The organism is Amycolatopsis pretoriensis, assembly GCF_900107925.1.
Classification (GTDB): Bacteria; Actinomycetota; Actinomycetes; order Mycobacteriales; family Pseudonocardiaceae; genus Amycolatopsis; species Amycolatopsis pretoriensis.
This window is the reverse complement of the sequence record NZ_FNUJ01000011.1, coordinates 1-56,223: the sequence shown is the minus strand read 5'-3', so window position 1 is coordinate 56,223 and position 56,223 is coordinate 1. Positions and strand designations below refer to the sequence as shown.

At 71.3% G+C, this 56,223-nt stretch carries 54 protein-coding genes and 2 riboswitches (1 of these 56 only partly in view); of the genes, 28 read left to right on the top strand and 26 right to left on the bottom strand.

Annotation, left to right across the window (positions count from 1 at the left end):
* From BLV96_RS39525 to BLV96_RS39510, 3 genes are all read right to left on the bottom strand, one after another.
* Nucleotides 1-727, bottom strand: partial view of an NsdA family TPR-like regulatory protein gene (locus tag BLV96_RS39525; protein WP_482746380.1) — the 5' portion only. The gene continues 527 nt to the left of window position 1, outside the view; only the first 727 of its 1,254 coding nucleotides appear in the window; its start codon is at nt 725-727; its stop codon lies off the left edge, out of view.
* 473 nt (nt 728-1,200) lie between these two features.
* On the bottom strand, nt 1,201-1,878 hold the full coding sequence (locus BLV96_RS39515; protein WP_091390234.1) for a copper homeostasis protein CutC: 678 nt from the start codon (nt 1,876-1,878) through the stop codon (nt 1,201-1,203).
* 13 nt (nt 1,879-1,891) lie between these two features.
* Nucleotides 1,892-4,660 carry a sensor histidine kinase gene (locus BLV96_RS39510; protein WP_208608448.1) on the bottom strand — a complete coding sequence of 923 codons (2,769 nt, stop codon included), beginning with the start codon at nt 4,658-4,660 and terminating at the stop codon, nt 1,892-1,894.
* Between the two features lie 187 nt (nt 4,661-4,847).
* Between BLV96_RS39510 and BLV96_RS39505 the strand changes: the two genes are divergently transcribed.
* Together BLV96_RS39505 and BLV96_RS39500 are read left to right on the top strand one after the other, a co-directional pair.
* Nucleotides 4,848-5,813, top strand: a complete 966-nt coding sequence (locus tag BLV96_RS39505) for an ABC transporter substrate-binding protein (protein WP_086683142.1) — start codon at nt 4,848-4,850, stop codon at nt 5,811-5,813.
* A gap of 58 nt (nt 5,814-5,871) precedes the next feature.
* Complete coding sequence (locus tag BLV96_RS39500) at nt 5,872-7,257, top strand: FAD-dependent monooxygenase (protein ID WP_086683138.1); 1,386 nt, start codon at nt 5,872-5,874, stop codon at nt 7,255-7,257.
* On the opposite strand, the gene BLV96_RS39495 is transcribed toward BLV96_RS39500, so the two are convergent.
* Complete coding sequence (locus BLV96_RS39495) at nt 7,235-7,789, bottom strand: TetR/AcrR family transcriptional regulator (RefSeq protein WP_086683145.1); 555 nt, start codon at nt 7,787-7,789, stop codon at nt 7,235-7,237. The two genes, BLV96_RS39500 and BLV96_RS39495, sit on opposite strands and share 23 nt — an antisense overlap.
* Before the next feature lie 97 nt (nt 7,790-7,886).
* Here BLV96_RS39495 and BLV96_RS39490 point away from each other — a divergent pair, with 97 nt between their 5' ends.
* A complete protein-coding gene (locus tag BLV96_RS39490) occupies nt 7,887-8,822 on the top strand; it encodes an NADP-dependent oxidoreductase (RefSeq protein WP_091390228.1) in 936 nt (311 codons plus the stop codon).
* Here the strand turns inward: BLV96_RS39490 and BLV96_RS39485 are convergent.
* Entirely contained in the window at nt 8,819-9,427 is a 609-nt protein-coding gene (locus tag BLV96_RS39485; RefSeq protein ID WP_086683423.1) for an LppU/SCO3897 family protein, read from the bottom strand. The genes BLV96_RS39490 and BLV96_RS39485 overlap by 4 nt on opposite strands.
* 74 nt (nt 9,428-9,501) lie before the next feature.
* Here BLV96_RS39485 and BLV96_RS39480 point away from each other — a divergent pair, with 74 nt between their 5' ends.
* Nucleotides 9,502-11,148 carry a DNA repair helicase XPB gene (locus BLV96_RS39480; protein WP_086683420.1) on the top strand — a complete coding sequence of 549 codons (1,647 nt, stop codon included), beginning with the start codon at nt 9,502-9,504 and terminating at the stop codon, nt 11,146-11,148.
* Here the strand turns inward: BLV96_RS39480 and BLV96_RS39475 are convergent.
* A complete protein-coding gene (locus BLV96_RS39475) occupies nt 11,145-12,284 on the bottom strand; it encodes an oxygenase MpaB family protein (protein WP_244180836.1) in 1,140 nt (379 codons plus the stop codon). The two genes, BLV96_RS39480 and BLV96_RS39475, sit on opposite strands and share 4 nt — an antisense overlap.
* 206 nt (nt 12,285-12,490) lie before the next feature.
* Between BLV96_RS39475 and BLV96_RS39470 the strand changes: the two genes are divergently transcribed.
* The 3 genes from BLV96_RS39470 (at nt 12,491) to BLV96_RS39455 (ending at nt 17,281) form a co-directional block, all read left to right on the top strand.
* The gene (locus BLV96_RS39470) at nt 12,491-14,785 is read left to right on the top strand and encodes an Orn/Lys/Arg family decarboxylase (RefSeq protein ID WP_086683414.1); all 2,295 of its coding nucleotides are present in this window, start codon (nt 12,491-12,493) and stop codon (nt 14,783-14,785) included.
* 167 nt (nt 14,786-14,952) lie between these two features.
* Nucleotides 14,953-15,714 carry a DUF4253 domain-containing protein gene (locus BLV96_RS39465; RefSeq protein ID WP_086683411.1) on the top strand — a complete coding sequence of 254 codons (762 nt, stop codon included), beginning with the start codon at nt 14,953-14,955 and terminating at the stop codon, nt 15,712-15,714.
* A 721-nt stretch (nt 15,715-16,435) separates the two neighbouring features.
* A complete protein-coding gene (locus BLV96_RS39455) occupies nt 16,436-17,281 on the top strand; it encodes a DUF72 domain-containing protein (RefSeq protein ID WP_086678983.1) in 846 nt (281 codons plus the stop codon).
* Between the two features lie 96 nt (nt 17,282-17,377).
* Here the strand turns inward: BLV96_RS39455 and BLV96_RS39450 are convergent, their stop codons facing one another.
* Nucleotides 17,378-20,167 carry an AfsR/SARP family transcriptional regulator gene (locus BLV96_RS39450; protein ID WP_086678984.1) on the bottom strand — a complete coding sequence of 930 codons (2,790 nt, stop codon included), beginning with the start codon at nt 20,165-20,167 and terminating at the stop codon, nt 17,378-17,380.
* 71 nt (nt 20,168-20,238) lie between these two features.
* Here BLV96_RS39450 and BLV96_RS39445 point away from each other — a divergent pair, with 71 nt between their 5' ends.
* From BLV96_RS39445 to BLV96_RS39435, 3 genes are all read left to right on the top strand, one after another.
* Complete coding sequence (locus BLV96_RS39445) at nt 20,239-21,168, top strand: o-succinylbenzoate synthase (protein WP_086678985.1); 930 nt, start codon at nt 20,239-20,241, stop codon at nt 21,166-21,168.
* Nucleotides 21,169-21,260: 92 nt separating this feature from the next.
* The gene (locus BLV96_RS39440; RefSeq protein WP_086678986.1) at nt 21,261-21,479 is read left to right on the top strand and encodes a PspC domain-containing protein; all 219 of its coding nucleotides are present in this window, start codon (nt 21,261-21,263) and stop codon (nt 21,477-21,479) included.
* A gap of 165 nt (nt 21,480-21,644) precedes the next feature.
* Nucleotides 21,645-21,968 (top strand): hypothetical protein, encoded by a 324-nt coding sequence (locus BLV96_RS39435; RefSeq protein WP_086678987.1) that lies wholly within the window; start codon nt 21,645-21,647, stop codon nt 21,966-21,968.
* A gap of 51 nt (nt 21,969-22,019) precedes the next feature.
* Here BLV96_RS39435 and groL read toward each other — a convergent pair whose 3' ends face one another.
* The 5 genes from groL to BLV96_RS39410 form a co-directional block, all read right to left on the bottom strand.
* Entirely contained in the window at nt 22,020-23,648 is a 1,629-nt protein-coding gene (groL, locus tag BLV96_RS39430) for a chaperonin GroEL (RefSeq protein ID WP_003085442.1), read from the bottom strand.
* A gap of 230 nt (nt 23,649-23,878) precedes the next feature.
* A complete protein-coding gene (locus BLV96_RS39425) occupies nt 23,879-25,345 on the bottom strand; it encodes a serine/threonine-protein kinase (RefSeq protein WP_208608447.1) in 1,467 nt (488 codons plus the stop codon).
* A 66-nt stretch (nt 25,346-25,411) separates the two neighbouring features.
* Nucleotides 25,412-25,618, bottom strand: a complete 207-nt coding sequence (locus BLV96_RS39420; RefSeq protein ID WP_086678989.1) for a cold-shock protein — start codon at nt 25,616-25,618, stop codon at nt 25,412-25,414.
* Between the two features lie 112 nt (nt 25,619-25,730).
* Nucleotides 25,731-26,354, bottom strand: a complete 624-nt coding sequence (locus BLV96_RS39415; protein WP_086678990.1) for an AIM24 family protein — start codon at nt 26,352-26,354, stop codon at nt 25,731-25,733.
* On the bottom strand, nt 26,354-27,031 hold the full coding sequence (locus BLV96_RS39410; RefSeq protein WP_086678991.1) for a TIGR00266 family protein: 678 nt from the start codon (nt 27,029-27,031) through the stop codon (nt 26,354-26,356). The genes BLV96_RS39415 and BLV96_RS39410 overlap by 1 nt, the downstream gene beginning before the upstream one ends.
* Before the next feature lie 73 nt (nt 27,032-27,104).
* Between BLV96_RS39410 and moeA the strand changes: the two genes are divergently transcribed.
* A complete protein-coding gene (gene moeA / locus BLV96_RS39405) occupies nt 27,105-28,298 on the top strand; it encodes a molybdopterin molybdotransferase MoeA (RefSeq protein WP_091390225.1) in 1,194 nt (397 codons plus the stop codon).
* Here moeA and BLV96_RS39400 read toward each other — a convergent pair.
* Nucleotides 28,252-29,505 (bottom strand): MFS transporter, encoded by a 1,254-nt coding sequence (locus BLV96_RS39400; protein ID WP_086684948.1) that lies wholly within the window; start codon nt 29,503-29,505, stop codon nt 28,252-28,254. The two genes, moeA and BLV96_RS39400, sit on opposite strands and share 47 nt — an antisense overlap.
* Nucleotides 29,502-30,062: an ArsR/SmtB family transcription factor gene (locus BLV96_RS39395; protein WP_086684945.1), complete on the bottom strand. Its 561-nt coding sequence runs from the start codon at nt 30,060-30,062 to the stop codon at nt 29,502-29,504. Before BLV96_RS39395 ends, BLV96_RS39400 begins: the two co-directional genes overlap by 4 nt.
* A 72-nt stretch (nt 30,063-30,134) precedes the next feature.
* Between BLV96_RS39395 and BLV96_RS39390 the strand changes: the two genes are divergently transcribed.
* Complete coding sequence (locus tag BLV96_RS39390; RefSeq protein WP_086684942.1) at nt 30,135-30,419, top strand: GlsB/YeaQ/YmgE family stress response membrane protein; 285 nt, start codon at nt 30,135-30,137, stop codon at nt 30,417-30,419.
* Nucleotides 30,420-30,459: 40 nt separating this feature from the next.
* Here the strand turns inward: BLV96_RS39390 and BLV96_RS39385 are convergent, their stop codons facing one another.
* Complete coding sequence (locus tag BLV96_RS39385; RefSeq protein ID WP_091390223.1) at nt 30,460-30,678, bottom strand: hypothetical protein; 219 nt, start codon at nt 30,676-30,678, stop codon at nt 30,460-30,462.
* Nucleotides 30,679-30,925: 247 nt separating this feature from the next.
* Here BLV96_RS39385 and BLV96_RS39380 point away from each other — a divergent pair, with 247 nt between their 5' ends.
* From BLV96_RS39380 to BLV96_RS39370, 3 genes are read left to right on the top strand one after another with little or no spacing between them, the layout of a single operon-like run.
* Nucleotides 30,926-31,651, top strand: coding sequence for a phosphatidylserine decarboxylase (locus tag BLV96_RS39380; RefSeq protein WP_086684939.1), 726 nt, complete (start codon nt 30,926-30,928; stop codon nt 31,649-31,651).
* Between the two features lie 3 nt (nt 31,652-31,654).
* Entirely contained in the window at nt 31,655-32,608 is a 954-nt protein-coding gene (gene pssA / locus BLV96_RS39375; RefSeq protein ID WP_086684935.1) for a CDP-diacylglycerol--serine O-phosphatidyltransferase, read from the top strand.
* 24 nt (nt 32,609-32,632) lie between these two features.
* Nucleotides 32,633-34,900 (top strand): AAA family ATPase, encoded by a 2,268-nt coding sequence (locus BLV96_RS39370; RefSeq protein ID WP_086684933.1) that lies wholly within the window; start codon nt 32,633-32,635, stop codon nt 34,898-34,900.
* 30 nt (nt 34,901-34,930) lie between these two features.
* Here the strand turns inward: BLV96_RS39370 and BLV96_RS39365 are convergent, their stop codons facing one another.
* Nucleotides 34,931-35,560 carry a LytR C-terminal domain-containing protein gene (locus BLV96_RS39365; protein WP_244180834.1) on the bottom strand — a complete coding sequence of 210 codons (630 nt, stop codon included), beginning with the start codon at nt 35,558-35,560 and terminating at the stop codon, nt 34,931-34,933.
* Complete coding sequence (locus BLV96_RS39360) at nt 35,557-35,865, bottom strand: DUF3263 domain-containing protein (protein WP_003101701.1); 309 nt, start codon at nt 35,863-35,865, stop codon at nt 35,557-35,559. The genes BLV96_RS39365 and BLV96_RS39360 overlap by 4 nt, the downstream gene beginning before the upstream one ends.
* Before the next feature lie 155 nt (nt 35,866-36,020).
* Between BLV96_RS39360 and BLV96_RS39355 the strand changes: the two genes are divergently transcribed.
* Complete coding sequence (locus tag BLV96_RS39355) at nt 36,021-36,599, top strand: peptide deformylase (protein WP_086674610.1); 579 nt, start codon at nt 36,021-36,023, stop codon at nt 36,597-36,599.
* Nucleotides 36,600-36,662: 63 nt separating this feature from the next.
* On the opposite strand, the gene BLV96_RS39350 is transcribed toward BLV96_RS39355, so the two are convergent.
* A complete protein-coding gene (locus BLV96_RS39350) occupies nt 36,663-38,828 on the bottom strand; it encodes a glycoside hydrolase family 15 protein (protein ID WP_086674609.1) in 2,166 nt (721 codons plus the stop codon).
* 134 nt (nt 38,829-38,962) lie between these two features.
* On the opposite strand from BLV96_RS39350, the gene BLV96_RS39345 reads away from it, so the two are divergent.
* The 4 genes from BLV96_RS39345 (at nt 38,963) to thiD (BLV96_RS39330) (ending at nt 43,160) form a co-directional block, all read left to right on the top strand.
* A complete protein-coding gene (locus tag BLV96_RS39345; protein WP_244180870.1) occupies nt 38,963-39,583 on the top strand; it encodes a LysE family translocator in 621 nt (206 codons plus the stop codon).
* Between the two features lie 80 nt (nt 39,584-39,663).
* Complete coding sequence (locus BLV96_RS39340) at nt 39,664-40,575, top strand: S1C family serine protease (RefSeq protein ID WP_086674608.1); 912 nt, start codon at nt 39,664-39,666, stop codon at nt 40,573-40,575.
* A gap of 38 nt (nt 40,576-40,613) precedes the next feature.
* Nucleotides 40,614-40,735, top strand: a riboswitch (TPP riboswitch).
* The gene (thiC, locus tag BLV96_RS39335; protein ID WP_143051090.1) at nt 40,729-42,363 is read left to right on the top strand and encodes a phosphomethylpyrimidine synthase ThiC; all 1,635 of its coding nucleotides are present in this window, start codon (nt 40,729-40,731) and stop codon (nt 42,361-42,363) included. It overlaps the preceding riboswitch by 7 nt.
* On the top strand, nt 42,360-43,160 hold the full coding sequence (thiD, locus tag BLV96_RS39330; protein WP_086674606.1) for a bifunctional hydroxymethylpyrimidine kinase/phosphomethylpyrimidine kinase: 801 nt from the start codon (nt 42,360-42,362) through the stop codon (nt 43,158-43,160). Before thiC ends, thiD (BLV96_RS39330) begins: the two co-directional genes overlap by 4 nt.
* Here thiD (BLV96_RS39330) and BLV96_RS39325 read toward each other — a convergent pair.
* A complete protein-coding gene (locus BLV96_RS39325) occupies nt 43,143-43,538 on the bottom strand; it encodes a winged helix-turn-helix transcriptional regulator (protein WP_086674605.1) in 396 nt (131 codons plus the stop codon). The genes thiD (BLV96_RS39330) and BLV96_RS39325 overlap by 18 nt on opposite strands.
* A gap of 91 nt (nt 43,539-43,629) precedes the next feature.
* Between BLV96_RS39325 and BLV96_RS39320 the strand changes: the two genes are divergently transcribed.
* Complete coding sequence (locus BLV96_RS39320; RefSeq protein ID WP_086674604.1) at nt 43,630-44,553, top strand: NADP-dependent oxidoreductase; 924 nt, start codon at nt 43,630-43,632, stop codon at nt 44,551-44,553.
* Here the strand turns inward: BLV96_RS39320 and BLV96_RS39315 are convergent.
* Entirely contained in the window at nt 44,550-45,560 is a 1,011-nt protein-coding gene (locus tag BLV96_RS39315) for a phosphatidylinositol-specific phospholipase C domain-containing protein (RefSeq protein ID WP_086674603.1), read from the bottom strand. The two genes, BLV96_RS39320 and BLV96_RS39315, sit on opposite strands and share 4 nt — an antisense overlap.
* 103 nt (nt 45,561-45,663) lie before the next feature.
* On the opposite strand from BLV96_RS39315, the gene thiD (BLV96_RS39310) reads away from it, so the two are divergent.
* Nucleotides 45,664-46,491: a bifunctional hydroxymethylpyrimidine kinase/phosphomethylpyrimidine kinase gene (gene thiD / locus BLV96_RS39310; protein ID WP_086674602.1), complete on the top strand. Its 828-nt coding sequence runs from the start codon at nt 45,664-45,666 to the stop codon at nt 46,489-46,491.
* A 59-nt stretch (nt 46,492-46,550) separates the two neighbouring features.
* A complete protein-coding gene (locus tag BLV96_RS39305) occupies nt 46,551-47,354 on the top strand; it encodes an ion transporter (protein ID WP_086674601.1) in 804 nt (267 codons plus the stop codon).
* Here BLV96_RS39305 and BLV96_RS39300 read toward each other — a convergent pair.
* The gene (locus tag BLV96_RS39300; protein WP_244180833.1) at nt 47,351-47,557 is read right to left on the bottom strand and encodes a hypothetical protein; all 207 of its coding nucleotides are present in this window, start codon (nt 47,555-47,557) and stop codon (nt 47,351-47,353) included. The two genes, BLV96_RS39305 and BLV96_RS39300, sit on opposite strands and share 4 nt — an antisense overlap.
* Here BLV96_RS39300 and BLV96_RS39295 point away from each other — a divergent pair.
* The gene (locus tag BLV96_RS39295) at nt 47,546-47,743 is read left to right on the top strand and encodes a winged helix-turn-helix transcriptional regulator (protein ID WP_244180830.1); all 198 of its coding nucleotides are present in this window, start codon (nt 47,546-47,548) and stop codon (nt 47,741-47,743) included. The two genes, BLV96_RS39300 and BLV96_RS39295, sit on opposite strands and share 12 nt — an antisense overlap.
* Before the next feature lies 1 nt (nt 47,744).
* On the opposite strand, the gene BLV96_RS39290 is transcribed toward BLV96_RS39295, so the two are convergent.
* From BLV96_RS39290 to thiO, 4 genes are all read right to left on the bottom strand, one after another.
* Entirely contained in the window at nt 47,745-48,170 is a 426-nt protein-coding gene (locus BLV96_RS39290; RefSeq protein ID WP_086674600.1) for a MarR family winged helix-turn-helix transcriptional regulator, read from the bottom strand.
* A gap of 97 nt (nt 48,171-48,267) precedes the next feature.
* On the bottom strand, nt 48,268-49,026 hold the full coding sequence (gene thiG, locus BLV96_RS39285; RefSeq protein ID WP_086674599.1) for a thiazole synthase: 759 nt from the start codon (nt 49,024-49,026) through the stop codon (nt 48,268-48,270).
* Nucleotide 49,027: 1 nt separating this feature from the next.
* Nucleotides 49,028-49,228: a sulfur carrier protein ThiS gene (gene thiS / locus BLV96_RS39280; RefSeq protein ID WP_086674598.1), complete on the bottom strand. Its 201-nt coding sequence runs from the start codon at nt 49,226-49,228 to the stop codon at nt 49,028-49,030.
* Nucleotides 49,228-50,301 (bottom strand): glycine oxidase ThiO, encoded by a 1,074-nt coding sequence (gene thiO, locus BLV96_RS39275; RefSeq protein ID WP_086674597.1) that lies wholly within the window; start codon nt 50,299-50,301, stop codon nt 49,228-49,230. The genes thiS and thiO overlap by 1 nt, the downstream gene beginning before the upstream one ends.
* Nucleotides 50,297-50,402: riboswitch (TPP riboswitch) on the bottom strand. It overlaps the preceding gene by 5 nt.
* Nucleotides 50,403-50,433: 31 nt before the next feature.
* Here thiO and thiE point away from each other — a divergent pair.
* The 3 genes from thiE (at nt 50,434) to BLV96_RS39260 (ending at nt 54,122) form a co-directional block, all read left to right on the top strand.
* Nucleotides 50,434-51,093 carry a thiamine phosphate synthase gene (gene thiE / locus BLV96_RS39270; protein WP_086674596.1) on the top strand — a complete coding sequence of 220 codons (660 nt, stop codon included), beginning with the start codon at nt 50,434-50,436 and terminating at the stop codon, nt 51,091-51,093.
* A gap of 179 nt (nt 51,094-51,272) precedes the next feature.
* Nucleotides 51,273-52,472 carry an OmpA family protein gene (locus tag BLV96_RS39265; protein WP_158104106.1) on the top strand — a complete coding sequence of 400 codons (1,200 nt, stop codon included), beginning with the start codon at nt 51,273-51,275 and terminating at the stop codon, nt 52,470-52,472.
* Nucleotides 52,473-52,487: 15 nt separating this feature from the next.
* Entirely contained in the window at nt 52,488-54,122 is a 1,635-nt protein-coding gene (locus tag BLV96_RS39260; RefSeq protein ID WP_086674594.1) for a hypothetical protein, read from the top strand.
* Nucleotides 54,123-54,182: 60 nt separating this feature from the next.
* Here the strand turns inward: BLV96_RS39260 and BLV96_RS39255 are convergent, their stop codons facing one another.
* Nucleotides 54,183-54,911: a hypothetical protein gene (locus tag BLV96_RS39255; RefSeq protein WP_086674593.1), complete on the bottom strand. Its 729-nt coding sequence runs from the start codon at nt 54,909-54,911 to the stop codon at nt 54,183-54,185.
* 147 nt (nt 54,912-55,058) lie between these two features.
* Between BLV96_RS39255 and BLV96_RS39250 the strand changes: the two genes are divergently transcribed.
* The gene (locus BLV96_RS39250) at nt 55,059-56,009 is read left to right on the top strand and encodes a threonine ammonia-lyase (protein WP_086674592.1); all 951 of its coding nucleotides are present in this window, start codon (nt 55,059-55,061) and stop codon (nt 56,007-56,009) included.
* The last annotated feature ends 214 nt before the right edge of the window (nt 56,010-56,223 follow it).

Here is a 56,223-nt window from a genome sequence, read left to right as displayed (position 1 = left end):
GCAGCGCCGCTTCCCGGCCGCGCGCGAACTCGCCGAGCGCCGCGTCGACGGCGCCGTAGTGCAGGTGCAGCCGCCCGATGCGGTAGCGGATGTTGGCCTGCAGGTCGTCGTTCCCGGCTTCGACGGCCAGCTCCAGCGCCCGCGCGAACGCCTCCAGCGCGGCGGCCGGGCGGTCCTGGTCGAAGTTCGTCCAGCCGGCCAGGTTGCAGAGGTCGGCGACGGCGGTGCAGAGCCGCGCCAGCACGACGGTCTTGGCCACGCCGTCCAGCAGTGCCGCGGCGGCGGGCAGCCGCGCCTCGACGGCCGCCCGGCAGGCACCACCGCCGTAGCGGTAGTCCAGGGCCCTGAGCTCCGCGACGACGTCTTCGAGCCGGCGCACGTCGGCGAGACCCACGCGCGTGCCGCGCACGTCGCCCCGCCCTTCACTGCCCGTCATGGCAGCCCTCCGTCCGTAGAGAGCTGCCGGTGCCGGGCAGCTCCCGTTCATTCCCCGCCGGGCCAGGCCGGAGCCCGTTCCTTCGAGGGACTGGCACCGGGCAGGACCCCGGTGGCGGTGAGCACCACTCCCGTGGCGGTTTCCGCGATCTTGACGGCGGCCAGCAGGCCGGTGAGGGCGAGCGAGCCGCCGAGCCCCAGCTTCGCGAACTCGTCTTCGGAGGTTTCGGTTCCGCGCTGCCGCGGTATCGCGCCGGTCACGATTCAACCTTTCGGGTGGTTCCGGACGCACTCGGGCGATCGCCGCGGGGAATCAACCGATCCCGCGCGGCGAAAATCCACCGGATGGTCGACATCCTGGTTTCTTGATGGCTCCTCATCGAATTGATCGCGATCCGAATACGCGCGCCCACAGCGACGCCTCCCGCGCTAGCCGAACAATTCTTGACACCATCCGGGTGAACGGCGACACGCCCGTCGCAGATCACCTCGCCCCGCCGCACCAGCCGGCGTTTCGCGACTTCAGCCCACGATAGCCAGCACCTGCCGGGCCATCAGCCCCCAAGCAGCCCAACCGCGGTATCGCACGTGCACCTGCACGACCGCCGGGCGAGCGGCGTCCGCACGAACCGAATGCAATTTCAAAGTAACGATTCAAAAGCCGAAGAATACTGGTACAACCGGCCGGCGGATCACGCAATTGTCCGCCGGCCAGCTGCGGATCGGATACGGAGGTCCGCTATTGCTTGCGGGTTCCGCAGTCGATCAGTTTTTGACGTGTTCCACCCAGATCCGGACGGTTTCGGCGTCGACGGGCGACTGCCACCCGCCGGGCCGGACCGCGCTCCCGACATGGAACCCGCGCACCCCGCCCGCGCGCAAGAGGTGCACCTGCTGCGCGCGCAGGCCGCCGCCGACGAGCAGCTCCGGACCGCCGTCGCGCTGCGCGAGCCGCTGCAGCACGGAAAGCCCACTGGCTACCCCGTTGGGGTGGCCGGCCGCGAGCACGGTGTCACAGCCGAGCTCGGCCAGCTGCTCGTAGGCGCGCAAGGGATCCCGGGTGCGGTCGATGGCGCGGTGGAACGTCCACGGCAGACCGTCGACCTCCTTGATCAGCGCTTCGCAGGCGTCCAGGTCGATCTCGCTGTCGATGTTCAGGAAGCCGAAGACGAACTCGCGCGCGCCCGCGTCGATCAGCCGGGCGGTGTCCGCGCGCAGCCCTTCGAGATCACCGACGGCGAAGGAACCGTTGTCCCGCAACATGACCCGCACCGGGAGGTCGGTCGCCGAAAGCACGTCGCGCAGGGTTTCCACCGACGGGGTCAGGCCGTCCTGCGCCATGTCCGTCACCAGTTCGAGGCGGTCCGCCCCGCCCGCCTGCGCGCCTTCGGCGTCCGCCGCGTCCAGCGCGATCACTTCCAGCAGGGGCGTCTTCGAGCTCATGCCTCAATCCGTTTCACTGGTTCCGGGTGTCGTCCCCCCTGGCATGACGCCCTCGCCGGAAGCCGCCTTGAAGGCTCGTCATCCGCTCGCGCACCGCTTCCGGGGAAAGAGAGAGTATCGGCCGCTGCTCCGGCACCGCTCCCGGCCCGGCGGCGACGTCGTCGGTCTGCAGGAACGGCCAGGTGTCCTCGGCGCCGTCCTCCTGCTCCAGCTCGGCCGGGGTCGGCCACTCGTAGGCGGGCTCGATCGCGGCCGGCGGGGCGACGGGCGGGAACTGCGGGTCGGTGTCCTCGTCGTCCGGGTTCGACGCGGAGCTTTCACGTGAAAGCTCCGCCCCTAGGTCGCCGCTTTCACGTGAAAGCGGCGGCGGGGGCGGCGGCGGCGGCGGGGGCGGCGGGGGTGCGGCGGGCAGCGCGTGGCGCGGCTGCGGTTCGGCGGGCCGGGGCTCCTGCGCCACCGGGAGCGGCTCGGCGGCCGGCCGCTCGGGTGCCGCCGCGGGCGCGGCCGCCGCGTCGAACCAGCGCGACAGGACGTCCCGGTAGGCGGGCATCCGCTCGGTCGGGGCGTCGAAGTCCAGGTGCGAGTCGTCGTCCGCGGTCGGCCACTCCGGGCTGTGCTCGCGGGCCACCACGGGCGCCCGGCGCGGCGGGCCGGCCTCGATCGACGGCGGGGTCAGCTCCTCCGGCTCCGGCTCCGGTTCGGGCTCCGGTTCCGGCTCGGCCGGCGTGAGCGGGGCCAGCGGCGCCAGCAGCTCCGGCTCGGGCGCGGCGGCGGGCTCGGCGGGCGGGGGCGGGCCGGGCATCGGCGGCAGCTCGACGATCAGGGCGGTGGGCACCAGGACCGTCGCGACGAGCCCGCCGTCCGCGCCCGGGCTCAGGCTGACGTCGATGCGGTGGCGCGTGGCCAGCGTCGCGACGACGAACAGGCCCATCCGGCGGGAGACCTCGACGTCGACGTCCGGCGGGTGCGCGAGCCGCACGTTGGTGCGGTCGATCTCGGCCTGCGGCATGCCGGCGCCGTGGTCGATGATCTCGATCTGCCAGTCGCCGTCGTGGGTCTCGGCGCTCGCGACGGTGACCGTCGTCTTGCCCGAGTAGCGCGTCGCGTTCTCCAGCAGCTCCGAAACGACGTGCACGAGGTCGTTGACGGCTTCCCCGCGCACGGCGACCTGCGGCGCCGGCCCGAGCTCGATCCGCTGGTAGTGCTCGACCTCCGAGAGCGCGGCGCCGATGATCTCGTCGGCCGAGACGGCGCCGGCGTCCTCGCGCGCCGAGTCGTGCCCGGAGAGGACCAGCAGGTTCTCGCTGTTGCGCCGCATCCGCGTCGCGAGGTGGTCGAGTTCGAAGAGCCCGGCGAGGGTGTCCGGGTCCTGCTCGTCGGCCTCCATCCGGTCGAGCACCGAAAGCTGCCGCTCGACGAGGTCCTGGCTGCGCTGCGAGAGGTTGACGAACATCGCGTTGACGTTCTCGCGCAGCATCGCCTGCTCGCCCGCCAGCCGGACGGCTTCGCCGTGCACCGCGTCGAACGCCCGCGCGACCTGGCCGAGCTCCTCGCGCGTGAACACCGGGACCGGCGCGACGGCCAGCCGTTTCCGCAGGTTCTCCGGGGCGGGCTCGGGGTCGGTGAGCAGGTTCTGCACGGCCGCGGGCAGCCGGTGCTCGGCGACCTCCAGCGCCGTCCGGCGCAGGATCCGCAGCGGGCGCAACAGGGACCGCGCGATGACCACCGACAGCACGCCCGCGACGAGCAGGACGCCGAGCACGACACCGCCGTCCCAGATCGCCGCCGTGCGCGCCTGCGCCGCCAGGGAGTCCGTGCGTTCCTGCAACTGGACCAAGAGGGCCTGCTGCACCTGGTGGGCGAGGTTGACCGTGTGCGTCGCCGAGACGTCCCACTGGTTCGCGTCGAGGCCGTTGAGGTTCTGGCCGTTTTCGGTGCGGGTCAGCGCGGACTCGACCATGTCGTTGCCGATGTCGACGACCAGCCCGATCACGGTGTCGTCGAACATCCGCTGCTGCTCGGGCGTCGCGAAGGTGCGGTAGTCGTTGCGCGCGGCGGCGAGCTCGGCTTCGGCGCCGAGCAGCGCGCGCGTGCGGTCGCGGTTGAGGCTGCCCGCGGCGAGCGCCTCGGCCAGCACCGCGCGCTTGACCGACATCTGGTCCTTGATCCGGGCCAGCGCGTTGCCGGCCAGGCGCAGCCGCGCGAGTTCGGGGTCCGAGACGTCGGCGGCGGCCGAGTCGCTGATGTCGAGCAGGCCGGAGATCAGCTCGCTGTAGGAGCGCAGCACGGCGTCGGCGGGGAACGCGGAGTGCTCCGCGGAGAAGCGGAGGCCGCCGAGCACGCGCAGCCGGTCGTCGGTCTGCTGCAGGCTTTCCGCCGCCTTGGCGTCGAGCCGGGGTTTACTGTCGGCGAGGGTCCGTTCGAACGTGCCGATCGCCTGGTCGACGCGTTTGCGCTGGCCGGTCAGGTCGGCGGTGTCGCCCTGGCGGTCCTTGGCGACGAACCGGACGGTGAGGTCGCGCTCGCGTTGCAGCTCGTGGATGGCTTCGGCGACCGTGCTGTCGACGCGGCCGCGGGTGGCGAACTCCGCGAGCTGCCGGGCGTCCCGCAGGTCCGAGCTGATCCGCAGGCCGACGAGCGCGATGACCGCCAGCGCGGGGATGAGGAGGACGGCGAAGAGCTTCGTGCCGAGACGCCAGTTGCGGAGCCGCCAGCGGCCGCCGGCCGGACGTGGATCCGCCGCGTCGCCGCCCTTGCGGGGACGCTTGTCGCGACGGGTCACCTGGTTTCCTTTTCCGCCGCGGGCGGGAACCCGCGGATCTGACAGCACCTCGAACCTACTGAACGGTAGCCCGCCCCATGAAGATCCGAAAGCCGCGCTGGCGCGATACGGCCCTGCCCGCGATCGTATGGGGCGCGGACCATACGATCCAGCACGAGAACCAGATTCTCGCGGTAGGTGAAGGTTCATGATCAGACGCGGAATGCTGATTCCGCTGGTAGCGGCGTTTCTGGCGACCGCGGGCTGTGGCGTGTTCGAATCCGGTTCGGCCGCCCCGCCACCGCCGTTGGAACGGACCACGCTGCGCGTCGGTGTGGGCAACGCCATCGACACGGCCCCGCTGCGGATCGCCGTCGCGGCCGGGAAGTTCGGCGCCGCGGGCCTGAACGTGCAGCTCGTCGAGCTCGGCGGGGAGGACGGGCTGGCCAAGCTGACCGCGGGTGACCTCGACGTCACGTTCGGGTCCGACATCGCGTTGTTCCGCGCCGCGGCCGGCGGGACGGCCCTGCAGCTGCAGGGCGAGGCCTACACGTCCGGGCCGAACACGATGGCCCTGGTCACCCTGCCCGGCTCCGACTACACCGTGCCGACGTCGAAGAAGTCGCCCCGGATCGCGGTGAACATGCTCGACGACGTCGGCGCGCTCGCCGCGCGGTCGGTACTCGGGACGGCGGGCGTCGACGTGACGAAGATCAAGTTCCGGCAGGTCGCGTTCGACCAGATGCCGCAGTCCCTGCAGGCCGGCGACGTCGACGCGGCGCTGATGATCGAGCCGTACATCACCCGCGCCGAGAAGGACCTCGGCGCCCACATCCTCGCCGACGGCGCACGCGGGGCGACGCTCGACTTCCCGCTGTCGGCGTACGCGTCGGCCAAGCCGTTCGCGCAGGCCAACCCGCGCACGCTGGCGGCGTTCCGCACGGCCCTGGGCGCGGCCCAGCAGACCGCGACCGACCCGGCCACCGTCCGCGACGCGCTCCCGAAGTTCTCCGACATCGACACGACCACGGCGGCCCTGATCTCGCTCGGCTCGTACCCGGCGTCGCTCAACGGCATCCGGCTGCAGCGCGTCGCCGACCTCATGCACAACTCGGGACTGCTGGCGAACCGCCTCGACGTCCAGAGCCTGCTCCCCGGCCAGAGCGGTATTTAGCTGTCGCCAAACTTGCACTTGGTCTACTTTTGCACTCAGTCTACTTGAGGAGTGCGTGATGACCGAGGTCCTGATCGCCGGAGCCGGACCGACCGGCCTGATGCTCGCCGCCGAACTCGCCTTGGCCGGGGTCGAGGTGACCGTCCTCGACCGCCGGGACGGCCCCGGACTGCCGCGGCCGGTCGGCCTGCAGCCCCGCACCGCGGAGCTGTTCGACCTGCGCGGACTGGACACCAGCCCGGAGGCGGACGGCCCGAGCGGGCACTTCGCCGGGCTGCCGGTGGCCCTGGACCACAGCGTCTGGCGGACCCGGCACCCGCGGGTGCTCAACCGCACGCAGGACGACGTCGAGGCGATGCTCGCCGAACACGCGCTCGCACACGGCGCGGTCGTCGAACGCGGCCACGAGGTCACCACCGTGGACGTCGACGCGGACGGCGTCACCGTCGACGGCCTCCGCGCCCGCTGGCTGGTGGCCTGCGACGGGGCGCACAGCACCGTCCGACGGCTGCTCGGGCTGGCGTTCCCCGGCCGCACCGAGACCTACGTCGCCACACTCGCGCACGTCCGGCTCGCCGCCGCGTCCGACCTCGTCCCGGCCCGCGCCGCGCACTTCAGCCAGGTGACGCGGCAGGCGAACGGCTACTGGTCGATGCTCACCCCGCTCGGCGACGGCGGCCACCGGTTCGTCTTCGGCTCCACGACGACGCAGCCGGGCCGCGACGCGCCTGTGTCGGACACTGAAGTCACCGAAGCCCTGACGGCCCTTTACGGCGCCGAGACGCGGCTGGGCGAGCTGTACGGCGCTTCGCGGTTCAACGACGCCACGCGGCAGCTGGAGCACTACCGGCACGGCCGGGTCCTCTTCGCCGGCGACGCCGCGCACATCCACCCGCCGCTCGGCGGACAAGGACTCAACCTCGGCGTCCAGGACGCCGTCAACCTCGGCTGGAAGCTGGCCGCGACGGTCCGCGGCACGGCGCCGGCCGGGCTGCTCGACAGCTACCACGACGAACGCCACCCGGCCGCCGCGCGCGTACTTCGGCACACAGCGGCCCAGCGCGTGTTCACGACGCCGGAGCGCACCGAAAACGTCGAGGCGCTGCGCGAGATCGTCGTCGACCTGATGCGGACGTCGGACGGCAACCGCTACTTCAGCGGGCTGCTGTCCGGGCTCGCGCTGAGCTACCCCGGCGCCCAGCGCATCCCGGACCTCGACTTGACGACGGCGGGCGGCCCGACACGGCTCTCGGCGCTGCTGCACGACGGCCGTGGCCTGCTCCTCGACCTGGGCGACCACCCCGAGCCGCCGGGCTTCCGCGGGCAGGTCCGCCTGGTTCGCGCGGCCACCGCGGACGAGGAGTTCCGCGGCCGGCTCCTGCTGCTGCGCCCGGACGGGTACGCGGTCGACCCCGCCGACCTCACCCGCTGGTTCGGCTGGTGAGGCCGTCGAGCAGGAGATCGCACAGGCGGGCGGCCTTGGCATCGCGGGCGGGCCGGGGTGCCACGGTGAAGATGCCGATGAGGGAGGCGGCGATGTCGTCGGCGGTGACGTCGGGGCGGAGGTCGCCCGCCGCGCGGCCGGCGTCGAGGATCGTGGTGATCGCCGCCAGCAGCTCGGTCCGCGTCCGCGCGTGGGCGATCTCGCCCGCCTCGATCATCGCGAGCAACGTGTCCAACATGCCGTTCTTGGTCGCGATCCAGTCGCCGAACAGGTCCATCCAGCGCCGCATCGCCGCGGCCGGGGGCAGCTCTCCGAGCAGCTCGCGGGCGCCGGTCGTCAGCCGCGCAACCTGGTCGCGGTAGACGGCGTCGACCAGCGACTCGCGGGTCGGGAAGTGCCGGTAGAGCGTGGCGATGCCGACCCCGGCCTCGCGGGCGATCGCGCGCATCGACGGCTCGGCGTCCGCCGCGACGAACATGCGCGTCGCCACCGCGAGCAGCTGGTCGCGGTTGCGGGTCGCGTCCGCGCGCATCGGCACCTCGGTCAAAACGGATCACGCTCCGGTTGTTGTGTTAGGCTCGAAAACAGAAACGGAGCATAGTCCGTTTCGGTGCGTCCGGAGGAGACCCATGCAGAAATCCAGGGCGGTCCGGCTCGAGGCGTTCGGCGGCCCCGAGGTGCTCGACGTCCGGGACGTCCCCGTGCCGCGGCCCGGCCCGGGGCAGCTCCGGGTGCGGGTCACCGCGGCCGGGCTGAACCCGATGGACTGGATCATGACCGCCGACGCGGACACCGCCGCCCGGTTCGGCTTGAGCCTTCCGGCGGGGTTCGGGACCGACTACGCGGGCGTGGTCGACCAGGTCGGCGAGGGCGTGACCGGCTTCGCGCCGGGCGACCGCGTGTTCGGGAGCGCGCTGTCCCGCGCAATCGCCGACTTCGTAGTGGTCGACGCGACCGGCGAAGTCGCGGCGAACGAGGCTCACCGCACGCCCGAGGGCGTCGACGACCGCACCGCCGCCACCCTCGCGATCGCCGGCCGCACGGCGTCGGCCGCCCTCGCCGCGGCCGCCCCCGGCCCGGACGACACCGTGCTGGTCGGCGGCGCGGCGGGCGGGGTCGGGGTGTTCGCGGTCCAGCTGGCCCGGCTCGCCGGCGCGCGCGTGCTCGGCACGGGATCGGCGTCTTCGGCCGATTTCCTGCGCGACCTCGGCGCCGAGCCGGTGGCCTACGGCGACGGCCTGGCCGACCGGGTCCGGGCCCTCGCGCCCGGCGGGATCACCGCCGCCGTCGACCTGCACGGGACGGAGACGGTGCACGCCGCGCGCGAACTCGGCGTCCCGGACGGCCGCATCTGCACCATCGCCACGCAGGTCGACGGCGTGCCGGCGGCCAACGGCGCGAACGCCGCCCCCGGCGCCCTGGCCGAAATCGCCCGCCTGGTCGCGGCGGGCCGGCTCCGGGTGCCGATCGCGGCGAGCTTCCCGATCGAGCGGATCCGCCACGCGGCCGAGCTGCAGGCCGGCCGGCACGTGCACGGCAAGATCGTCGTCGACCTCGGGAGCTAGATGTTCTCCCCCGGCGGGGCCAGGCACACCGTGCGCGACGGCGAGCCGGCGTAGGAGAGCACCTTGTCGGCGCGGTCGCACTCGTCTTCGCGTCCGTACCCGGACAGGATCTGGGCGCGCTCCTGCACCGCCGGGTCGGAGCAGCTCACCTTGGCGACCGTCGTCTCGTCGTCCAGGCCGCGCAGGCAGTCGCCGGTCCGGACGTTGAGGGCCAGGCAGAGCAGCTCGCCGCTGCCGAGCCGGAACCGCACGTAGTCGCCGGCGGCGCACGAGCCGGACGCGCGGCGGCTGCTCTCGACCTTGTACGTCGCGCGGTCGGAGCTGCAGCCGGCGTTGTGGTAGGCGATCCGGTCGCCGCTCTCCCGCGTCAGGTACAGGCAGTCGCCGTCCGACGGGGTGCCGTAGCGGCCGGCCTGGCTGATGCCCCACGCGGCCAGCGACCCCAGGGCCAGCGCCAGGACGACGCACACGATGAGCGTGGTCCGCACCTTCGGGGTGAACCAGTGCGGGATGGGCCGGTGCCCCGGTGCCAGGGGCATCGGGGCAGGTGCCGCGGCGTAGCTCGGCGTCCGGAACGGGTTGTCGTCGGACGGTGGTGTGGTCAAAGTGCCCTCCCGTGATCCCCTCGGCACCTCGTCCCACCGGCGGCGCCGCGAGCGAGGCACGTATAACAGTAGTTGTGACTGATGGCCCCCTGATCGTCCAGTCCGACAAGACCGTGCTCCTGGAGGTCGACCACCCCCAGGCCGATGACGCGCGGATCGCGATCGCGCCGTTCGCCGAGCTCGAACGGGCGCCCGAGCACGTCCACACCTACCGGATCACGCCGCTGGCCTTGTGGAACGCGCGCGCCGCCGGCCACGACGCCGAACAGGTCGTCGACGCCCTGACGACGTACTCGCGCTTCCCGGTGCCGCAGCCGCTGCTGATCGACGTCGTCGACGTCATGGGCCGGTTCGGGCGGCTGCAGATCGCCAACCACCCGGCGCACGGCCTCGTGATGTCGACCACCGACCGCGCGGTGCTGACCGAGGTCGTCCGGAACAAGAAGATCAGCCCGATGCTCGGCGCCCGGATCGACGAGGACACGGTCATCGTGCACCCGTCCGAGCGCGGGCGGCTGAAGCAGGCGCTGCTGAAGGTCGGCTGGCCGGCCGAGGACCTCGCCGGGTACGTCGACGGCGAAGCGCACCCGATCGCCCTCGACGAGACGGACTGGCAGCTGCGCGACTACCAGCGTCAGGCCGCGGAGGCGTTCTGGGCGGGCGGCTCCGGCGTCGTCGTGCTGCCGTGCGGCGCGGGCAAGACGATGGTCGGCGCGGCGGCCATGGCGAAGGCCGAGGCGACGACGCTGATCCTGGTGACCAACACGGTCGCCGGGCGCCAGTGGAAGCGCGAGCTGATCGCGCGGACGTCGCTGACCGAGGAGGAGATCGGCGAGTACTCCGGCGAGAAGAAGGAGATCCGGCCGGTCACCATCGCGACCTACCAGGTCGTCACCCGCAAGACCAAGGGCGAGTACCGGCACCTGGAGCTGTTCGACTCGCGCGACTGGGGCCTGGTCGTCTACGACGAGGTCCACCTGCTGCCCGCACCGGTGTTCCGGATGACGGCGGACCTGCAGTCCCGGCGGCGCCTCGGCCTGACCGCGACGCTGGTGCGCGAGGACGGCCGCGAGGGCGACGTCTTCTCGCTGATCGGGCCGAAGCGCTACGACGTCCCGTGGCGCGACATCGAGGCGCAGGGCTGGATCGCGCCGGCCAAGTGCACCGAGGTTCGCGTGACGCTGACCGACGCCGAACGCCTGGAATACGCGACGGCCGAGGCCGACGAGCGGTACAAGCTCGCGGCGACGGCGTTGACGAAGACCCCCGTGATCAAGTCCATTGTGGAGAGTCACGCGGGCGAGCCGACGCTGGTGATCGGCGCGTACCTCGACCAGCTGGAGATGCTGGGCGACGAGCTCGACGCCCCGGTGATCCAGGGCGCGACCCGCAACAAGGAGCGCGAGGAGCTGTTCGACAAGTTCCGCCGCGGCGAGATCCGGACGCTCGTGGTGTCGAAGGTGGCGAACTTCTCGATCGACCTGCCCGAGGCATCGGTGGCGATCCAGATCTCCGGGACGTTCGGCTCCCGCCAGGAGGAAGCCCAGCGGCTGGGCAGGTTGCTGCGTCCGAAGGGCGACGGCCGCCAGGCGCACTTCTATTCGATCGTCTCGCGCGACACGGTCGACACGGAGTACGCGGCGCACCGGCAGCGGTTCCTGGCGGAGCAGGGGTACGCGTACCACATCGTCGACGCGGACGACCTGCTCCGGCCGCTCTAGCGCGCCGCTCGCGCGGGACAGACGCCCGCGGCGAGCCACTTCTCCCGCAGCTCGGCCGGGATGGTCAGGGCGGTCGGCTGACCGTTGGTGAGCGTGCGGACGCTGCCGCCGAGCAGGAGGCTGCCCGCCTTGTCGAGCACCGCCGTGGCGGTCCGGCTGCGGTCCTCGGCCCGTTCCAGCAGCCGCATCAGCCGCACGCCGGTGCCGACCGCGCGGCCCCAGACTCGCGAGCGCGGCACCTCGAGCCAGTCGGCGACCTCCGGGTCGACGACCTGGCGCACGACCGCGGCGGCCACCCCGTCGAACGCCTTGCCGGGGATCATGTCCTCGTAGAGGCGCAGGAGGTTGCGGGTCAGCTCGATGCCTTCGGGTGACGGGCCGTAGGACGCCTCGACGAGTTCGGCGTTCAGCACTTGGGCCTCGGCGAGGGTTTCGGGCATCGCCTCGGCCGGGATGCCGAGCATCGCGCCGGTGACGCGCCAGACGTAGTAGTAGTCCTCCGCTTCCCGCTCGGTCACCGAAATCCCGATCCGGCGCATGCCGTCGATGACCTGGACCGAGAAGATGAGCAGGGCGCCGAGCATGTCCTGCTGGCACAGCGGCACGCCGTCCGCTGCCACGTCCCAGCGGCCGGACCGGGTGATGAAGTGGCGCACGGCGGCGTGGATCAGCCGCGTCTTCTGGATCGTCGGCACGAAGCTGCCGCCGGAGCCGAACGGGCTGGGCGCCATCATGTTCAGCACGAACTGCGACGTCTCCGACAGCCGGCGGTGCGGCTGGTTGAGCCGGTGGGTCAGCGACAGCACGCGCGATGGCCGCGGCTGGGCGTAGCAGTTCACCATGGCCCCGAACGACAGCACCGAAGCGACGTGCACGCCGTCGTCGACGAAGAACTCGTACGCGTTCGCTACCCGTTCGAGGTCCGCCCAGCCCGGCGGGTCATCGGTGACGACGAGGTAGCGGCGCACCGGCTCCGGCAGATTTTCGGGGATCGGCTGGTCGTTGTCCCGGAAGTGCGCGAGTACCTCGTTGACCACCTCGGTCGCCCCGCTCGAGACCAGCTCCGCGACCACGGCGTCGGCGAGCGGGTCACCCTGGAACTTCAGCTCTTCGAGAGCATTGTGGATTTCGGACACCTGGATGATTGTCGATCGCACCTGATTCCGAAGTCAGTAGCGTGCGGACAGAACCACTCGACCGTGCAAAAACCGGCTACCCAGAGGCACTTTTCCACCTTTTCCTCCCTCGAACGAGGAGTTGCTCGTCGAGCGTTCGGTCGATCGACGACCCGGCCGAACGCGGCTATACCTGATGAGCTCAGTTCGGAGAAGGGAAATCCACCGTGGCCGATTCGGCGATTCTGCTGGCGCTCAACGACATCGCGCCGGGTTCGGTGCTCGATGACCAGCTGAAGCGGATCTGCGAGCACCTCGCAGGCGACGGCCACGACGTCGTGCGCGCCGGCACCGACGACGACGCGCTCGCCCTCGTGCAGAGCCGCGCGGACCTCACCGCCGCGCTGGTCAGCTGGAACGACGGCGACGGTGACGCCGCCGAAGCCGTGCTGAAGGCACTGGTCGGCCGGTTCACCAAGCTCCCGGTGTTCCTCGTGACCTCCTCGACGGCCGTGGACGACCTGCCGCTCTGGGTGTCCGAAGTGATCTGCGGGTACGTGTGGCTGCTGGAGGACACGCCGGGATTCATCGCCGGGCGGATCGGCGTGGCGGCGCGGCGCTACCGGGACGAAATCCTGCCGCCGTTCTTCCGGGAACTGCGCCGGTTCGACGACACCCACGAATACTCGTGGCACACCCCCGCCCACGCCGGCGGCGTCGCCTTTCTGAAGTCACCGGTCGGCCGGGCGTTGTTCGACTACTACGGGGAACGGTTGTTCCGCACCGACCTGTCCATTTCCGTGGCGGAACTCGGCTCGTTGTTCGAGCACACCGGCCCGATCGGCGACGCCGAGCGCAACGCCGCCCGAATTTTCGGTGCCGACCTGACGTACTTCGTGCTGCACGGCGATTCCACGGGTGACCGCATCGCCCTGCACGCGAGCATCGCCACCGACGAGCTGGTGCTCGTGGACCGCAACTGCCACAAGGCGATCTACCACGGCCTGACGCTGACCGGCGGCCGTCCGGTCTACCTGGTGCCCACGCGCAACGGCTACGGCCTGATGGGCCCGATCCCGCCCGCCGCACTCACGCCCGAAGCCGTCGCCGGGCTGGCGCCGGCGAGCCCGCTCGCGGCGGACGCCGCCGCGCCGGACCCGGTGTACGCGGTGATCACCAACTCGACCTACGACGGCCTCTGCTACGACGCCGTGCGCGTCGCCGGGCTGCTCGGGGCCACCGTGCCGCGGCTGCACCTGGACGAGGCGTGGTTCGCCTACGCCCGCTTCCACCCGCTCTACGCCCGGCGCTACGGGATGTCCGTCGACGCCGAAGCGGTGCCCGACACGGTCCGGCCCACGGTGTTCAGCACGCAGTCGACGCACAAGCTGCTCGCCGCGATGTCGCAGAGCGCGATGCTGCACGTGAAGAACTCGCCGCGCTCACCTGTCGAACACCGGCAGTTCAACGAGACGTTCATGATGCACGCGACGACGTCTCCGCTGTACCCGATGATCGCCGGGCTCGACGTCGCCGCCGGCATGATGGACGGCCCGGGCGGCCGGTGGCTGGTCGACGAGGCCGTCACCGAGGCCATCCGGTTCCGCCAGGCGGTGGCCCGCATCGGCCGCCGCATCGCCGCCGCGGGCGACCGGCCCGCCTGGTTCTTCGGCACCTGGCAGCCGGACGAGGTCGGCGACCCGGAGACCGGGCAGCGCTACCCGTTCGCGGACGCCCCGCTGGACCTGCTGCGCCGCGAACCGTCGTGTTGGACCCTCGAACCCGGCGCGGACTGGCACGGCTTCCCCGGCCTGGAGGAGGGCTACTGCCTGCTCGACCCGGTCAAGGTGAGCGTGACGTGCCCGGGCACCGACGCCCGCGGCACCGCGGCGGAGCAGGGCATCCCGGCGCGCATCCTCACGGCTTACCTCGAGACGCGGCGCATCGTCGTCGAGAAGACCGACGCGTACACCTGCCTGATCCTCTTCTCGATGGGCATCACGAAGGGCAAGTGGGGCACGCTGATCGACGGGCTCCTCGACTTCAAGACGCTCTACGACACCGGCGCGCGGCTCGCCGAGGTCCTGCCGGCGCTGGTCGAGGCGTACCCCGACCGCTACGCCGGCCTCACGCTGCGGGACCTGTGCGACCAGATGCACGCTCACCTGCGCCGGAGCGACCTGATCCCGCTCCTCGACGCGGCGTTCACGCACCCGCCCCGCCCCGAGCTGACCCCGGCCCACACCTACCAGCGGCTGCTGCGCGGCGGCACCGAGCCGGTCCGCCTCGCCGAGCTCGCCGGCCGCACGGTCGCGACCCAGGTCGTGACGACCCCGCCGGGCATCCCGGTGCTGATGCCGGGCGAGAACGCGGGCGGCCACGACGAGCCGACCCTGCGCTACCTGCGCGCGCTCGAGGACTTCGACCGCCACTTCCCGGGGTTCCCCAGCGAGACCCACGGCGTCACGCGCGACACGGCGGGCGATTACTGGATCACCTGCCTGCGCACTCCTTCGGCCTAGCGAATCGTCACAGGAGCAACTTCCGCAACTTTGCCCCCGCTCAACGCCCTGACCTGCAGTTTTTGTGATTCACTCGAACGGATGAGCGGGCGGTACGCTGGAAATTGTCGGACGTTCGAACTACTGTTCGAGGTGCAGTAGCCGAACACAAGTTCGAGGGGACGTCCATGACGATCGCACCGCTCCGCCCCGGTACGCCAGCACCGCCGGTCCAGACCCTGCCACCGGGCGCGTGGCACGGCCGGCTGTGGGTGTCCGACCTGCCGCTGACCCGGCCCGAGCGGTACCTGGGCTGCGTGGCGGAGTTCGACCGCTCCGGTCTGTGGCCGGTGCTGATCCCCCACGACCAGCGGTTCGCGGCGAACGGAGAGGACTGGATCGACGACCGGGGCCGCCTGGCGCCCGCGGGCCACCGGGTGGCGACGGCGGACCCGGCGGGAGCCCTGGACCGCTGGTGGGACGGGTCATGCTGCGACGGAGCATGCCTCCGCCCCTTCGGAGCGCGCTTCCCGGGACTGGCCAAGAAGAGCGCGCGCAAGTCGGACCCGCTGGCGGAGGCGGGCAACACGGGATCGATCTTGGCGAACCGTGCCCCGCACCGGCTGGGGCTGGTCCAGACGGAGCGCCCGGCGGACATCCCGGCCCTGCTGGGCTGGACGGGGATGATCAAGTGCACGGACCAGGTGGCAGAGCTGTCGGCGGTGTTGAGGAGCTGGGAGGACCGCTTCGGGGCAACGTTGGTGGTACTGGGGTTCGATTCGATAGAGCTATCGGTGGCGGCACCGCCGAGGAACCAGGCACGGGCATTGACGGTGGCGGCGGAGCACCGGGCGTTCAGCTTGCCGACGTTCGCGGGCCAGCCGGGGAATTTGCGGGAGTACGCATCGGGGTTGGTGCAGTCGAGGCTGTGGAGGTTTTCCTGGGCGTAGACGGTGGGACCGGGCTGGCGGCTGAGGCCGGGCCGTGGAGCCGGAGCGAGCCGGGCCGAGGCTGGCGGCGGGGCCGGAGCCGGGGTGCCGGAGGCGCCGGGGTGCCGGAGGCGCCGGGGTGCCGGAGGCGCCGGGCGGGGTGCCGGAGCGAGCCGGGCCGAGGCCGGCGGCCGGGCCGGAGCCGGGGTGCCGGAGGCGCCGGCCCAGGAGCCGGGTGCCGGAGGCGCCGGCCCAGGAGCCGGGTGCCGGAGGCGCCGGCGGGGCGCCGGTGGCACCCGGCCAGGAGCGAGGTGCCGGAGGCACCGGCCCACGCCGATGCCGAAGGCGAGGCGACCCCAAGAGAGCTGGGTGGTCATCCCGTCGCCTGAGGCCGTAAAAGCACTTTGAGCAAGGCCCGCAACCCACAGCCCAAGGCGAGAGAACAACGCAACCTTGCGGGCCTGGCTCAAAGTGCTAGGCCTCGTTCAGGCGACGGGATGACCACCCAGCGACCACAGACCAAGGCGAGACGAAAGCAAAACCCAAGGTCATCCCAGAGCCTGCCCGTCCGGCGAGGACAGTCTTCGAAACGGGACCAACAACCATGACCAAACACCACAAGGGCCCCCTGAGACGCCCGTCCCCAAGATCAGGCCACCCGTCCCAACCCCCAGCCCACAAGTCCCACCCAAACCGAGTTTGGCCCCACCCGACACCGGGAATCACCCACCGCGGAAAGGCGGTGAGAGCAATCGCCGAGATCCGGATCGGCACCTCGGGCTGGCGCTACCCCCCATGGCGCGGAGTGTTCTACCCACCAGGCCTGCCCCAGCGCCGCGAACTGGAACACCTGTCGCGCAGGATGAACGCCGTAGAGATCAACGGCTCGTTCTACTCCCTGCAACGCCCGGAGCGCTACCGAGCCTGGTTCGAAGAGACCCCGGAGAACTTCCTCTTCGCGGTCAAGGGCGGCCGCTTCATCACCCACATGAAGCAACTAAGAGACGTAGAAACCGCATTGGCCAACTTCTACGCCTCCGGAGTCCTCGCCCTGGGCGCAAAACTGGGCCCGTTCCTCTGGCAACTACCCCCGAGACTGACCTTCGACCCCGACCGCCTGACGAACTTCTTCACCCTCCTACCCCGCACGACAACAGAAGCGGCCCAGCTGGCGACGAAGCACGACGACAAGCTCAAAGGCACCCCGCACCTCGAACCCGGCCCGCGAAAACCCCTGAAGCACGCCCTGGAAGTCCGCCACCCCAGCTTCGCCGACCCAGCAGCCAAAGCCCTGCTCCGAGAACACGGGATCGCCCTGGTCACCGCCGACACGGCCGGCAAGTGGCCATTCCTGGAGGACCAGACGGCCGACTTCGCGTACGTCCGCCTCCACGGCGACGAGGAGCTGTACGTAAGCGGTTACTCCGACAAGGCACTGCGCACCTGGGCCGACCGGATCCGGACCTGGCACGACGGCGGGAAGCGTGACGTCCACGTCTACTTCGACAACGACGTCAAAGTCGAGGCTCCCCGCAACGCCGAGGCCCTGGCGGACCTGCTCGGCGTCGCCCCGAAGACGAGACAGTGAGTGGACAGTGAGCGCGATCGGCTTGAGTGGACACGCGGGCCGGACCGGCTCGCGTGCTGTCGCTGGGGGTCGGCACGCGGACGGTCCGCCCAGCCCTCAACCCCCCGCGGCCACCAACGCCGCCAGCTTCGCGCGCACGTCATCGGCGTCGGGATGTCCCAGCTCGGTCAGCAACCGCACCGACCGGACCCAGCACTCCCTGGCCGGCCCCCGGTCGCCGTAGCGCAGGTGGATCGTCCCCAGCTGGGCCAGCACGTCCGCCGCCTCGTACTGCTCGCCCATCTCGAAGAACATCGAGACCGACTCCCGGATGCCCGCGATCCCCTCGGCGACCCGGCCCAACCCGACCAGCGCCAGCCCCCTCGTGTGCAGGGTGAACCGCGTGTCCACCGGCTCGCCGTCCGGCCCCAGCACGGCCAGCGCGGCGTCGGCCAGCCGCAACGCCTGATCGTGGTCGCCCATCGACGTGCAGATGTCGCCGAGCGCCCGCAGCACGCTCGCTTCGAACGCCCCCATCCCCAGCGACCGGACGATCTCCAGCGCCTGCATCCCGTGTTCGTACGCCCAGGCGTAGTCGTCGAGGTTGTGCGCCGCCAGCGCCAGGTTGTACTGCGCCCGCGCCTCGCCCTCCCGCGCGCCGAGCTCGCGCTGGATCGCGAGGACCTGCTCCAGGTAGCGGCGCGCCTCGTCGTACTCGCGCGCGACGCCGTTGACGACGCCGAGCCCGCTCAGGATGCCCGCCTCCCCCGGCCGGTGGCCGCTCGCCCGCGCGGCTTCGAGCGCCACCACGAACACCGAACGCCAGTCGTCGAGCCGCGAGCGCGTCGCGAAGTAACTTTGCAGCAGCCACGCGAGCTTCCAGCAGACGTCGGGCCGCCGGCGCCGCGCCAGGTGCACCGCGGCGATCAGGTTGCCCGCCTCTTCGCCGAACCAGTTCAAGGCGTCGTGGTATCCGGCGAAGGACAGGCCGCCGGCGAGGTCGTCCAGCTCCAGCAGCCGGTAGTAGCGCTCGGGCCGCATCCACCGCGACGCGCACAGCGCCGACGCCAGGTACCAGTCCAGCAGCCGGTCCAACGCCGCGTCACGCTGCGACGCCGTGTCGACCTGCGAAGCGACTTCGCCCGCGTACGCGCGGATGAGGTCGTGGAACTGGTAGCGCCCGGGCCGGGGCTGGGCGAGCAGGTGCGCGGCGGCCAGCGTGTCCAGCATCGGCCGGGTCGCCCCGGGGTCCAGACCGGCGACCGCGGCCGCCGCCGGCGCGGTGAAGTCGACACCGGTCGGCAGCCCGAGCAGCCGCAGCAACCGGGCCGTCGACGGCTCCAGCGCCTGGTAGGAGTACGAAAACACCGACCGGATGTTGGTGCCTTCGCCGTCGGCCAGGTCGAACGAGCCGAGCAGGTCGGCCGCCAACGAGTCGACGAACTCGTCGAGCGCCAGGTCGGGGAACTGCGCCGCCCGCACGGCGAGGATCCGGATCGCCAGCGGCAGCCCGCCGCAGTAGCGCACCAGCCGCTCGGTCGCGGCGGGATCGCGCGCGACGCGGTCGTGGCCGATCGTGGACGCGAGCAGCTCGACGGCGTCCTCTTCGCCCAGCTCTTCCAGGGCGAGCCGCCGCGCGCCGTGCGTCGCGACCAGCCCGCGCAGCTGCCAGCGGCTCGTGATGACGACCAGGCAGCCCGGCCCCGGCAGCAGCGGGCGCACCTGCTCGGTGCGGTTGGCGTTGTCGAGCAGGACGAGCAGCCGGCGCCCCGCGCTGTGCGTCCGCCAGCTCGCCGCGCGGCCGTCGAGGTCGGCGGGGATGGCCTCGCACGGCACGCCGAGCGCGGTCAGCATCGCTTCCAGCGCCGCCGACGGCTCCACCGGCTCGCCGGGCCCGTAGCCGCGCAGGTTGAGGTGGACCTGCCCGCCGGGGAACCGGTCGGCGATGTCGTGCGCGAAGTGCACGGCCAGGGTCGTCTTGCCGATGCCGCCCATGCCTTCGACGGACGCGATGGGCGTCGACGTGTCGGCGTCGGCCCCCTCCGGCAGCAGCGCGTGCAACGCCTTGAGGTCGCCCTCGCGGCCGGAGAACGTCGGCAGGTCGGCGGGCAGCTGGTGCGGCACCTGCGGCTCGGCGCCCAGCCGGTAGCGCCCCGGGGCGGTGTGCCCGTCGTCGGTCCCGGTCAGGATCGCCTGGCGGGTGCGCTGCAGCGCGGGCCCCGGGTCGAGCCCGAGCTCTTCGGCCAGCACGGCGCTGATCCGGCGGTGGACGTCGAGCGCCTCGGCCTGGCGGCCCGAGCGGTACAGCGCGACCATCAGCTGCTCGTGCAGCCGCTCCCGCAGCGGGTTTTCCCTGGTCAGCCGGGTCAGTTCGGGCACGACCGTGCCGTACTCGCCGACGTCGAGCAGGGCGTCGGCCCACTGTTCGCGCACGCGCAGGCGTTCTTCGGCGAGCTGGCCGACCTCGTCGCGGTGCAGCGCGTCCGACTCGACGTTCAGCAGCGCCGGGCCGCGCCACTGCGCGAGCGCGTCGGCGAAGTGCGCGGCCGCCTGACGGCTTTCGCCGCGGTCCATCGCGGCCTTGCCCCGGGTGGCGAGGGCACGGAACCGGGAGAGGTCGAGGAGGTCGTCGTCGAGCTCGATCAGGTAGCCGCCGCTCTCGGTGCGGATCGCGACCTGGTCGCCCAGCGCCCGGCGCAGGCGCAGCACGTACGTCTGGAGCGCGCCTTTCGAGCGGCGGCGGTCGTCGTTCCAGAGCCAGCGGCCGAGCTCCTCGACCGGCACGACCCGGTTCGCGCGCAGCAAAAGCCCGGCCAGCACGATCAGCGGCCGGCTGCCCCCGAGCCGCACCGGGTGCCCGTCGGCCGTGACCTCGGCCGGACCCAGCACGCGGAAGTCGAGGACCACGGGAACATTCTCGCCGCAACCGCGCTGTTCGGCAGCCGTTCGGCGCAACTCGGATGGCATGATCGGCGGTGATGAAGGTCTACGCGATCCCCCTGCGCAACCGTTTCCGCGGCATCACCGTCCGGGAAGGCGTGCTGCTGCCCGGCCCGGCGGGCTGGGGCGAGTTCTGCCCGTTCGCCGACTATTCGGACGCCGAGAGCGTGCCGTGGCTGCACGCGGCGCTGGAAGCGAGCGAGTCGGGCTGGCCGGCGCCGGTCCGCGACCGGGTCGAGGTGAACACGACGGTGCCGGTCGTCGGCGCGGAGAAGGCGTACGAACTGGTCCGCGCGTCCGGCTGCCGAACGGCCAAGGTGAAGGTCGCGGACCCGCGGTCGTCCCTGGCCGACGACTGCGACCGGGTGGCGGCGGTCCGCGACGCGCTCGGCCCGTCGGGCGCGGTCCGCATCGACGCGAACACGGCGTGGGACGTCGACACGGCGGTCCGCGCGATCACCGACCTCGACAAGGCGGCGGGCGGACTGGAGTACGCGGAGCAGCCGTGCCCGACGATCGAGGACCTGGCGGCCGTCCGCCGCCGGGTATCGGTCCGCATCGCGGCCGACGAGTCGATCCGCCGCGCGGAGGACCCGCTCAAGGTGGCGGTCGCGGGAGCGGCGGACATCGCGGTGCTGAAGGTGTCCCCGCTGGGCGGCGTGCGGCGGGCGCTGGAGGTCGCGGAGGCGTGCGGGCTGCCGTGCGTGGTGTCGTCGGCGGTGGAGACGAGTGTGGGTTTGGCGGCGGGGCTGGCGCTGGCGGGCGCGCTGCCGTCGTTGGAGTTCGCGTGTGGACTGGGGACGATTTCGTTGCTGGAGGGGGACGTCTGCGCGTCACCACTGTCCCCTGTGGACGGATACCTGCCGGTGCCACCGCGGGCCCCGGAACCGGCGGACGCGTACCCGGCGTCCCCCGAGGTGCAGGCGGCGTGGGAAGCCCGGCTCGAGCGGGTGCGCGGGTTGTCGTGAGTCCTCGGGGTGCGTCCCCGAGGTCAAGTTCAGGGTCGGGGTCCGGGCCGTTCCCGATGTGGGCCGGGGCCCCGGCGAGCGAACATTGCTGCATGACGAACAGCGTGTACACCCCGGAAACCACCAAGAAGCTCCGCCGCAGCAAGAGCGACAAGATGCTCACCGGTGTCTGCGGTGGCTGGGCCACCTACCTCGGCGTCGACGCCGGCGTGCTCCGCATCGGCATGGTCGCCGCCGTCTTCCTCTCGGTCGGCATCGCGATCCCGGTCTACGTCGCCGCCGCGATCCTGACGCCCGAAGAGGACTCCTGACGCGGGCGGGCGCCGGCTCGCAGGGGGAGCCGGTGCCCGCGGGGGTGCGCTGACACGAACGGCCCGGACGCCAAGGGGACGTCCGGGCCGTTCGGCGTACCCCGCTGCTCCGACCAGCCCAAAAGCCCGACGCGAACCCCGCACGAGGGGTTAGGGTTCGCGGTCGTGGATCAAGGCAGCAGAACGGCGGCGAAGATCGTCGTCGGGATTCTGGGTGGGCTCTACCTGATCGCCGGACTGGGGCTGACCGCCTTCTCCGCCTTCTTCGTGCTCGCCTTCAACGACACCGGCAGCACCAGCGTCACCAAGACCGTCCTCTACACCGCCGCCGCGCTCGCGATCTGGATCCTGCTCACCGGGATCGGCGCCATCGTCGTCGCGCTCGAAGCGGAAGAAGCGAGCACCGCCTGGCTCGGGGGCCTCGGCGTGCTCGCGCTCGGCGTCGTCATCCTCGGCGCCTACGCCGTCTGGTTCTTCACCAAGCCATAAGAAAAGCCCGGCCCGCCGAAGCGGACCGGGCTTCCCGGTGAAGCAGCGAACTCAGAAGTCCATGCCGCCCATGCCACCGGACGGGTCGGCGGGAGCGGCCGAAGCCTTCTCCGGCTTGTCCGCCACGACGGCCTCGGTGGTCAGGAACAGCGCCGCGATGGACGCGGCGTTCTGCAGCGCGGAGCGGGTGACCTTCGTCGGGTCCGGCACGCCGGCGGCGAGCAGGTCCTCGTAGACACCCGTGGCGGCGTTGAGGCCGTGACCCTGCGGCAGGCCCTTGACCTTCTCCACCACGACGCCGCCTTCGAGGCCGGCGTTGATCGCGATCTGCTTGAGCGGGGCCTCGACGGCCACCTTGACGATGTTGGCGCCAGTGGCCTCGTCGCCCTCGAGCTTCAGGCCCGCGAAGGCAGCCTCGGCAGCCTGGATGAGAGCGACGCCACCACCGGCGACGATGCCCTCTTCGACGGCGGCCTTGGCGTTGCGCACCGCGTCCTCGATGCGGTGCTTGCGCTCCTTGAGCTCGACCTCGGTCGCGGCGCCGGCCTTGATGACGGCCACTCCGCCGGCCAGCTTCGCGAGCCGCTCCTGCAGCTTCTCGCGGTCGTAGTCCGAGTCCGAGTTGTCGATCTCGGCGCGGATCTGGTTGACGCGACCCTGGATCTGGTCGGCGTCGCCCGCACCCTCGACGATGGTCGTCTCGTCCTTGGTGATGACGGCCTTGCGGGCCTTGCCCAGCAGGGACAGGTCCGCGTTCTCCAGCTTGAGGCCGACGTCCTCGGAGATGACCTGGCCACCGGTCAGGATCGCGATGTCCTGCAGGATCGCCTTGCGGCGGTCACCGAAGCCCGGGGCCTTGACGGCGACGGACTTGAAGGTGCCGCGCATCTTGTTGACGATGAGGGTGGCCAGGGCCTCGCCCTCGACGTCCTCGGCGATGATCAGCAGCGGCTTGCCGGACTGGATGACCTTCTCCAGCAGCGGCAGGACGTCCTTGACGGTGGAGATCTTGGAGCCGAAGAGGAGGATGTACGGGTCCTCGAGCTCGGCTTCCTGACGCTCCGGGTCGGTCACGAAGTAACCGGAGATGTAGCCCTTGTCGAAGCGCATGCCCTCGGTGAGCTCGAGCTCGAGGCCGAAGGTGTTGCTCTCCTCGACGGTGACGACGCCTTCCTTGCCGACCTTGTCCAGCGCCTCGGCGATCAGCTCGCCGATGGTGCGGTCAGCGGCCGAGATCGAGGCGGTAGCAGCGATCTGCTCCTTGGTCTCGATCTGGACGGCGGCCTTGTGCAGCTGCTCGGTGACGGCCTCGACGGCCGCCTCGATGCCACGCTTGAGGGAGATGGGGTCGGCGCCGGCGGCGACGTTGCGCAGCCCCTCGCGGACGAGGGCCTGGGCGAGCACGGTGGCGGTGGTGGTGCCGTCACCCGCGACGTCGTCGGTCTTCTTGGCGACCTCCTTGACGAGCTCGGCCCCGATCTTCTCCCACGGGTCCTCGAGCTCGATCTCCTTGGCGATGGAGACACCGTCGTTGGTGATGGTCGGCGCGCCCCACTTCTTTTCGAGCACGACGTTCCGGCCCCGCGGGCCGAGGGTCACCTTGACGGCTTCGGCGAGGGTGTTCAAGCCGCGCTCGAGACCGCGGCGGGCGTCCTCGTCGAACGCGATCAGTTTGGCCATTGCGGTGTGGTCCTCCGGTATTGGGCGCCACCGCCGCGCTGTACTGCTTTGCAGCGGCGGCAGCAGGACTCTTTCCTCGGCCAGGCTCGGTGCCCGCGACGGACGACTGGACCCGGGTGGGGGTCAGCCTCACCGTCCCGACCTTTGGCACTCGACGGCGTCGAGTGCCAACACCGTGTTTAGCACTCTCGGGTGGAGAGTGCAAGAAGACCAGCTCAGCGTGGCACGGTTCAGTTGCCCGGCTTGATGGAGATCGACGTCGGGGGCGCGTTCAGCGACGAGGTCGGGTTGCCCTGCGAGTCGCCGCCGGGACCGACCGGGATGTTCGGCGCGGTCGTCGTGCCGCCGCCCCCGCCGCCACCGTCGCTGAACAGGAAGATCGCGCCCACGATCAGCCCCGCCACGACGATCAGCCCGAGGACGAGGAAGATCCACTTCTTGCCGCCGCTGCTCTTCGGCTGGTGGAACGCGCCCGCGCCGCCCGCGGGCATCGGGGGACGCAGCCGCATCGGGTCCTGGCCGTAGCCCTGCGGGGGCATGCCCTGCGGCGGCATCCCCGGCTGCTGCGGGTAGCCGTAACCGGGAGGCGGGCCCTGCGGCGGCATGCCCTGCTGCTGCGGGTAGCCGTACCCCGGCGGCGGGCCCTGGGGCGGCATCCCCGGGGGCGGCCCCTGCGGCCCGGGCTGCTGGCCGTAGCCGGGCTGCTGCTGTCCTCCGTACGGGTGCACGGGGGCCCCCTCTCCCTGCGGTGCGCTGTTCTGGTGCGGCCCCTGTTGTACCTGACCAAGGCGCTGCGGCGCGGGGATTCCACCCGAATTGGACCCGGGCGGGCCCGGGGGGGTGTCCGACGCCGCCTGGGCGCCGAGCGCGCGGCGGGCGGCCGCGATCATCTCGACGCAGCTGGGGTAGCGGTCGGCGGGGTTCTTGGCCATGCCGCGGCGGACCACCTCGTCGATCGCCGGCGGCAGCGCGACCATCCGGGAGATCGACGGCGGGTCGCCGTTGAGGTGGCCCTTGATCACCGTCGGGACGTCGCCCTTGAACGGCGGGCTGCCCGTCAGGCACGCGAAGAGGACGCACGTGAGCGCGTACTGGTCGGTCCGCCCGTCCAGCGGCTCGCCGCGCAGGTGCTCGGGCGCCGCGTACGTCGGGGAGCCGAGGAAGTCGCCGCCGCGCGTGCGGTGCCCCGTCGCGCCGCGGCGCGTCAGCCCGAAGTCGGCGACGTACACGTGCTCGCGCGACGTCTCCTTCTTCGTCACGAGCACGTTCGCCGGTTTGACGTCCAAGTGGACCAGACCACGGTTGTGCAGCGTGTCGAGGGCGTCCGCGACCTGGTCGAGCATCGTCAACGCGCGCGCCGGGGCGATCGGGCCGCCGGAGATCAACCCGGCGAGATCGCCGCCGTCGACCATGCGCATGGCGATGTAGAGCATGCCGTCGAGCTCGCCGAAGTCGTACAACGGCACGACGTTGGCGTGGTCGATCGCGGACGTGTTGCGCGCCTCGTCGACGAACCGCTCGCGGAACTCGGCGTCGGCCCCGAGGTGGTCACCGATGACCTTCAGCGCCACCTTGCGGCCGAGACGCACGTCCGTGGCCTTGTAGGTCACGCTCATGCCGCCTTTGCCGAGCACCCCGTCGATGCGGTAGTTGCCCAGCCGGCGACCGGTGAGGTCCCCCGACACATCGCCTGTCACGCCCGGCAGCCTAACGTCCCAGGTTCGCAGGCTGCCGGGGGTTCGCCAATCGGGTGATCAGTGTCCTTACGACACCTTGCGCACGTCGGCTGCCTGACTACGGCCGTCACGCCCGGACTGGACTTCGAACTCGACGCGGTCGCCTTCGTCCAAAGTGCGGAATCCTTCGGCCTGGATGGCCGAATAGTGGACGAACACGTCCGGACCTTCGGTGGATTCGATGAACCCGTAGCCCTTTTCCGAGTTGAACCATTTGACGGTGCCGACAGCCACGGCGCCCTCCCTCAGCACAAAGGATCCGCTGGCCCGAGCGGATGCCAGCGGCGGAAGTGCCAATCACGCTACCGGAATTATTGCCCTCGGCAATGGGCAATTCGTTTGAAGATCACGCCGAAGAAAGGCGCCTGTTCCGCGCTTGCACGAGCACCGTCCCGGGCCCGGCGAAGTCGACCGCGAGTCCTTCGCCCGTGCGCAGCGACTGCGACCCGCCGGGATCGAGCGCCCGCAGGCGGCACTGGACGCTGTCCGGGTAGGCCAGCAGGTAGTCCGGCCGGACGGTGACCAGCTCGCCCTGGCCGAGCTCGAACGCGTCCACCGGGCCGGGCGCGGCCAGCACGAGCGGCCCGGTTCCGCTGTAGTGCTCGAGGAACCCGGAGTCGGCGCCGAAGAGCTGCTGCAGCGGCGCCCAGCCCGCGTCGTGGCGGACCGACGACGGCCGGACCAGCACGGCGTCGCGGTGGACCGACCAGCCCGTGCCGCCGCCGAGGTCGAGCGGGTAGACGTCACCGGGGCGCAGCGGCGCGAAGTCGAGCCAGCCGCCGTCGGCGGGAGCGGTGTAGACGGTCGCCGCGACCTTGCCCGCGCGGACGCCGCCCCGGCCGGCCGGGGCCTCGGTGACGCCGAAGCGGCTGGCGAGCAGCGTGTCGGGCGCGGCCTGGACCGACTCGCCCGGGTCGAGCAGGACGCGGGCGACGCCGAAGGCGGGCGTGTGTCGGGTCTGGACGCGCATCAGCGGGACGGGACGTGGGAGACGATCCAGCTGACCAGCGCGGACGGGTTGCGCGTCTGCGTCATGATCTGGCCGGGACCGACGAAGTCGAAGACGAGGCCTTCACCGCTCTTCATGGACTGGATGATGCCCGTCGCGACCTTCCGGATCTGGTACTGCACGGTGTCGGCGTACGCGACGACGTGCCCGGTGTCGACGGTCACCATCTCGCCCTGCTGCAGCGTGATCGTCTCGACGGCGCCGTAGCAGGCGACGAGCAGCTGGCCCTGGCCGGTGGCGTGGGTCAGGAACCCGCCTTCACCGCCCATCAGGTTCTTCATCCCGCCCCACTTGGTCTCCGTCTGCACGCCGTGCGACGACGCGAGCCAGCAGCCGCGGGTGACGGCCCAGCCGGTGCGGCCGTCGAGGGTGATCACCTGGATGTCGCCGGGCAGGTTGGCCGCGACGTCGACCCAGCCGCCGTTCTGCGGCGCGGTGAAGGTGGAGATGAAGAAGGACTCGCCGGAGAGGAACGCGCGCCCGAGGCCCTTCATGATCCCGCCCTGGGCCTGCGACTGGACCTGCACGCCGTAGCTGGTGGCCATCATGGCGCCGGACTCGACCTGGCACGGCTCACCGGGCGCCAGCATCAGCCGGGCGACGGCGAACGAGGGCTGTTGACGGACTCCGACCTGCATGCGTGCTCCCCTGTGGCGTGCTCTCGACGGGGCAGAGTCTTGCACGCCCCCGAATCCCGGGGAGGATGGTCCGGTGATCTCCGTCGACGACTACCGCGACAAGGTGGCCGCGCTCCTGGGCGCCTCCCCCGCGACCGCCCTGCCCCTCGCCGCCGCGGCCGGCCTCGTGCTCGCCGAGGACGTGCGGGCCGGCGTGTCCCTCCCGCCCTTCGACAACTCCGCGATGGACGGTTACGCGGTCCGCGCCGCCGACGTCGTGCGGGCGCCGGTGACCCTGCCGGTCGCCGACGACATCCCCGCGGGCCGGGTCGACGTCCGGCCGCTCGAACCCGGCACCGCGCACCGGATCATGACCGGCGCGCCGCTCCCGCCCGGCGCGGACGCCGTCGTGATGGTCGAGGACACCGACGGCGGCACGGAGACCGTGACGATCTCCACCACGGCCACCGAAGGCGCGCACATCCGGCGCTCCGGGGAAGACGTCCTCCAAGGCGCCCTCGCCCTGCACGCCGGGACCGTCCTCGGCCACTCCCAGCTCGGCCTGGCGGCCGCCGTCGGGCTCGCCGAGGTGCGGGTGCACCGGCCGCTGCGGGTGCTGATCGCCTCCACCGGCACCGAGCTGATCGACGCGCCCGCGCCGCTGCGGCACGGCCAGATCTACGAGTCGAACAGCGTGATGCTCGCCGCCGCGGTCCGCGGCCTCGGCTGCGAGGTCGAGGTGGTCCGCAGCGTCGTCGACGACGTCGAGGAGTTCCGCAAGGTCATCGAGCCGAAGCTCGCCGACGCCGACCTGCTGGTCACCTCCGGCGGCGTCAGCGCAGGCGCCTATGAAGTGGTGAAGGACGCGCTGTCGGGCCAGGGGGTCGAGTTCGCGAAGATCGCGATGCAGCCGGGCGGGCCGCAGGGCTGCGGGCGCTGGCAGGGCGTGCCGGTCGTGACCCTGCCCGGCAACCCCGTCAGCGTGCTCGTGTCGTTCGAAGCGTTCCTGCGCCCGGCGCTGCTGACGGCCATGGGCCACACCGACGTTTCGCGGCAGCGCGTGCGGGCCCGGCTGACCGAAGCGATGTCCTCGCCCGCCGGCCGCCGTCAGTACCGCCGGGGCGTGTTCACGCCGTCCGACCGGGAAGTCACCGGCGTCGTCGGGCCGCGCGGCGGGCCGGGCTCGCACCTGCTGGCCGCGTTCACGCAGGCCAACTGCCTGATCGTGCTGCCCGAAGACGTCACGTCGGCAGCGGTTGGCGACGAGGTGGACGTCCTGCTGCTGTGACCGGGAAGTCGCGCAGCTTCCGGAACGGCGCGAGGATCGGCAGCGCGGCGACCAGCACGACGGAGGCCACCCACAGCGTCTCGCGGACGCCGATCGCCTCGCCGAGCACGCCGCCGAGGACCCCGGCCAGCGGGATCGTGCCGTAGGCGGTGAGCGACGCGCTCGACGTGATCCGGCTGAACAGCTCCGGTGGGCAGTAGCTCTGCCGGAACGTCGTGGTCAGCACGTTCGACGCGACGACCCCCGCGCAGACGCCGAACACGCCGAGGACGAACAGCGACAGCCGCCAGCCCGGTCCGCTCAGCGGGCCGAGCACCATCATCGGCGCCGCGGCGACCTCGCACAGCAGGAACGCGCGGGCGGTGCCGAAGCGCGCGCCGAGCCGTCCGGCCAGCGCCGCGCCGAGGACCCCACCGGTCGCGGCCAGCGCGAGCACCAGGCCGACGACGCCGGGGCTCGCGCCGAGCGTGCGCGACAGGAAGACGATCTGGATGGAGCTGTAGCCGGTCAGCGCGAGGTTCGACACCGCGCCGAACACCATCAGCGACCGCAGGTACCGGTCGCCCACGACGAACCGCAGGCCCTCGCCGATCTGGCTGCGCAACGGCGTCCGCGGCACCGGCGCGACGGTCTCGCGCACCCGGATCGCCCGCACGCACAGCACGGAGACGCCGAAGCTGACCGCGTCGGCGAGGATCCCGCTGACCGGGCCGAACGCCTGCGCGAGCAGCCCGGCCAGGCCGGGCCCGCCGACCTGGGTCGCGGACTCGCTGCCCTGCAGCTTCGCGTTGGCTTCCAGGAGGTCGTCCTGGCAGAGCAGCGCGGGCAGGTAGGCCCGGTAGGCGAGGGTGAAGAAGACCTTCGCGACGCCGCCGAGCAGCGCGGCGGCCAGCAGCAGCGGCATGGTCAGCGCCCCGAACGCGGCCGCGAGCGGGACGCCACCGAACACCACCATCGACACGGTGTTGCAGATCAGCATGACCGGGCGCTTCGGCAGCCGGTCGACCCACGCGCCGGCGGGCAGGCCGACGACGAGCCAGGGCAGCCAGGCGACCGCCGTCAGCAGCGCGACCTCGAACGTGCTCGCCCGCAGTGTGACCACCGCGACCAGCGGCAACGCCGTGGTCGCGACCATGCTGCCGAGCATGCTCGTGGTCTCGCCGGTCCAGAGCAGCCGGAAGTCCCTGTTCCCCCAGAGCCCCTTCACGGCTTGCCCAGCGAAGCCCGCGCGGCGAAGAAGACCGCGTGCCGCTCGACGCCGTCACCGGGCTCGGTGCGGTTCTCGAAGTCGGCCAGCAGGAGCAGGACCCGTTCGTTCAGCTCTTCCAGTTCGGCGGCGGACAAGCGCATCCAGGTGTCCGTGCTGAACGCGACGCCCCGCCACTGCGGGGGGTAGTTTTCGCGGTTCGCGATCCACTCGCGCGCGATCGCCGTCTGGTGGTCGAGGGTCAGCACCTCGGCCGCCTCGGCGATCGGGTCGTCGGGAAAGTCCGCGGAGGCCCACCGCAAGGTCTTCACGCTGCGCTTCCACCAGCGTTCCCGCTGGTCGCGGGCCAGTTCGGGAGCCTCCTCGACCAGCTTGGCCGCGGCCAGCACCTTCATGTGGTGGCTGATGTTGCCGACGGCCTGGTCGGTCTTGCCCGCCAGCATCGACGCCGTGGCCGGGCCGTCCAGGTGGAGCAGTTCCATCAGCCGCCGCCGCAGCGGGTGGGAAACCGCCGCCAGCACCTTCGAATCCCGGATGTCCCGGACCTCGTCACTCATGACGCACAAGAGTAGTTGTACAACAACTCTTGTGCAATAGCTCTTGTGCAAGCGCTCGCGTAAGCTCCCGCCATGGGTTTCGTCGCATGGGTGATCTTCGGCGCGATCGTCGGCTGGGCCGCGAACCTGGTCGTCGGCGGCCGGGACCGGCACCGGCAGGGCTGCCTGGTCAGCGTGCTCGTCGGCGTGGTCGGCGCGGCACTGGGCGGGCTGCTCTACCGGCTCGCGACCGGCCAGTCGAAGACGTTCGACTTCGACTTCCCGAGCTTCGGCGTGGCCATCCTCGGCGCCGTCGTGCTGCTGGCGATCCTGCGGCTCGTAACCGATGTCGGCCGCCGCCCGGGTGACCGCTCGTAACTTTTGCTCGGACATTCGGTGATCAACCGGCGATCAGCCGCTAAACTGTTTCCTCACGCGCGTCTCCCGGTGGCCGGGTGCATGCGCCGTCGGGGGGCCGATGCACCCGGCCCCGGTTCCCTCTCTTCGCCTCGATCACCACGTCGACGGCGCGCAGCGGGTCCACCAGGGCCGGCAGCGGTACCTCGTCGATCTCCGCCCGCCACGCCCCGAACAGCTCGTCGAGGCGGGCGTCGGCTGGATCGCGGTGATCGGTCATCGTCCCCTCCCAAGGCTCGCGCGGCAGCGCCCCGAACGGCGTCAACTACTGAGAGTTGTCGCTGAATTCGACCAAGCGTTACCGGGATGTGGCCCCTCCCACCCGCTGCGGGGACACCCTCGCGAGGGAGCCGACCAGGGGCACGCGGCGAGCCCTGCCTGGGGCAGCGGTAGCGTGGGCGCCCGTACGCGGCGGCCGGACCCCGGCGCCGACACCTCCTTCCGACACGAAACCAGGGGACCCGACCATGAGCGGCACCCGGCCGGAGCCCGGCGCCAACCCCGTCGCACACGCCCTGCAGCTCGCCCGCGAGACGCTGCCGCCGATGCACCCGGCGGGCCGCCCGTTCGTGGCGGGCGGCGCGGTCGCGACGCTGCTCGCGCGCCGGTTCTCCAAGCGCCTGGGCGTCCTCGGCGCGCTGACGACCGTGGCGATGGCCGCGTTCTTCCGCGAGCCGAAGCGGGTCCCGCCGCCGCGTGACGGCGTCGCGCTCGCGTCGGCCGACGGGCTCGTGTCGCTGATCGAGGAAGCCGTCCCGCCCGCCGAGCTGGGCCTGCCGGCCGAGCCGCGGATGCGCGTGTCGGTGTTCCTCTCGGTGTTCGACGTGCACGTCCAGCGCGTGCCGGCGAACGGCGTGATCGAGCGCGTCGCCTACCGGCCGGGCAAGTTCCTGTCCGCCGACCTGGACAAGGCCAGCGACGACAACGAACGCAACTCCGTGCTGATGCGCACCGAAGACGGCCACGAGCTCGTCGTCGTGCAGATCGCCGGGCTGGTCGCGCGCCGCATCCTCTGCGAGATCCGCGAGGGCGACAAGGTCGGCGCCGCTTCGACGTACGGCATCATCCGGTTCGGCTCGCGCGTCGACCTCTACCTTCCGCCGGGCTCGACGGTGCTGGTCTCCAAGGGCCAGCGCACGATCGGCGGCGAGACCGTGATCGCCGAACTCCCTGCCGCGCCTGCGAAAGGCTGATCGATGGTCCGCGTGACCACCCCGGGCGTCCGGCTGCTGCCGAACGCCATCACCGTGCTCGCGCTGTGCGCCGGGCTGTCGGCCGTGCAGTTCGCGCTGACGAAGAACTACGCGATGGCGATCGCCTCGATCGGCATCGCGGCGGTGCTCGACAGCCTGGACGGCCGGATCGCCCGCCTCCTCGACGCGACGTCGAAGATGGGCGCGGAGCTGGACTCGCTGTCCGACGGCATCTCGTTCGGCGTCGCCCCGGCGCTGGTCATCTACGTGTGGCAGACGGGTGCGGACCGGATCGGCTGGGTGGCGTCGCTGATCTTCGCCGTCTGCATGATCCTGCGGCTGGCGCGCTTCAACACGCTGCTGGACGACACCGAGCAGCCCCCGTACGCGAGCGAGTTCTTCGTCGGCGTCCCGGCCCCGGCCGGCGGCCTGCTGGCGATGCTGCCGCTGGTGGCCTACCTGCAGTGGGGTTCCGGCTGGTGGTCGTCGCAGTACGTCGTGTGGGCGTGGACGATCGCGATCGCGGCCCTGCTGATCAGCCGCATCCCGACGCTGTCGCTGAAGACGGTCAAGGCCCCGGCCAAGGCGATCGCGCCCCTGCTGATCGGCGTGGCCCTGCTGGCCGCGGCGATCATCCAGTTCCCGCTGGTCGCGCTGATCGCGGCGATGATCCTGTACCTGGCGCACATCCCGTATTCGGTCTACCGCCACCGCTGGCTGGCGGCGCACCCGGAGGCGTGGACGGTCCCGCCGCGCGAGCGCCGCGCGATCCGCCGCGCCTCCCCGCGCCGCCTCGGCCTGCGACGCCCGCTGCGTCGCCGGGTCGCCGGCGCGGCGATGCGCGCGGTCCGCCTCCCCCGCAACGGCGAGGCGGTCCGCACCCCGCGCGGCAACTCCCAGAACACCAACGGGCAGCGCCGCCGCTCGTGGCGTCAGATCGGCTTGCGCCGCAAGTAGCCCCGCATCGCTAGGGTGAACGGCGTGAGCCACCCGCAGATCACGCTGACCGTCCGGCACACCCCCTCCGCGCTGGACACCCGCCGCGGCGTCGTCCGGCTGCACCCCGAAGTCCTCGACGCGCTCGGCCTGCGGGCCTGGGACGCCGTGCACCTCACCGGGGCCCGGGTCAGCGCCGCCCTCGCCGCGCCCACCGACGAGGCCGATGTGCCCGGGATCGTCCTCACCGACGACGTCACCATGTCGAACCTCGGCGTCACCGAAGGCGCCGAGATCGTGGTCGCGCCCGCGGACGTCGCCGCGGCCAAGACCGTCACCGTCGCCGGGTCGCGGCTGGCCAGCGTCTCGGTCAGCCCGCACATGCTGCGGCTCGCCCTCATCGGCAAGGTGCTCACCGTCGGCGACGCCGTTTCCCTGCTGCCGCAGGACCTCGCGCCGACGCCGGGGTCCGATCCGGCCGGCCTGCGCGGTCAGCTGTCGCGGGCGATCGGGGCGACCTGGACCAACGAGCTGCTCACCGTCACCGCGACCGAGCCCGCGGGCACCGTCGCGGTCGGACCGTCCACTGTGGTCGTCTGGCGCGACGGCGCCCGGCCCGCCCCCGAGCCCGCCGCGCCCCGGACGGCGACCGCGCTCGTGCGCACCTCCGCCGTCACCGCGGCCGAAGAGTGGATCGACGCCGAGATCGTCGAGGACGAAGTCGTCGTCGTGGAGACGCTCGAACCCGCCGTCCCGCTGGCCGACCTGATCGGCGCCGAGGCGGCCGCGCGCAAGCTCGCCGAGTGGTTCGACCTGGCCTTCCACCGCCCCGAGCTGCTGGCCCGGCTGGGCGCGCCCGCCCACCTCGGCGTGCTGCTGTCCGGCCCCGAGGGCGTCGGCAAGGCGACGCTCGTGCGGTCGGTCGCCACCGAGGCCGACATCCGCGTCGTGCCGGTGGCCGCGCCGAACCTCGCCGTGCTGGACCCGAACGTCGCGGTCGCGCGCCTGCGCGAGGCCGTCGGCTCGGCCGGCGGGCCCACGGTGCTGCTGCTCACCGACGTCGACGCGCTGCTGCCCGCGGCCACGCCGCCGCCGGTCGCGACCGTCGTCCTCGAAGAGCTGCGGACGGCGCTGCGGCGCGAGCGCTTCGCCGTCGTCGCGACGACGGCCCGCGCGGAGTCCGCCGACCCGCGGCTGCGCGCCGCCGACCTGCTGGACCGCGAGCTCTCCCTCGCGCTGCCGGACGCGAAGACCCGCCGCGAACTGCTGAACGTCCTGCTCCGCGACGTCCCGCTCGACACCGGCATCGACTGCGGCGTCCTCGCCGAGCGGACGCCCGGGTTCGTCGCCGCGGACCTCATCGCGTTGCGCCGCGACGCCGCGTTGCGGGCCGCACTGCGCCAGCGTGACACCGACGAGCCGCGCATCTCGCAGCAGGACCTGCTGGACGCGCTGGCCACCGTCCGGCCGGTGTCGATGTCCACTTCGGACAACCTGGCCACCGGCGGCCTGACCCTCGACGACGTCGGCAACATGGTCGACGTCAAGCAGTCGCTCACCGAGGCCGTGCTGTGGCCGCTGCGGTACCCGGACTCGTTCGCGCGCCTCGGCGTCGAACCGCCGCGTGGCGTGCTGCTCTACGGCCCGCCCGGCGGCGGCAAGACGTTCCTCGTGCGGGCGCTGGCCGGCACCGGCGCGCTGAACGTCTTCGCGGTCAAGGGCGCCGAGCTGATGGACAAGTGGGTCGGCGAGTCCGAACGCGCGGTGCGGGAGCTGTTCCGCCGGGCCGCCGAGGCCGCGCCGTCGCTGATCTTCCTGGACGAGATCGACGCGCTGGCCCCGCGCCGCGGCCAGTCGTCGGACTCCGGCGTCGCCGACCGCGTGGTCGCGGCGCTGCTGACCGAACTGGACGGTGTCGAGCCGATGCGCGAGGTCGTCGTGCTGGGCGCGACGAACCGGCCGGAACTGGTCGACCCGGCGCTGCTGCGGCCCGGCCGGCTCGAGCGCCGCGTCTACGTGCCGCCGCCGGACGCCGAGGCCCGCGCCGCGATCCTCGCGGCCAGCTCGAAGAACACGCCGCTGGCGTCCGATGTGGACCTCACCGAGGTGGCGTCCACTCTGGACGGCTACTCGGCGGCCGACTGCGCGGCGCTGATCCGCGAGGCGGCGCTGACGGCGATGCGCGAGTCCCTGGAAGCCCGCGAGGTCACCGCGGCGCACCTGGAGACGGCCCGCAAGACGGTCCGGCCGAGCCTCGACCCGGCGCAGCTCGCGGCGCTGGAGGCGTACGCGAAAACGCAGGCCGGCGACTGACCTCCCGCTTTGCAGCACAAAGTAGGTGCGTCAGCTGCCCTTGTGGCCGGACTGGTATTCCTTCGTCACGATGACGATCACGCCGGGACTCGCGCTCTCGATGCCCGGGAACCGGGGCTCGGCCTTGATGCCGAACTCCTGCGCGAGCTGCTTGGCCGCGGCTTCCTCGTCGGTGCCCGGGCGGTAGAACGCCGTCGTCGTCGGGATGACGCCCTGGGAGTAGTTGCTGACCTCGTTGATCGTCCAGCCGCCACCGCGGAAGTCCTCCGCCGCGCGGTCGGCCAAGCCCTTGATCGTCGAGTTGTTGAACACCCGGACGGTCACCCACTTGTTGCCCGCCTGCTGGTCACCGGGCTGCCCCGGCTGGCCGGGCTGCCCCGGCGTGGGCTGGCCGGGCGCCGGAGTGGTCGACACGGGCGGGGTGGGCGAAGCCGGAGTCGACGTCGAGGGCGGGGTGGCCGTCGACGACGTGGCCGGCGGCGCCGACGTCCCGCCGGACGTGCCCGGCTGCGTCGCCGTGCCGCTCGGCCCGGCCTCGTTGGACCCGTTGCCCCCGCTCAGCGCGGAGATCCCGCCGATGACCGCGGCGATGATCGCCACGCCGACCAGGGCGACGCCCGCGGCCTTCATCGGCCGGGACATTCCCGAAAACACGCTCATTTCAGCTCGATCCCCAGTCGCCGGGCACCTCGTTTGCGCTGGCGGGCGGCGCGGGTCTTGCGCAGCCGCTTCACCAGCATCGGGTCGGCTTCGATCGCCTCCGGCTTCTCCAGCAGCTTGTTGAGCAGCTGGTAGTAGCGCGTGGCGGACAGATCGAAGCGTTCGCGGATGGCGTTCTCCTTCGCCCCGGCGTGTCGCCACCACTGGCGCTCGAAGGCGAGGATCTCGACCTCGCGTTCGGTCAGGCCGGGCACGGGCTTCGGCGGCGACGGCTGCGGCTCAGCCATCGACTCCGCGGCGTCCATCCGAGTCCCTCTCAATCGGGCGTCATGGCGAATCAGACCTAGCTCTTCCGCGGGCGCCATTCAACCACGGAAGCCGCCGCCGACGTGGGCATCGACGTCGGCGCGTCACGGTCTGATGCAGGTCTACCAGAAGGGTCCGACTAAACTGGCTCGCCGTGACCATCCACCCCATCGTTATCGCCGGCGAACCCGTGCTGCACCAGCCGACCCGGGAGATCACCGAGTTCGACGAGAAGCTTGGCACGCTCGTCGACGACATGTTCGAGACGATGTACGCGGCCGAGGGCGTCGGCCTCGCGGCCAATCAGATCGGTCTCGACCTGCGGGTGTTCGTCTACGACTGCCCGGACGACGAAGGCGTGCGGCACAAGGGCGTCGTGGTCAACCCGAAGCTGGAGACGTCGGAGATCCCGGAGACCATGCCGGACCCGGACGACGACTGGGAGGGCTGCCTCTCGGCGCCCGGCGAGTCGTACCCGACGGGCCGCGCGAAGTGGGCGAAGGTGACCGGCTCCGACATCGAGGGCAACCCCATCGAGGTCGAGGGCACCGGCTACTTCGCGCGCTGCCTGCAGCACGAGACCGACCACCTGGACGGGTACATCTACCTGGACCGCCTGGTCGGCCGCCACGCGCGCGCGGCGAAGAAGATGTTGAAGCACAACAAGTGGGGCGTCCCGGGCAACTCGTGGCTCCCCCCGAAGACCCCCGAGGACGACGGCGCCGTCATCTGACCCGAAGGTCCGTGAATGGCACATTGAGGGACGCTAAGTCCCTCAATGTGCCATTCACGGCTTTCAGCAGCCGAGGAAGTGGCAGCTGACCACCTTCGGCGTCTCCAGCACCGAACCCGCCTTGACGTCCTGCGCGAGCCGGACGTACTGGGCGTGCGTCCAGGCCAGCGGGGTCGCCGACGTGTTCGGCGTGCCCGTCGGGAACCCGGTCTGCCCGGACGGCGGGTTCTCGTCCCACACCTGCTCCGGCATGGTCTCCGCCGAGCTGCTCACCCGGCCGAGGTCACGCAGCCGCCGCGCCGCCGACGACGGGTCGCCCAGCGTCAGCTCGTACTCGCCGCGCTCGCCGGCCAGCAGCGGCCACAGCCGGCCGAACGTCGTGCGGCTCTCGGCCGGGAACGTGTAGTCCCACGGCGAACCGTCGGCCTGCTCGCCGTAGCCGTCCTTCGTGTACCGGTGCCAGAACTGCCCGGTCGGCGTCGTGAAGGCGATGTCCTTGTCCGTCACCCGGATGCTGTTGCGGATCACCGGGTCGTCGGCGCGGTAGATGCCGAGCCGGACGAGGTCGAGGAAGCCCGCGTCGGTGACCGCGCGCTGGTCCATCGTCACGCTCGAGTTGCCGAGGTTGTACGTCGTCCCGGCGTTCGCGTTGGCGTCCTTCGTGAGGCGGACGAAGTACGGGGCCTTCGACAGCGGCCCGTTCGTGGTGATCGTCTGCTTCGGCAGGTCGGCCTTCATCTTGTCGGCCGCGGCGAGGTACCGGGCGGCGTCGGCGGCCGCGCCGTTGTGGGACGCGATGTCCGCCGCGCAGACGAGCCCGGCGATCACCGACGCGATCGTCGACGGGGACCAGCCGTCCTGCTCTTCCCACCGTTCCTGCTGCGTGTACGGCGAAGGCTGCCCGTTCGGACCCTGGTAACCGAGGATGAAGTCCGCGGCCTTCCGGACGCCGGGCCACAGGTCGTTCCGGCCCAGCTGCTGGGCCAGCACGATCGGGAAAGCGGTTTCGTCGAGCTGGATCGACGTCCAGTACGGGACGCCGTCGACGCGGCTGTTCTGCGGCATGTGCCCGTCGGGCTGCTGCTGCGTGCCGAACATGTAGGTCACCGCGCGGTTCGCGGCGCCGGTGTCGCCGCCGGCCGCCAGACCCGTCGCGATCTGGTAGAGGTCACGCGGCCAGACCAGGTGGTACGTGCCGGACGGCGACCACTCCGGGTCGTTGTTCCCGAACCGCCACGGCATGCTCGGCGACGCGATGAACGCGCCCGGGTGGTGCTTGTCCTCGCTCGCGGCCAGCGTCAGCATCGACGCCTTGTAGAGGTCGCGCTCGGCGTCGGTCTTCAGCGACGACGGCGGCTTGCTCACGCCGCGGAGGTACTGCTCCCACCCGCGGTCGTAGGCGCGCGTGATGTCGCGGACGCCGCGTCGCTGCGACGCCTGCGCGCTGCGGAGCGCGTCGGCAGCCTTCGCGCCCATGCCGAGCGCGAGGGTGACGTGCCGGTTGCGCAGGCCGTCGGCGCTCGTCTGCCCGGTCAGCAGGACGTTGCCCTTGGCGGCCGTGTCGTACTGCGCCAGCTTGAAGGTCTTCGTGAGCTGCGTGTTCCCGTCGGACGCGCCCGCGTAGCCGACGCTCGTCTTCGTGAAGGCGGGCTTGGCGGTCAGCGCGGCGGCGTTCGTGGCGTCCTGCGCGGTGACGGCGTCACCCTTGCGCGCGGCGGAGTCGTCGGAACCGTCGTTGGTCAGGTCCGGGTCGGCGACCGCGTAGAGCTGGTAGGGCCGCCCGGTGAGCGACTGGAAGTCGACGTCCACCAGCACCGTCGTGGCGGCCGGGTCGGTGACGTAGGTCTTGCGGAGGCGCCAGCGGTGCTGGTCGTCGGTGATGGTCTGCTCGTAGGTCAGGCTGTCGTCGTCGGTGCGCCGGACCTGCTGGGACTTCGCGGTGTAGTCCGCGACGGCGAAGCTGCGGCCGTCGGTGACGACGAAGTTCATCGAGCGGACGCTCGGCGTCGAGAGGTCCGGGTAGTAGACCTCGGACATCTGCCCGCCTTGGAGGGTGAACCAGACGTTGCTGGACCGGTCGTGGGCGGTCCCGAAGCCGGTCTTGTTCGCCGGCAGCCAGCTGGGATGGGCGCCCGGGGCGCCGGGCGCCTCGCCCTGGGCCACCGCGGTCGCCGGGATCAGGCCGGTGACCAGCAGCCCGGCGAGGGCGCCGAACATGAGTTTGCGCATATCAACCCCACAGAAGATCGCCTCTGCACCGTTACAGAAGCGCCTTGGGAGTCTGCCCGCCGGATCTTCACGGGCGCGTGGTCCGATCCGGTGAACCACTGACGGTCACTGGTCCGGTAAACCGCTTGCCCACCGTGTCCGGCGCCGACGACGATCGGGTGATGCCGAACCTGCTCGCCTTCATCCCCGCCGCCTTCCTCATCGCGATGGTTCCCGGCCCGGCGACGGTGATGCTGATCAAGCAGGCTTCCCGCGGGTCGAAGCGCAACGCCTTCGCGACCATCGGCGGGATCGAGGCCGGGGTGGCGTTCTGGGGCCTCGCCGCCGTGTTCGGCCTGACCGCGCTCCTCGCCGCTTCGCAGACCGCGTACGACGTTCTGCGGTTCGCGGGCGCGCTCTTCCTGATCTACCTCGGAGCCAAGGCCCTGTTCTTCCGGAATTCGGCCGATGAGAGGGAGGTCCGAGCCGGCGCGGGCTTCCGGGCCGGCCTGATCACGAACGTCAGCAACCCGAAGGCGGGCGTGTTCGCGCTGTCGTTCCTGCCGCAGTTCGTCCCGGCGCACGCGGGCGCCGGCGCGCTGCTGGTCTGCGTCGCGGCCTGGATCGCCGTCGACGTCGTCTGGTACTCGGCGCTGGCGCTGCTCGTCACCCGGCTCGGGCGCTGGCTGCGGCGCGAGAACGTGAAGCGGTGGCTCGAGCGGACGTCGGGCGGACTGCTGATCGGCTTCGGCGTCACCGTGGCGCTCGAGAGCTGAGTTCACCAGCAGCGAACGGACTTCCCGCCCACCCAGGCGCACACTTGAAGTACCTGCAACGGTGTAATCGAGGTGCCCTCATGGAAGATGCGATGGACGCCTACTCGCGCGCGGTCAGCACCGTCGCCAAGACCGTCACCCCGCACGTCGCCGGGGTGCAGCTCGCGCGCGGCAGCGGGTCGGCCGTCGTCTTCGCCGAGGACGGCCACCTGCTCACCAACGCCCACGTCGTCGCCGATCACCGCCGCGGCGTCGCGACCTTCGCCGACGGCAGCGAAGTGCCCTTCGACGTCGTCGGTGCCGATCCGCTGTCCGACCTCGCCGTGCTGCGGGCGCGCGGTGAAACTCCGTCGGCGGCCGTGCTCGGCGACGCGGACCGGCTCGTCGTCGGGCAGCTGGTCGTGGCCATCGGGAGCCCGCTCGGGTTCTCCGGCACCGTCACCGCCGGGGTCGTCAGCGCGCTCGGCCGGGCGCTGCCGGTGCGCCACGGCCGCGCCGGGCGGGTGATCGAGGACGTCATCCAGACCGACGCCGCCCTCAACCCGGGCAACTCCGGTGGCGCGCTCGCCGACTCCGCCGGCCGGGTCGTCGGCGTCAACACCGCCGTCGCCGGCGTCGGGCTCGGCCTCGCCGTGCCGATCAACGCGACCACCCGGCGGATCATCGACACGCTCGTCGTCGAGGGCCGGGTGCGGCGCGCGTACCTCGGCGTCGTCGGCGTGCCCGCGCCGCTGCCGGACGACGTCGCCGAGCGCACCGGGCAGCGCGCCGGGCTGCGGGTGCGCGAAGTCGTCTCCGGCGGCCCGGCCGACCGGGCGGGCCTGCGCGCCGGCGATCTCGTGCTGACGGTCGGGCGCACCCGCGTCTCGGACGCCCAGGGCATCCAGCGCCAGCTGTTCGCGGAGGTGATCGGCACCGCACTGCCGATCACCGTGCTGCGCAACGGAGCGATGGTCGACGTCTACGCCACACCGGCAGAGTTGGTCGGGTGACTTGAGTATCGCGCTCCGGCGTGGCATGGTCGGTGGCACAACACCAACGCGGGAGCTCGCGCCATGGCGGGCTGAGAGGGTGACTTGCGTTTCGCAGGCGTCACCGACCGCATGAACCTGACCGGGTAATGCCGGCGTAGGGAGTGAAAGTCGTTGACGACTTTGGAGAACAAGCACGTCTCCGTCACCACGGGTCCGATCACCGGTTCTCACAAGGTTTACCACCAGACCGAATCCGGACTGCGGGTTCCCGCGCGCCGGATCGACCTCTCGAACGGCGAACACTTCGACGTCTACGACACTTCGGGCCCGTACACGGATCCTGACGTGTCCATCGACGTCCACAGTGGACTCCACCGGCTGCGGGCCGGCTGGGCCGACGGGCGGGAGCACAACACCCAGCTCGGCTGGGCCAAACAGGGCGTCATCACGCGCGAAATGGAGTACATCGCGGCCCGCGAACGGGTTTCTCCCGCGTTCGTGCGCGACGAGGTGGCCCGTGGCCGCGCGGTGATCCCGGTCAACCGCAAGCACCCCGAGACCGAACCGATGATCATCGGCAAGAACTTCCTGGTGAAGATCAACGCCAACATGGGCAACTCGGCCGTCTGGTCGTCGGTCGAGGAAGAGGTCGACAAGATGGTCTGGGCGACCCGCTGGGGCGCCGACACGATCATGGACCTCTCCACCGGCAAGCGGATCCACGAGACGCGCGAGTGGATCATCCGCAACTCGCCGGTCCCGGTCGGCACCGTGCCGATCTACCAGGCACTGGAAAAGGTCGACGGCGAACCGGAAAAGCTGTCCTGGGAGATCTACCGCGACACGATCATCGAGCAGTGCGAGCAGGGCGTCGACTACGTCACCGTGCACGCCGGCGTGCTGCTGCGCTACATCCCGCTGACCGCGCGGCGCGTCACCGGGATCGTCAGCCGCGGCGGGTCGATCATGGCCGCGTGGTGCCTGGCGCACCACCAGGAGTCCTTTTTGTACACGCACTTCGAGGAGCTCTGCGAGATCCTCCGGCAGTACGACGTCACGTTCTCCCTGGGCGACGGCCTGCGCCCGGGGTCCATTGCGGACGCCAACGACCGCGCCCAGTTCGCCGAGCTGGAAACCCTGGGCGAGCTGACGCACATCGCGCGTTCGCACGACGTCCAGGTGATGATCGAAGGCCCCGGCCACGTGCCGATGCACAAGATCAAGGAAAACGTCGAGCTGGAAGAAAAGCTCTGCGGCGAGGCGCCGTTCTACACGCTCGGTCCACTCGCGACGGACATCGCCCCGGCGTACGACCACATCACGTCGGCCATCGGCGCGGCGCAGATCGGCTGGTACGGCACGGCGATGCTGTGTTACGTCACGCCGAAGGAGCACCTCGGCCTGCCGAACCGCGACGACGTCAAGACGGGCGTGATCACGTACAAGATCGCCGCGCATGCCGCCGACCTGGCCAAGGGGCACCAGTACGCCCAGGAGTGGGACGACGAGCTGTCGAAGGCCCGCTTCGAGTTCCGCTGGAACGACCAGTTCAACCTGTCCCTGGACCCCGACACCGCGCGGTCGTTCCACGACGAGACGCTGCCCGCCGAGCCGGCCAAGACGGCGCACTTCTGCTCGATGTGCGGCCCGAAGTTCTGCTCGATGCGGATCACGCAGGACGTCCGCAAGTACGCCGAGGAGCACGGTCTGTCCACTGTGGAGGCCATCGAGGCCGGCATGGCTTCGAAGTCCGCTGAGTTCACCGAGGCCGGCGGCAAGGTCTACCTTCCGGTGGTCCAGCCGTGACACCACCCACCGCCCTCACCATCGCCGGCTCGGACTCCGGCGGTGGTGCGGGCATCCAGGCGGACCTGCGGACGTTCTTCGCGCACGGGGTGCACGGGCTCGTCGCGCTGACCGCGGTGACCGTGCAGAATTCCCTTGGCGTGCAAGGCTTCACGGAGATCCCGGCGGACGTCGTCACCGCGCAGATCAAGGCGGTGGCGTCCGACATGGGCGTCAACGCGGCGAAGACCGGGATGCTGGCGACGGCCGAGATCATCCGCGCGGTGGCGAAGACCCTGGACGAGGTCGAGGTCGGCCCGCTGGTGGTCGACCCGGTGGCGGCGTCGATGACCGGGCACGCGCTGCTGCGGGAGGACGCCCTCGAGGCGATCCGCACGGAGCTGTTCCCGCGCGCGACGCTGATCACACCGAACCTGGACGAAGTCGGCCTGCTGACGGGGATTTCGGTGTCCGACCCGGCGTCCCAGCGCGCGGCGGCCGAGGCGCTGCTGGAGTTCGGGTCGCGGTGGGTCCTCGTCAAGGGCGGCCACATGACCGGCAGCACCTGCGTCGACCTCCTCACCGACGGCCGCGAGTACGTTTCGTTGAGCGGCCCGAGGTTCGAGACGGACAACACCCACGGCGGCGGCGACACGATGGCCTCGGCGATCACGTCGTCGCTGGCGAAGGGCGCCTCGGTGCCGGACGCGGTGGCGGCGGGCAAGAAGTTCATCGAGCGCTGCGTGGCGGAGTCCTACCCGCTCGGTGCGGGCGTCGGGCCCGTCTCGCCGTTCTGGGTGCTACCGGACCGGCGCTAGCTCCCGGCCGTCGTACTCCTCGCGTGACGAGCGGATCCGGTCGAAGTTCGCCTGGCTCCACGCGCTCAGCGCGATCAAGTGCGCCCCCACCTCCGTGCCCATCTCCGTCAGCGCGTACTCCACCGTCGGGGGCGTCGTCGGGTACACCGTGCGCGTCAAGAAGCCGTCGCGCTCCAGCTGGCGCAAGTTCTGCGTCAGCATCTTCTGGCTGATGCCGTCGACCGCCCGGCGCAGCTCGCCGAAGCGGTGCGGGCCGCGGGCCAGCGCGCCCAGCATCAGGGCCGTCCACTTGTTGGCCAAGAGGTCCAGAACGTCCCGGCACGGGCAGCTCCGGAGGTACACGTCCCAGGGTCCGTCCTGGTCACAGCTGGTTTCCACGAGGTACCTACTTTACGAACAAGTGCCTTCTGGCGAAAAGTGACGAACGCTCCGAGTATAGGAGGCGACCCCAGGAAGAAGGAGAGCAGAGATGCGCATCGTGACCCAGCAGGCACTCGGCGGACCGGAGGTGCTCCGCGTCACCGAGGCACCGCGGCCGGAACCCGGGCCGACGGAGGTCCTGGTGCGGGTGCGGGCCGCCGGCGTCAACCCCGTCGACTGGAAGGTGCGCGCGGGCGGCGGGTTCCTCGGCGAGCCGCCGTTCACCGTCGGGTGGGACGTCGCCGGTGTCGTCGAAGAGGCCGGCTTCGGCGCGACCGGCGTCCGGGAAGGCGACGAAGTCCTCGGCATGCCGTGGTTCCCGCGCCCGGCCAACGCCTACGCGGAATACGTCACCGCGCCCTCGCGGCACTTCGTGCGCAAGCCGGCCGGGCTGTCGTTCGCCGAGGCCGCCGCACTCCCCCTCGCCGGGCTCACCGCGTGGCAAGGACTTGTCGACGTCGCGAACGTCCAAAGCGGACAGCGAGTGTTCATCGACGCCGCCGCGGGCGGGGTCGGGCACCTGGCCGTGCAGATCGCCAAGGCGCGCGGCGCGCACGTCATCGGCACGGCCAGCGCCGGCAAGCACGACCTGCTGCGCGAACTCGGCGTCGACGAACCCATCGACTACCACGACCCGGAAGCACACACGTCCGATGTGGACGTCTACTTCGGACTGGTCGGCGAGGACAGCGACCTGCGCTGGCTCCCCGCCATCAAGGAGGGCGGCCTGCTGATCGGCGTGCCCAGTGGCGTCGCGGACCGCGTCGCACGAGAAGCCGCCGAACGCGATGTCCGCACCGAGCGGATCCTGGTCGAGCCGGACCGCGGCGGGCTGACCGGCCTCGTCGAACTGATCGAGGCCGGTCAGCTGAAGGTCCGCGTCGAGCAGACCTTCCCGCTGGAGGACGCCGCCAAGGCGCACGAACTGGGTGAATCCGGCCGGGTGTCCGGCAAGCTCGTGCTGACGGTCTAACCCCGCGCGAGCACCTGGGGCAGCACCGTCGTGAGCCCGGTCCAGTCCGAGGTGATCACCGACGCGTGCTGCTTCGCCAGGTCGGCGACGCGCTGGTTGGCCTGGTCGACCGTCGGGTTGTGGGCGTCGATGGCCGGCGCGACGTTCTGCCCGTCGGTCATCACGACGTAGTAGTGGTTGGCGTCGTACCACCACGGCCCGGTCTGCGTGACCCACGCGTTCGCGTCGCCGTCGAACACCACGAACCACGGCTTGAGGTCGGCGGTGTACTTGTCCCGCGGGTCACCGCCGGCCGCGCCGTGCACGGTCGGGAAGATGTTCGCGTCGCCCAGCTTGCCCGCGTTCTTGAGCCCGACCAGGTAGCGCGCGTACTCGACGTCGGTCTTCAGCGTGTCGGTCGGGTTCCCCTCCTCGACCGTGCCCGGGATGATCTCGGTGATCACCCGGCCCCGCAACGCGTCCACCGACGGCCAGTTGTCCGCTTTGGACGCGTCGTCGAGCGTGGCGTAGGTCCCGAGCAGCTCGGCCGGGCGGAACGCGACGCTGCCGAGGTGCGAGCGGAACGTGGCGTCCAGCTCGTCCGGGCCCATGCCGGTGTTGTCCGAGAAGCCGGTCTTCATCTCCAGCTTGAGCGTGATCGGCGTGTGCCCCGGGTGGGCGGCCAGCCAGATCCGGATGTCGTCGAGGCAGTACTCGAGGTTCTTGTTCTTGCCACCGGTGTACAGCTGCGACGCCGAGGTGGCCGCGACGCAGTTGTTGTTGTTCCCCAACGGGTTCGAGTGGCTGACCTTCCACTCGTGGGTGATGAAGTCCGGCCAGACGTCCAGCTCGATCAGCGACGACCCGGCGTCGAGCGCCTGGGCCAGGTAACCGTAGGCCGCCGGGTCGTACGTGTTGTGCACGCCGACCGTCGTGACGTGGGAGAGCTTCGGGCTGTCCGCGTGGGCGGCAGTCGCCCCCGAGAACGTGAGAGCTGCCGTGAGGAGGGCCACCGAGAAGAGCTTCATCCAGGCTCCTTCGAACGTGAGTAACGTTCACAATGTCTCACCGTGGTTGACTCTTGATGAAGGAAAAGCGGCCGATTGGCCTAGACCAGAAGTCGGGAAAAGTATGACGACGAGCCCGCCCACCGCGTTGACCATCGCCGGATCGGACTCCGGCGGCGCCGCCGGTCTCCAGGCGGACCTGCGCACGTTCCTGACCTGCGGTGTGCACGGCCTGGTCGCGGTCACCGCCGTCACGGTGCAGAACACCCTGGGTGTGCACGACCGCGCGGACCTGCCGCCGCACATCGTGGCCGGGCAGATCGAGGCCGTCGCGGCGGACATGGGTGTCGGCGCGGCGAAGACCGGCATGCTGGCGTCGGCCGAGATCATCAACGCCGTCGCCGCCGCGTGTGACAAGGCGGAGATCGGCCGCGACGAGAAGATCCCGTTCGTCGTCGACCCGGTGGCGGCGTCGATGCACGGCCACCCGCTGTTCGACGAGGCGGGCCTGCACGCCCTGCGCGACGAGCTGCTCCCGCGTGCGACGGTCTTGACGCCGAACCTCGACGAGGTCCGCCTGCTCACCGGCATGACGGTCAAGGACCGCGAGGGCATGCACACCGCGGCGGTGGTCCTGCAGCGGATGGGCCCGCGGTACGTCCTGGTCAAGAGCGGTCACCTGCAGGCCGACCCCGAGTGCGTCGACCTGCTCTTCGACGGCTCGACGTTCGTGGAGCTGCCGGGCGAGCGGTACCCGACCCAGCACACGCACGGCGCGGGCGACACCATGGCGTCGGCCCTCACCGCGGGCCTGGCCAAGGGCATGTCGGTGGTCGAGGCCGCCCGCTACGGCAAGTGGTTCGTCTCGCACGCGGTCGAGCACGCCTACCCGATGGGCGCCAAGGTCGGCCCGGTCTCGGCCTTCTGGCGGCTGGCACCCGAGGAGCGCTGAGTACCCGCCCGGCTACCATCCCTGCGTTTACTGATCCTTGAACCAAGCAGGGGGCGGCCTTGACCGGACGCGAGCGCGTGGCGAAGGTCCTCGAAGACCGCCGCTTCCAGAACTTCATCATCGCCGTGATCGTCTTCAACGCGGTCACGCTGGGCATGGAGACGTCGACGTCGCTCATGTCCGGCTACGGCGACCTCCTGCACGTCCTCGACCACATCGCGCTCGGGATCTTCGTCGCCGAGCTGCTGGCGAAGTTCTACGCCTACCGCGGCGCCTTCTTCCGCGACAACTGGAACGTCTTCGACCTGCTCGTCGTCGGCATCGCGGTGATCCCGGCGACCGGGCCGTTCGCCGTCCTTCGGTCGTTGCGCGTGCTCCGGGTGCTGCGGCTGATCTCGGTCGTGCCGTCGATGCGCAAGGTCGTCTCCGGGCTGCTCGCCGCGATCCCCGGCATGGCCTCGATCGCCGCCCTGCTCGCGCTGATCATCTTCGTGGCCGGGGTGATGGCGACGAAGCTGTTCGGCGCCATCGACCCGGGCGACTTCGGCGACCTCGGCACGTCGCTGTTCACGCTGTTCCAGGTGATGACCGGCGAAGCGTGGCCGGACATCGCGAAGACGATCATGGAACAGGCGCCGATGGCCTGGATCTTCTTCGTCGTCTACATCCTGGTGTCGAGCTTCGCGGTGCTGAACCTCTTCATCGCCGTGGTGGTCAGCGGCATGGAAGACGAGCTGCGCCAGGACATCCGCGAGGAAGAGGCGAAGCAGGCCGAAGCCCAGGCCGCGGCGAACCAGGAGATCCTCGACGAGCTCCGGGCCCTGCGCGCCGAGCTCGCCGAGCTGCGCCGGACCGCCGCTTAGCGGAACGCGGCGACGTTGCGCGCGACCCACTCGGCGAAGGGGCGCGCCGGCCGGCCGAGGACCCGCTCGACGTCGGGGCGGACGCGCACTTCGGCCGGGCTCGGCGAGCCGAGGATGTCCAGGGTGTCGTCGGCTAGCTCGGCCGGCATGCTCCGCGTCATGCCCGCCTTGGCTTCGGCGCGGGTGATCTCGTGGAACCGCACCGGCGAGCCCAGCGCGGCGGCGATGGCCGCCGCCTGCGCGCGCTGGTGGCGGACGGCCTGATCCGGCGCCGGGTCGAGCCGACGACCCCGCCGCAGGTCACCTACGGGCTGACCGAGTTCGGCCGGGACGTCGGCGAACCGCTGACGGAGCTGTTCGACCGGATCACCCGGCGGCTCGCGGACTAGCTCAGTCGTCCGCGATCAGGGCTTCGAGCGCCGGCAACGCGGCCGTGAGCGCTTCGCGGTGCTCGGGCGTCAAGCGGTCCAGGCGCCGGTTCAGCTCCTGCACCCGCGTCGACCGGACGCCGGACACCAGCCGCTCACCTTCTTCGGTCGCCTTCGCCAGCCACGCCCGGCGGTCGACCGGGTCGGACTCCCGGCTGACGTACCCGGCCTCGACCAGGGACGCGATGATCCGCGACATCGTCGCCGCCGCGACCCCCTCCTTCGCGGCGAGGTCGCCCAGCCGCAGCTGCCCGGAGATCACCAGCGTCGCGAGGGCCGAGATGGCGCCGTGGCCGGGGCCGGGCACACCGGCCTGGCGCAGCGACCGGGACAGCCTGCCGACGGCGAGGTACAACCTGCCGGAGGTGTCCTGAACCGATGTGGTCACGGCTGGCTCCTTCTGCCTCGCCCCGCCGCCGGTGCGCCGGAAAGTGCCGTCCACCTTACGGGTCCGGGGTGCGCGTTCGACGTGAAGCCACCCCGGTTCACCGGGGTGGACTTGACGCCTTCGCCCAGAAGCGCTGCGGCACTCGCCCGGCCCCGCGGGCCAGGTGACCGGCGACGACGGCCGAACGCATCGCGGCGGCCATCCGCTCCGGATCGGCCGCCCGGGTGACGGCCGTGGACAGCAGGACGGCGTCGCAGCCGAGCTCCATCGCCAGCGTCGCGTCCGACGCCGTGCCGATTCCGGCGTCCAGGATCACCGGGACGCCCGCTCGCGAAACGATGAGCTCGATGTTGTGCGGATTCCGGATCCCGAGGCCGGTGCCGATCGGCGCGCCCAGCGGCATCACCGCGGCGCAGCCGGCCTCCTCCAGGCGCAGCGCGAGCACCGGGTCGTCGTTCGTGTAGGCGAACACCGTGAACCCGTCGGCGGCCAGCCGTTCGGCGGCGTCGAGGGTTTCCAGGGGGTCCGGCAGCAGCGTCCGGTCGTCGGCGTGCACCTCGAGCTTGATCAGATCGGTACCGAGAGCTTCCCGCGCGAGCTGCGCGGTGAGGACGGCTTCGGCGGCCGTGCGGCAGCCCGCGGTGTTCGGCAGCAGCTCGATCCCGAGCCGGTTCAGCAGCTCGAGGACGCCGGAGCCGCCTTCGGCGTCCGCGCGGCGCATGGCGACGGTGGTCAGCTCGGTGCCGGACGCGACCAGCGCTCGTTCGAGCACGGCGAGGTTGGCCGCGCCGCCGGTGCCGATGATCAGCCGGGACGACAGCTTGGCGGTGCCGATGACCAGCGGTTCTTCGTCCATCTCAGCCTCCTTGGACCGCGGTGAGCACGTCGACGCCCGCGCCCTTGGGCACGGTGGTGGCCGCCCAGTCGCTCCGGCGGACGACGACGCCGTCGACCGCGACGGCGATGCCGGGCCGCTGCCCGCCGGCCGCGTCGAGGACGTCGGCGACGGTGGCGTCGTCCGGGAACTCCGTCCACTTCCCGTTGAGCTTGATCTCCATCACACGTGCTCCTTCTGGTGCAGGCGGGCGGGTGAAGCCGCTTCGACGCCTTCGGGCGGCTTCTCACCCTCGAGCCAGGCGACCACGGCGTCCGCGGTCACGGGGGCCATGAGCAGGCCGTTGCGGTGGTGTCCGGTGGCGGCGAAGACGCCGTCGTCCAGGAGGCCGACGTACGGCAGGACGTCCCGGCTGCCGGCCCGCAGGCCCGCGGCGGTCTCGGCCAGCTCGTACTCGGTGATCGCGGGGAAGACGCGTTCGGCGCCCTCGATCAGCTCGCGCACGCCGCGCGCGGTGACGGCCCGGTCGAAGCCCGCTTCGTACTGCGTCGCGCCGAGGACGAGCTCCTCGTCGCCGCGCGGGACGAGGTAGATCGGTTTGCCTTCGACGACGGCCCGGATGGTCCGCGTCGGCGGCGGCAGGCAGCCGCGGCGGGGCTTGAGCCGCAGGATCTCGCCCTTGAGCGGCCGGACGGCGCCGGCCAGCTGCGGGTGCAGCCGCCCGGTCCAGGCGCCGGCGGCGAGCACGACGGCTTCGGCGTCCGGGATCCGTTCCACGCGTTCGCGGACGAACCGGACTTTGTGGTTGACGCCGGCCGCGTACAGGGCGTGGAGGAGTTTCCGGTTGTCCACGGCCAGGTCACCGGGCACGTGGAGTCCACTTCGGACAGAGCCGACGCCGGGTTCGAGGCGCTTGGCCTCCCGGCCGGTGAGCCGGTCCGCCGCGCGGCCGATCCCGTGCAAGTGATCGGCGAGGATGTCCAGGTAGCCGGCGTCGGCGCTGTCGAAGGCGACGACGAGCGTGCCGTGCTCGGCGAGGCCGGGGTCGACGCCTTCTTTTGCCAGCTCATCCGCGAAGCCGGGCCACCTCCGCAGCGATTCCTCGCCCAGGGCGAGGACGTCTTCCTCGCCCGGCCAGGCCTCGGTGACCGGGGCGAGCATGCCACCGGCCAGCCAGGACGCGCCGCCACGGACGGGTTCGGGGTCGTAGAGGGTGACGTCGTGGCCGTTCGCGGCCGCGCGCCAGGCCGTGGACAGGCCGATCACGCCGCCGCCCACCACTGCCAGGTTCGTCATGGGAAATCACGCTCCCTGCGCCGGCATGACCCGGATCAGGTTCCACGGTCGGAGCGGCAGCTCCCTCTCAGCCCGTCCCTCGGGCTCCCGTGCGGACTGGTCCACCCTAGCTGGCGAGGTACGGTCGCCGCTATGCCCGCCCTCTCCGGTGACAAGATCCGCGCCCGCCTCGACAGCGCGCGCCTGTACCTCTGCACGGACGCCCGCACGTCCCGCGGCGACCTGGCGTCCTTCGCCGACGCGGCCCTGGCCGGCGGCGTCGACATCATCCAGCTGCGCGACAAGACCGGCGCCTTGGAAGCCGCCGGCGAGATCGCGGCGCTGGAGGTGCTGGCCGAGGCGTGCGCACGGCACGGAGCGCTGCTGTCGGTGAACGATCGCGCGGACGTCGCGCTGGCGGTCGGCGCGGACGTGCTGCACCTGGGCCAGGACGACATCCCGGTACCGCTGGCCCGCCGCATCCTCGGGGACGACGTGGTCATCGGCCGCTCGACGCACTCGGTCCCGCAGGCTTCGGCCGCGGCTGCGGAGCCGGGCGTGGACTACTTCTGCACGGGCCCGTGCTGGCCGACGCCGACGAAGCCGGGCCGGTCGGCGCCGGGTCTGGACTTGGTGCGTGCGGTGGCCGCGACCGCGCCTTCACGGCCGTGGTTCGCGATCGGCGGCATCGACGGCGACCGGCTGCCCTCGGTGCTGGAGGCGGGCGCGTCCCGGATCGTGGTTGTCCGGGCGATCACGGAAGCCGAGGACCCCGAAGCTGCGGCCCGGGAGCTGCGCGCGCGCCTGAGCTGAAAGAACAGGTTCGGTCGAACCCGCACATTTGTTACATCTGAAATCAGATCTTCATCCCGCCCGCATCGGATTTACCCGATCGGGCCATTTGAAGACAGCACGGAGTAACGGCGTTCGGTCGAACACCGACCTCCCTGCGGAACCCCGACGCAAGGGCAATGGGGCCGCACGGAGGATTCGTGAAAACCTACGACCCCGAGATCAGCGCTTCGCGGAAACGCCCGATCTCCAAAGGCACTCGCATCATGGCGGCCTTCGCCGGCGCAGTGGTGTTTTTCGTCGCGATCGTGGTCGTGCTGAACCAGCTCGAAGAACCGGCGAAGAGCACGAACCTGGTGTGGCTGGCGGAAAAGACCACGCATTCCCCCGGCACCCTTCCGCGTGCGTTGCGCGATCGGCTCCGGCAGGCCGGAAAGGACGGTGGAGCCGAGCTCACCGCTTACGCAGTCGGCGAGCAGGCGGTAAACGTAGCGAACGACGTCGGACTGGACCTTGACCGCGGGAACGGGAAAGTCGACGACAGCCGACAGCAGGCATCCAATGTCGACAAGATCCTCAAGGACGTCGCCGCGCGCATGGGAAAAGCCGTGGTCAGCCCGAAGGGCTTTTCCTTGTACGCCGCATTGCACGCCGCCGCCGACGAAGCCGCGCGGACGGGGCAGGCAGAGGTCTGGCTGTCGAGCACCGTATTGACCGGCACCCTCGATCCGTTCACCATCTCGTCGCTGAGCACCGGCGCGGATCCCGAACAGGCCGTCAACGAGGTGCTGAAGACCCCGTTGAAAGATCTGAATCTACAGGGCGTCGATCTGCACGTCATCTTTCTGACCCCGGTGGGCGCGGAACAGCGTCCGCTCGACCCCGGATCAGAATCCTGGCGCGAGAAGTTCACCACGACTCTCGCCGATCACCTTGGTGCGCAAATCGCCGACCCGATCCACGACAACGGGATGACGGACGCCTGGCCGAACGCCTCGGACGTGCCGCCGATCCTGCCGTTCGCCCCACCGCAGCCGCCGACCCGAACGGACGACCCTCGCATCGACGAAGCGGCCTTCGCGCCCGACAGCGCCGAGCTGGTCGATCGCCCGGCCGCGACCGCGGTGGCCGCGCAAGCCGCCGAGCTGTACCGGAGCAAGAACGGGAAGTCCCGGATCAGCGTCATCGGCTACTGCGCCCGGTACGGCGACCCGGCCGGCGCGCGCGCCACCTCGGCGAAGCGCGCGGACGCCGTCGCACACCTGCTCCAGGACCAGGGGATATCCGCCGGCGACATCTCGGCGTCCGGCGTCGGGTTCGACGAACTCGCCGCCCCCGGCCAGGACGCCCGGTCACCCGCCCAGCGAGTGGTCGTCATCAAGCTCGTCGCCCGCTCTTGAGAAACGGAGTAACTCGTGACCGACCTGCCCGATGTGCCTCTGGCGGCTTACCCCGGCCTGCCGAAGGGCACCTTCCACGTTGCAGACCTGCCGAGGCCGGCCGCCATGGCGCTCGGCACCACCGATGAAGGTGTCTGGACAGCGGCTGCCGCCACTTACCTCACTGTGATCGACCCGGCGACCGGCAAGCCCGACAACGACCGGCCGCTGGCGGACGCCGCGGCCGGGGCCGCGCGCACCGCCGCAGCGGCCTGCCACGCGCAGGCGCTGGAGTACTCGGCCCCCACCGACGACCGCGCGGCCGAGCAGGACCTCGAAGCGGCGAAGCACCTCGCCGAAGCGGTCGACACGATCGAACACGCCAGCGGGCTCCTCAACGATCCCGTAACCGGCCCGGACGGCGAAAAGATCGACGGACGGCAGATCCAGGTCATCCACCACCAGGACCAACAGCTGGCCCGCCAGCGCAGCGCCGAGGGCGACTCGCGGCACACCCAGCGCAGCTGGGAGAAAGCCTGGCGGATCCTCGCCTCGACGCTGCTGGGCGTGATGGACGCGATCCTCCTGTGGAAGCCGCTGCTGAACTTGTCGTTCACCAGCGGCTCGGAGAACGCTCTCCGCTGGGCGATCGGGCTCGGCATGGTCAGCCTGCAGGTGCTGGCCATCGAGTGGGCGGCACGCACGTTCGTCAGCGCCGAACGGGCCAGTGTCGACCGCCGCGGCGCGGCCGCGGACTACAACCGCCCGTTCCAGCGCGGCCGGATGGGGCCCGAACGCCCGGCGCCGACCACGGACGAGATCGCCGAAGCCGACCGGCAGTACTCGCACGCCTACCACTGGCTGGTCGGGGTGGCCGCGGCCGTCGCGATGATCGGCGGCGTCCGCGTCGCCTGGCTGGCCCGGCAGGCGGACTTGCCGATCTACGAAGCCGTCCTGTTCGGCATCGTGATCGGCCCGATCCTCGGCTGCGTCGTCGTCCAGATGGCCCGTCTGTACTGCCGCGGGAACCTGCTGGGCGACCGGCTGGAGATCGAGCGGGCGGCGATCGACGAGATCACCGGTCGCATCAAACGGGCCCAGGGCCGCGTGGCCGCCGAACGGGAGGCCGCGCACAACGCCCTCATCGCGGCGGAGAAGCTGACCAACCACGCCGACACGCTCCGGCAACGCACCTTCACCGACTCTCTGCGCGCCGTCGAACTGGCCTGGACCTGGTTCGGCCTGCCTCCGGCCGATCTCGACCACGCGGAGTTCGAGCGCCGCGCCGTCCCCGAGGTAGAAGACACCGGCGTGCGGCGCGTCGATCTCCGCTCGCGGCTCGATCTCGTCAACAACTGGCTCGCCAACCGCGATTCGATCTTCACAGTGCCTGCTCCGCCGGGCGAAAGGACCGCGGTCGCCGAGCTGTCCGCCGGAGAGAGTGGCCGCGAAACCGCGCTGCCGGGCCGGCAAAAGAAGGACGAGCTGATCATCCTGGGTCCCGCGCCGGTGGACATTCCCGACCGGCCGAAGCCACCGCACCGGCTGATGCTGATCGGCGCGGTCATGACTGCCGTGGTGACTCTGACCACGGCGTGGCTGGCCCCGGTCGCCGACAGCGGCTCCCAGGAAGCCACTTCAGGTGTCGTAGCCTGGTCTTATCCGGCTTGATCCGAAGTCAGTGGAGGCCTCCGCCCCGGCATTTCGACCGGTACGGAGGCCTTCACGGCTTTAGGGCGTCGGCGTCGTCGCCGCGCCCTTGCTGGTCGGTGCCGTCGTCGTCGCCGGGGCTGACGTCGACGGCTGCTGCGCCGTCGTGCTCGGTGTCGTCGTCGGCGTCTCCGAGGTCGTTGTCGGGGCTGTCGACGTGTCCGAGGGCGTCGTGGTCGATTCCGTCGGCGACACCTGGGTGTCCGTCGAAGTCGACGGCGTCGTCGACGGGGTCTTGTCGGTCTGGCCACCGCCGTTGCCGAAGATTTTGCCGATGCCCGTGCCCGTGCCGCCGCCGATCTGGGTGCCCGTCGCCGACTCGAAGCCGACGATCGCCAGGATCGCCACGGCGAACGCCGCCACGCTCGTGCCGATGATCAACGGCCAGCGCAGTTTCCGCAGCCGCGAGGGCTCGGGCTTCGCCAGCTGCACCGTCGGCTGGTCGGTGATCGGGATTTCCCCCGGCTCGGCGGGACCCCGCCGCCGGATCCCCGACGTCGCCAGCTGCCGCGCCTTGAGCGCCGCCTCGCGGGTGCGCTGCAGCGAGCGCAGGTACAGCTCGCTGCCGACCGTCGACACCACGCTCGCCACACCCGCGCCGACCACTGTGCCGGCTACACCGAGCGTCGATCCCAGCAACGCCGCGGTCACCGCCGCGAGCGCCGCCGCCAGTACCTGCGCGATCCGCAGGCCGGACTTTTCTTCCTTCGCCGTGTCCAACTCGGAAGCCGCTGCGTTCTCCTTGCTCATGATCCCGATCCGCTAGAAAGTCTTCTCCCCGTTCCCAACGTGTAAGGCGCGCGAGGAACTCCCCACGTTGCCGGAGCGTGAGGAGCACCACTCCCACTGTCCACAATAGACACTTCATGCCGAACACTTTCTTGACATACTCGGCACATGGAACTGGTGACGATCTCTGACATCGAGGCCGCGGCGAAGCGCGTCCAGGATGTCGCCGTGCGCACGCCCCTGCTGCTCCAGACGTGGGATCCCCGCGAAACCCTGTGGCTCAAACCCGAAAGCCTCCAACCGGTCGGCGCGTTCAAGGTGCGCGGGGCGTTCAACGCGATCGCCACCCTCGACGACGAACGGCGTACCCGCGGCGTCATCGCCTACTCCAGCGGCAACCACGCGCAAGCGGTCGCGTACGCCGCGCAGCGGTACGGCGTGCCCGCGGTGATCGTCGTGCCGGACATCGCGCCGCGGATCAAGGTCGAGGCCACCCGCGGCTACGGCGCCGAGGTGATCGAGGTGCCGATCGGCGAGCACGAGGGCAAAGCGCGCGAACTGGCCGCCGAACGCGGGCTGACCCTCATCCCGCCCTACGACGACGCGGCCATCATCGCCGGGCAGGGCACGGCGGGGCTCGAGATCGCCGAGGACCTCCCCGACGTCGACGTCGTGCTGGTGCCGGTCAGCGGCGGCGGGCTGGCCTCCGGCGTCGGCACCGCGCTCAAGGCCCGCGCGCCGCACGCTCGGGTGATCGGCGTCGAGCCGGCGCTGGCCGGCGACGCGACCGAGGGGCACCGCCTGGGCCGCCAGGTCGACTGGCCGCAGGCCGACCGCGCCCGCACGATCGCCGACGGCCTGCGCGCGCAGCCGTCCGACCTGACGTTCGCCCACCTGCGCGCGGTCGTCGACGAGATGGTCACGGTCACCGAGGACGAGATCCGCGAGGCGATGCGCACGCTCGCCCGCAAGGCCCGGCTGGTGGCCGAGCCCAGCGGCGCGGTGACGACGGCGGCGTACCTGTTCCACGAGGCCGAGCTCCCGGCGGGCAAGACGGTGGCGATCGTCTCGGGCGGCAACGCAGACCCGGCACTGTTCGCCGAGATCCTCGCGGGCTAGGAGCCGGTCCCGAAGCGCCCCAATGTGGCCTTCGGTGCGTCTGACGCACCGAAGGCCACATTGGGTGCGTCAGACGCAACCAAGGCCACATTGAGGTTTTCTCAGTAAGGCTCGGGCAAGTAGGCGTGTTGGCCTGCGATGAGGCATGGGGCCCCTGGTAGGACTGGATTTGCGAAGATCAAGTCCGAGGTTCCAGAGGCCCCACGTGATCAAT

Bases quoted from the DNA above. Each gene is read 5' to 3' on its own strand.
- BLV96_RS39515 (WP_091390234.1), bottom strand. From the start codon at position 1,878: ATGAGCTCGAAGACGCCCCTGCTGGAAGTGATCGCGCTGGACGCGGCG.
- BLV96_RS39505 (WP_086683142.1), top strand. From the start codon at position 4,848: ATGATCAGACGCGGAATGCTGATTCCGCTGGTAGCGGCGTTTCTGGCG.
- BLV96_RS39500 (WP_086683138.1), top strand. From the start codon at position 5,872: ATGACCGAGGTCCTGATCGCCGGAGCCGGACCGACCGGCCTGATGCTC.
- BLV96_RS39495 (WP_086683145.1), bottom strand. From the start codon at position 7,789: ATGCGCGCGGACGCGACCCGCAACCGCGACCAGCTGCTCGCGGTGGCG.
- BLV96_RS39490 (WP_091390228.1), top strand. From the start codon at position 7,887: ATGCAGAAATCCAGGGCGGTCCGGCTCGAGGCGTTCGGCGGCCCCGAG.
- BLV96_RS39465 (WP_086683411.1), top strand. From the start codon at position 14,953: ATGACGATCGCACCGCTCCGCCCCGGTACGCCAGCACCGCCGGTCCAG.
- BLV96_RS39445 (WP_086678985.1), top strand. From the start codon at position 20,239: ATGAAGGTCTACGCGATCCCCCTGCGCAACCGTTTCCGCGGCATCACC.
- BLV96_RS39440 (WP_086678986.1), top strand. From the start codon at position 21,261: ATGACGAACAGCGTGTACACCCCGGAAACCACCAAGAAGCTCCGCCGC.
- groL (WP_003085442.1), bottom strand. From the start codon at position 23,648: ATGGCCAAACTGATCGCGTTCGACGAGGACGCCCGCCGCGGTCTCGAG.
- BLV96_RS39415 (WP_086678990.1), bottom strand. From the start codon at position 26,354: ATGCGCGTCCAGACCCGACACACGCCCGCCTTCGGCGTCGCCCGCGTC.
- BLV96_RS39410 (WP_086678991.1), bottom strand. From the start codon at position 27,031: ATGCAGGTCGGAGTCCGTCAACAGCCCTCGTTCGCCGTCGCCCGGCTG.
- BLV96_RS39395 (WP_086684945.1), bottom strand. From the start codon at position 30,062: ATGAGTGACGAGGTCCGGGACATCCGGGATTCGAAGGTGCTGGCGGCG.
- BLV96_RS39390 (WP_086684942.1), top strand. From the start codon at position 30,135: ATGGGTTTCGTCGCATGGGTGATCTTCGGCGCGATCGTCGGCTGGGCC.
- BLV96_RS39385 (WP_091390223.1), bottom strand. From the start codon at position 30,678: ATGACCGATCACCGCGATCCAGCCGACGCCCGCCTCGACGAGCTGTTC.
- BLV96_RS39380 (WP_086684939.1), top strand. From the start codon at position 30,926: ATGAGCGGCACCCGGCCGGAGCCCGGCGCCAACCCCGTCGCACACGCC.
- pssA (WP_086684935.1), top strand. From the start codon at position 31,655: ATGGTCCGCGTGACCACCCCGGGCGTCCGGCTGCTGCCGAACGCCATC.
- BLV96_RS39365 (WP_244180834.1), bottom strand. From the start codon at position 35,560: ATGAGCGTGTTTTCGGGAATGTCCCGGCCGATGAAGGCCGCGGGCGTC.
- BLV96_RS39360 (WP_003101701.1), bottom strand. From the start codon at position 35,865: ATGGACGCCGCGGAGTCGATGGCTGAGCCGCAGCCGTCGCCGCCGAAG.
- BLV96_RS39350 (WP_086674609.1), bottom strand. From the start codon at position 38,828: ATGCGCAAACTCATGTTCGGCGCCCTCGCCGGGCTGCTGGTCACCGGC.
- BLV96_RS39340 (WP_086674608.1), top strand. From the start codon at position 39,664: ATGGAAGATGCGATGGACGCCTACTCGCGCGCGGTCAGCACCGTCGCC.
- BLV96_RS39320 (WP_086674604.1), top strand. From the start codon at position 43,630: ATGCGCATCGTGACCCAGCAGGCACTCGGCGGACCGGAGGTGCTCCGC.
- BLV96_RS39315 (WP_086674603.1), bottom strand. From the start codon at position 45,560: ATGAAGCTCTTCTCGGTGGCCCTCCTCACGGCAGCTCTCACGTTCTCG.
- thiD (WP_086674602.1), top strand. From the start codon at position 45,664: ATGACGACGAGCCCGCCCACCGCGTTGACCATCGCCGGATCGGACTCC.
- thiG (WP_086674599.1), bottom strand. From the start codon at position 49,026: ATGGACGAAGAACCGCTGGTCATCGGCACCGCCAAGCTGTCGTCCCGG.
- thiS (WP_086674598.1), bottom strand. From the start codon at position 49,228: ATGGAGATCAAGCTCAACGGGAAGTGGACGGAGTTCCCGGACGACGCC.
- thiO (WP_086674597.1), bottom strand. From the start codon at position 50,301: ATGACGAACCTGGCAGTGGTGGGCGGCGGCGTGATCGGCCTGTCCACG.
- thiE (WP_086674596.1), top strand. From the start codon at position 50,434: ATGCCCGCCCTCTCCGGTGACAAGATCCGCGCCCGCCTCGACAGCGCG.
- BLV96_RS39255 (WP_086674593.1), bottom strand. From the start codon at position 54,911: ATGAGCAAGGAGAACGCAGCGGCTTCCGAGTTGGACACGGCGAAGGAA.
- BLV96_RS39250 (WP_086674592.1), top strand. From the start codon at position 55,059: ATGGAACTGGTGACGATCTCTGACATCGAGGCCGCGGCGAAGCGCGTC.